The organism is Halomonas urmiana (genome assembly GCF_005780185.1).
Taxonomy (GTDB): domain Bacteria; phylum Pseudomonadota; class Gammaproteobacteria; order Pseudomonadales; family Halomonadaceae; genus Halomonas; species Halomonas urmiana.
In genome coordinates this window covers 113,543-169,073 of record NZ_VBUI01000006.1, presented here as the reverse complement: position 1 = coordinate 169,073, position 55,531 = coordinate 113,543, and the positions used below count along the sequence as shown (strand labels likewise).

The 55,531-nt window shown below is 68.6% G+C and carries 55 protein-coding genes (2 of these 55 cut by a window edge); 17 read left to right on the top strand and 38 right to left on the bottom strand.

The window, feature by feature from the left end; all coding sequences use genetic code 11:
- On the top strand, positions 1–155 hold the end of the coding sequence (locus FEI13_RS05730; protein WP_138180245.1) for a metal ABC transporter ATP-binding protein. Its footprint begins 619 nt before the window's first position; 155 of the gene's 774 nt are visible here — the last part of the coding sequence; its start codon lies beyond the left edge, outside the window; its stop codon occupies positions 153–155.
- Positions 155–988, top strand: a complete 834-nt coding sequence (locus FEI13_RS05725) for a metal ABC transporter permease (protein ID WP_138180243.1) — start codon at positions 155–157, stop codon at positions 986–988. Before FEI13_RS05730 ends, FEI13_RS05725 begins: the two co-directional genes overlap by 1 nt.
- A 94-nt stretch (positions 989–1,082) precedes the next feature.
- On the opposite strand, the gene hisI is transcribed toward FEI13_RS05725, so the two are convergent.
- The 7 genes from hisI to FEI13_RS05690 form a co-directional block, all read right to left on the bottom strand.
- On the bottom strand, positions 1,083–1,493 hold the full coding sequence (gene hisI, locus FEI13_RS05720; RefSeq protein WP_138180241.1) for a phosphoribosyl-AMP cyclohydrolase: 411 nt from the start codon (positions 1,491–1,493) through the stop codon (positions 1,083–1,085).
- Positions 1,493–2,389, bottom strand: coding sequence for a GTP cyclohydrolase FolE2 (folE2, locus tag FEI13_RS05715; RefSeq protein ID WP_138180239.1), 897 nt, complete (start codon positions 2,387–2,389; stop codon positions 1,493–1,495). The genes hisI and folE2 overlap by 1 nt, the downstream gene beginning before the upstream one ends.
- 24 nt (positions 2,390–2,413) lie before the next feature.
- Positions 2,414–3,421: a CobW family GTP-binding protein gene (locus tag FEI13_RS05710; RefSeq protein ID WP_138180237.1), complete on the bottom strand. Its 1,008-nt coding sequence runs from the start codon at positions 3,419–3,421 to the stop codon at positions 2,414–2,416.
- Positions 3,422–3,424: 3 nt separating this feature from the next.
- Positions 3,425–4,645 carry a zinc metallochaperone GTPase ZigA gene (gene zigA / locus FEI13_RS05705; protein WP_138180235.1) on the bottom strand — a complete coding sequence of 407 codons (1,221 nt, stop codon included), beginning with the start codon at positions 4,643–4,645 and terminating at the stop codon, positions 3,425–3,427.
- Entirely contained in the window at positions 4,645–5,070 is a 426-nt protein-coding gene (locus tag FEI13_RS05700) for a TraR/DksA family transcriptional regulator (protein WP_138180233.1), read from the bottom strand. The genes zigA and FEI13_RS05700 overlap by 1 nt, the downstream gene beginning before the upstream one ends.
- 63 nt (positions 5,071–5,133) lie before the next feature.
- Positions 5,134–5,613, bottom strand: a complete 480-nt coding sequence (locus FEI13_RS05695; RefSeq protein ID WP_138180231.1) for a hypothetical protein — start codon at positions 5,611–5,613, stop codon at positions 5,134–5,136.
- 28 nt (positions 5,614–5,641) lie between these two features.
- Positions 5,642–6,460, bottom strand: a complete 819-nt coding sequence (locus FEI13_RS05690) for a hypothetical protein (RefSeq protein WP_138180229.1) — start codon at positions 6,458–6,460, stop codon at positions 5,642–5,644.
- Positions 6,461–6,559: 99 nt separating this feature from the next.
- Between FEI13_RS05690 and FEI13_RS05685 the strand changes: the two genes are divergently transcribed.
- The 3 genes from FEI13_RS05685 (at position 6,560) to FEI13_RS05675 (ending at position 8,247) form a co-directional block, all read left to right on the top strand.
- The gene (locus FEI13_RS05685; RefSeq protein ID WP_138180227.1) at positions 6,560–7,222 is read left to right on the top strand and encodes a DUF1826 domain-containing protein; all 663 of its coding nucleotides are present in this window, start codon (positions 6,560–6,562) and stop codon (positions 7,220–7,222) included.
- A 154-nt stretch (positions 7,223–7,376) separates the two neighbouring features.
- Entirely contained in the window at positions 7,377–7,655 is a 279-nt protein-coding gene (locus FEI13_RS05680; RefSeq protein ID WP_138180225.1) for a PepSY domain-containing protein, read from the top strand.
- 13 nt (positions 7,656–7,668) lie between these two features.
- Entirely contained in the window at positions 7,669–8,247 is a 579-nt protein-coding gene (locus FEI13_RS05675; protein WP_138180223.1) for a cytochrome b/b6 domain-containing protein, read from the top strand.
- A 114-nt stretch (positions 8,248–8,361) separates the two neighbouring features.
- Here the strand turns inward: FEI13_RS05675 and FEI13_RS05670 are convergent, their stop codons facing one another.
- The 3 genes from FEI13_RS05670 to FEI13_RS05660 all read right to left on the bottom strand — a co-directional run bounded on the left by FEI13_RS05670 (position 8,362) and on the right by FEI13_RS05660 (position 11,689).
- On the bottom strand, positions 8,362–9,252 hold the full coding sequence (locus tag FEI13_RS05670) for a DMT family transporter (protein ID WP_240036444.1): 891 nt from the start codon (positions 9,250–9,252) through the stop codon (positions 8,362–8,364).
- 108 nt (positions 9,253–9,360) lie between these two features.
- Positions 9,361–10,764: a serine hydrolase gene (locus FEI13_RS05665; protein ID WP_138180221.1), complete on the bottom strand. Its 1,404-nt coding sequence runs from the start codon at positions 10,762–10,764 to the stop codon at positions 9,361–9,363.
- Positions 10,765–10,927: 163 nt separating this feature from the next.
- Positions 10,928–11,689 (bottom strand): sulfite exporter TauE/SafE family protein, encoded by a 762-nt coding sequence (locus FEI13_RS05660; RefSeq protein ID WP_240036443.1) that lies wholly within the window; start codon positions 11,687–11,689, stop codon positions 10,928–10,930.
- A gap of 310 nt (positions 11,690–11,999) precedes the next feature.
- On the opposite strand from FEI13_RS05660, the gene FEI13_RS05655 reads away from it, so the two are divergent.
- The 3 genes from FEI13_RS05655 to iadA are packed head-to-tail and all read left to right on the top strand — an operon-like array spanning position 12,000 to position 16,650.
- Positions 12,000–12,848, top strand: a complete 849-nt coding sequence (locus FEI13_RS05655) for a cyanophycinase (protein ID WP_138180219.1) — start codon at positions 12,000–12,002, stop codon at positions 12,846–12,848.
- A complete protein-coding gene (gene cphA / locus FEI13_RS05650; RefSeq protein WP_138180217.1) occupies positions 12,845–15,478 on the top strand; it encodes a cyanophycin synthetase in 2,634 nt (877 codons plus the stop codon). The genes FEI13_RS05655 and cphA overlap by 4 nt, the downstream gene beginning before the upstream one ends.
- The gene (gene iadA / locus FEI13_RS05645; protein WP_138180215.1) at positions 15,478–16,650 is read left to right on the top strand and encodes a beta-aspartyl-peptidase; all 1,173 of its coding nucleotides are present in this window, start codon (positions 15,478–15,480) and stop codon (positions 16,648–16,650) included. Before cphA ends, iadA begins: the two co-directional genes overlap by 1 nt.
- A gap of 13 nt (positions 16,651–16,663) precedes the next feature.
- Here iadA and FEI13_RS05640 read toward each other — a convergent pair whose 3' ends face one another.
- The 10 genes from FEI13_RS05640 to FEI13_RS05595 all read right to left on the bottom strand — a co-directional run bounded on the left by FEI13_RS05640 (position 16,664) and on the right by FEI13_RS05595 (position 29,127).
- Positions 16,664–17,068 carry a putative zinc-binding protein gene (locus tag FEI13_RS05640; protein WP_138180213.1) on the bottom strand — a complete coding sequence of 135 codons (405 nt, stop codon included), beginning with the start codon at positions 17,066–17,068 and terminating at the stop codon, positions 16,664–16,666.
- 22 nt (positions 17,069–17,090) lie between these two features.
- On the bottom strand, positions 17,091–17,834 hold the full coding sequence (locus FEI13_RS05635) for a Crp/Fnr family transcriptional regulator (RefSeq protein ID WP_240036442.1): 744 nt from the start codon (positions 17,832–17,834) through the stop codon (positions 17,091–17,093).
- Positions 17,794–19,050, bottom strand: coding sequence for a molybdopterin molybdotransferase MoeA (locus FEI13_RS05630; RefSeq protein ID WP_138180211.1), 1,257 nt, complete (start codon positions 19,048–19,050; stop codon positions 17,794–17,796). The genes FEI13_RS05635 and FEI13_RS05630 overlap by 41 nt, the downstream gene beginning before the upstream one ends.
- On the bottom strand, positions 19,047–19,631 hold the full coding sequence (gene moaB, locus FEI13_RS05625; RefSeq protein WP_138180209.1) for a molybdenum cofactor biosynthesis protein B: 585 nt from the start codon (positions 19,629–19,631) through the stop codon (positions 19,047–19,049). The genes FEI13_RS05630 and moaB overlap by 4 nt, the downstream gene beginning before the upstream one ends.
- A 113-nt stretch (positions 19,632–19,744) precedes the next feature.
- On the bottom strand, positions 19,745–20,566 hold the full coding sequence (locus FEI13_RS05620) for a peptidylprolyl isomerase (protein WP_138180207.1): 822 nt from the start codon (positions 20,564–20,566) through the stop codon (positions 19,745–19,747).
- A 176-nt stretch (positions 20,567–20,742) separates the two neighbouring features.
- Positions 20,743–21,426 (bottom strand): respiratory nitrate reductase subunit gamma, encoded by a 684-nt coding sequence (narI, locus tag FEI13_RS05615; RefSeq protein ID WP_138180205.1) that lies wholly within the window; start codon positions 21,424–21,426, stop codon positions 20,743–20,745.
- A 12-nt stretch (positions 21,427–21,438) separates the two neighbouring features.
- Positions 21,439–22,224 (bottom strand): nitrate reductase molybdenum cofactor assembly chaperone, encoded by a 786-nt coding sequence (gene narJ, locus FEI13_RS05610; protein ID WP_138180203.1) that lies wholly within the window; start codon positions 22,222–22,224, stop codon positions 21,439–21,441.
- Positions 22,217–23,797 carry a nitrate reductase subunit beta gene (narH, locus tag FEI13_RS05605; RefSeq protein ID WP_138180201.1) on the bottom strand — a complete coding sequence of 527 codons (1,581 nt, stop codon included), beginning with the start codon at positions 23,795–23,797 and terminating at the stop codon, positions 22,217–22,219. The genes narJ and narH overlap by 8 nt, the downstream gene beginning before the upstream one ends.
- Positions 23,794–27,561, bottom strand: coding sequence for a nitrate reductase subunit alpha (locus FEI13_RS05600; protein ID WP_138180199.1), 3,768 nt, complete (start codon positions 27,559–27,561; stop codon positions 23,794–23,796). Before FEI13_RS05600 ends, narH begins: the two co-directional genes overlap by 4 nt.
- A gap of 204 nt (positions 27,562–27,765) precedes the next feature.
- Entirely contained in the window at positions 27,766–29,127 is a 1,362-nt protein-coding gene (locus FEI13_RS05595) for an MFS transporter (protein ID WP_138180196.1), read from the bottom strand.
- Between the two features lie 152 nt (positions 29,128–29,279).
- Between FEI13_RS05595 and FEI13_RS05590 the strand changes: the two genes are divergently transcribed.
- The 7 genes from FEI13_RS05590 to FEI13_RS05560 all read left to right on the top strand — a co-directional run bounded on the left by FEI13_RS05590 (position 29,280) and on the right by FEI13_RS05560 (position 36,901).
- Positions 29,280–31,187 (top strand): type IV pili methyl-accepting chemotaxis transducer N-terminal domain-containing protein, encoded by a 1,908-nt coding sequence (locus FEI13_RS05590; protein ID WP_138180194.1) that lies wholly within the window; start codon positions 29,280–29,282, stop codon positions 31,185–31,187.
- Positions 31,184–31,846, top strand: a complete 663-nt coding sequence (narL, locus tag FEI13_RS05585) for a two-component system response regulator NarL (RefSeq protein WP_138180192.1) — start codon at positions 31,184–31,186, stop codon at positions 31,844–31,846. The genes FEI13_RS05590 and narL overlap by 4 nt, the downstream gene beginning before the upstream one ends.
- 274 nt (positions 31,847–32,120) lie before the next feature.
- Entirely contained in the window at positions 32,121–33,773 is a 1,653-nt protein-coding gene (locus FEI13_RS05580; protein WP_138180191.1) for an MFS transporter, read from the top strand.
- 163 nt (positions 33,774–33,936) lie between these two features.
- A complete protein-coding gene (locus tag FEI13_RS05575; protein ID WP_138180189.1) occupies positions 33,937–35,328 on the top strand; it encodes an MFS transporter in 1,392 nt (463 codons plus the stop codon).
- 199 nt (positions 35,329–35,527) lie between these two features.
- Positions 35,528–35,992 (top strand): DUF4870 family protein, encoded by a 465-nt coding sequence (locus tag FEI13_RS05570; protein WP_204758359.1) that lies wholly within the window; start codon positions 35,528–35,530, stop codon positions 35,990–35,992.
- Complete coding sequence (locus tag FEI13_RS05565) at positions 35,989–36,570, top strand: cytochrome c oxidase subunit 3 family protein (protein ID WP_138180187.1); 582 nt, start codon at positions 35,989–35,991, stop codon at positions 36,568–36,570. The genes FEI13_RS05570 and FEI13_RS05565 overlap by 4 nt, the downstream gene beginning before the upstream one ends.
- A 40-nt stretch (positions 36,571–36,610) precedes the next feature.
- On the top strand, positions 36,611–36,901 hold the full coding sequence (locus FEI13_RS05560; protein WP_138180185.1) for a hypothetical protein: 291 nt from the start codon (positions 36,611–36,613) through the stop codon (positions 36,899–36,901).
- Positions 36,902–36,913: 12 nt separating this feature from the next.
- On the opposite strand, the gene FEI13_RS05555 is transcribed toward FEI13_RS05560, so the two are convergent.
- The 16 genes from FEI13_RS05555 to FEI13_RS05480 form a co-directional block, all read right to left on the bottom strand.
- Entirely contained in the window at positions 36,914–37,123 is a 210-nt protein-coding gene (locus FEI13_RS05555) for a hypothetical protein (protein WP_138180183.1), read from the bottom strand.
- Between the two features lie 38 nt (positions 37,124–37,161).
- Complete coding sequence (locus FEI13_RS05550; protein WP_138180181.1) at positions 37,162–39,111, bottom strand: nitric oxide reductase activation protein NorD; 1,950 nt, start codon at positions 39,109–39,111, stop codon at positions 37,162–37,164.
- 200 nt (positions 39,112–39,311) lie between these two features.
- The gene (locus FEI13_RS05545) at positions 39,312–40,124 is read right to left on the bottom strand and encodes a CbbQ/NirQ/NorQ/GpvN family protein (protein ID WP_138180179.1); all 813 of its coding nucleotides are present in this window, start codon (positions 40,122–40,124) and stop codon (positions 39,312–39,314) included.
- Positions 40,125–40,181: 57 nt separating this feature from the next.
- The gene (locus FEI13_RS05540; RefSeq protein ID WP_138180177.1) at positions 40,182–41,537 is read right to left on the bottom strand and encodes a cbb3-type cytochrome c oxidase subunit I; all 1,356 of its coding nucleotides are present in this window, start codon (positions 41,535–41,537) and stop codon (positions 40,182–40,184) included.
- Between the two features lie 46 nt (positions 41,538–41,583).
- Complete coding sequence (locus FEI13_RS05535) at positions 41,584–42,036, bottom strand: c-type cytochrome (RefSeq protein WP_138180175.1); 453 nt, start codon at positions 42,034–42,036, stop codon at positions 41,584–41,586.
- Between the two features lie 186 nt (positions 42,037–42,222).
- Positions 42,223–42,543 carry a carboxymuconolactone decarboxylase family protein gene (locus FEI13_RS05530; RefSeq protein ID WP_138180173.1) on the bottom strand — a complete coding sequence of 107 codons (321 nt, stop codon included), beginning with the start codon at positions 42,541–42,543 and terminating at the stop codon, positions 42,223–42,225.
- A 76-nt stretch (positions 42,544–42,619) separates the two neighbouring features.
- Positions 42,620–43,006, bottom strand: a complete 387-nt coding sequence (locus FEI13_RS05525) for a SirB2 family protein (protein WP_138180282.1) — start codon at positions 43,004–43,006, stop codon at positions 42,620–42,622.
- A 114-nt stretch (positions 43,007–43,120) separates the two neighbouring features.
- Entirely contained in the window at positions 43,121–44,332 is a 1,212-nt protein-coding gene (locus FEI13_RS05520) for an NnrS family protein (RefSeq protein ID WP_138180171.1), read from the bottom strand.
- Between the two features lie 96 nt (positions 44,333–44,428).
- Positions 44,429–45,997 (bottom strand): nitrite reductase, encoded by a 1,569-nt coding sequence (locus FEI13_RS05515; protein WP_138180169.1) that lies wholly within the window; start codon positions 45,995–45,997, stop codon positions 44,429–44,431.
- Positions 45,997–46,845 (bottom strand): uroporphyrinogen-III C-methyltransferase, encoded by an 849-nt coding sequence (gene cobA / locus FEI13_RS05510; protein WP_138180168.1) that lies wholly within the window; start codon positions 46,843–46,845, stop codon positions 45,997–45,999. Before cobA ends, FEI13_RS05515 begins: the two co-directional genes overlap by 1 nt.
- Before the next feature lie 15 nt (positions 46,846–46,860).
- The gene (gene nirJ, locus FEI13_RS05505) at positions 46,861–48,087 is read right to left on the bottom strand and encodes a heme d1 biosynthesis radical SAM protein NirJ (RefSeq protein ID WP_138180166.1); all 1,227 of its coding nucleotides are present in this window, start codon (positions 48,085–48,087) and stop codon (positions 46,861–46,863) included.
- 18 nt (positions 48,088–48,105) lie between these two features.
- On the bottom strand, positions 48,106–48,678 hold the full coding sequence (gene ahbB / locus FEI13_RS05500; protein WP_158294516.1) for a siroheme decarboxylase subunit beta: 573 nt from the start codon (positions 48,676–48,678) through the stop codon (positions 48,106–48,108).
- Entirely contained in the window at positions 48,653–49,111 is a 459-nt protein-coding gene (locus FEI13_RS05495; protein ID WP_138180164.1) for an Lrp/AsnC family transcriptional regulator, read from the bottom strand. The genes ahbB (FEI13_RS05500) and FEI13_RS05495 overlap by 26 nt, the downstream gene beginning before the upstream one ends.
- Positions 49,108–49,641, bottom strand: coding sequence for a siroheme decarboxylase subunit beta (ahbB, locus tag FEI13_RS05490; RefSeq protein ID WP_158294515.1), 534 nt, complete (start codon positions 49,639–49,641; stop codon positions 49,108–49,110). The genes FEI13_RS05495 and ahbB (FEI13_RS05490) overlap by 4 nt, the downstream gene beginning before the upstream one ends.
- Positions 49,638–50,138 (bottom strand): Lrp/AsnC family transcriptional regulator, encoded by a 501-nt coding sequence (locus FEI13_RS05485; RefSeq protein WP_138180162.1) that lies wholly within the window; start codon positions 50,136–50,138, stop codon positions 49,638–49,640. The genes ahbB (FEI13_RS05490) and FEI13_RS05485 overlap by 4 nt, the downstream gene beginning before the upstream one ends.
- 57 nt (positions 50,139–50,195) lie before the next feature.
- Entirely contained in the window at positions 50,196–51,923 is a 1,728-nt protein-coding gene (locus FEI13_RS05480) for a nitrite reductase (RefSeq protein ID WP_138180276.1), read from the bottom strand.
- Positions 51,924–52,282: 359 nt separating this feature from the next.
- Between FEI13_RS05480 and FEI13_RS05475 the strand changes: the two genes are divergently transcribed.
- A complete protein-coding gene (locus FEI13_RS05475) occupies positions 52,283–52,618 on the top strand; it encodes a c-type cytochrome (RefSeq protein WP_138180160.1) in 336 nt (111 codons plus the stop codon).
- 7 nt (positions 52,619–52,625) lie between these two features.
- Positions 52,626–53,834 (top strand): cytochrome D1 domain-containing protein, encoded by a 1,209-nt coding sequence (locus FEI13_RS05470; protein ID WP_275668714.1) that lies wholly within the window; start codon positions 52,626–52,628, stop codon positions 53,832–53,834.
- Positions 53,835–53,907: 73 nt separating this feature from the next.
- Here FEI13_RS05470 and FEI13_RS05465 read toward each other — a convergent pair whose 3' ends face one another.
- Both FEI13_RS05465 and FEI13_RS05460 read right to left on the bottom strand, forming a co-directional pair.
- Positions 53,908–55,065, bottom strand: coding sequence for a cytochrome P450 (locus FEI13_RS05465; protein WP_138180156.1), 1,158 nt, complete (start codon positions 55,063–55,065; stop codon positions 53,908–53,910).
- Positions 55,066–55,161: 96 nt separating this feature from the next.
- A protein-coding gene (locus FEI13_RS05460) for a MarR family transcriptional regulator (RefSeq protein WP_138180154.1) crosses the window boundary here: on the bottom strand, positions 55,162–55,531 show its 3' portion. The gene runs 44 nt beyond the window's last position; only the last 370 of its 414 coding nucleotides appear in the window; its start codon lies beyond the right edge, outside the window; the stop codon is at positions 55,162–55,164.

Below are 55,531 nucleotides of genomic sequence, written 5' to 3'. Positions count from 1 at the left end.
TGTCGTCGCCGGCCTATCGGGCGCTGTTCGGGCCCGACACCGTGGATGCCCTGGCGTTCTATCGCCATGCCCACAACCACGCCCATCACGACCACCCTGCCGGCACGCCCGCGCCCGCACCGACCGGCACCACCCTCCTGGAGGCCAGCCGCTGATGCTCGACGATTTCCTGGTGCGCGCCGCCCTGGCCGGCCTCGGCGTGGCGCTCGCCGCCGCACCGCTGGGCTGCTTCGTGGTATGGCGGCGCATGGCCTACTTCGGCGACGCCACCGCCCATGCCGCCATCCTCGGCGTGGCGCTGTCGCTGCTGCTCTCCACGTCCATCTTCGCCGGCGTGCTGGTGGTCTCGCTGCTGATGGCCACCCTGGTCTCGCTGCTCAGCGGGCGGGGCTATGCCATGGATACCCTGCTCGGCGTCATGGCGCACTCGGCGCTCGCCTTCGGGCTGGTGGCGGTCTCGTTCCTCTCCGGGGTGCGCATCGACCTGATGGCCTACCTGTTCGGCGACATCCTGGCGGTCGACAAGGACGACCTGGCCATCATCGGTGCCGGGGCGCTGCTGGTCGTGAGCCTGGTAGGATGGCGCTGGTCGGCGCTGCTCACCGCCACCCTGGACGGCGACCTCGCCCGGGCCAGCGGCATCGATCCCAGGCGCGAGCAGCTAGTGCTGACGCTTTCACTGGCCGTGGTGGTGGCCGTGGCGCTGAAGGTGGTGGGGGTGCTGCTGATCGCCGCCCTGCTGATCATTCCTGCCGCCGCGGCCCGGTCCTTCTGCCGTACCCCGGAGGCCATGGCCCTGGTGGCCGCGGCGATCGGGGCCGCCTCGACCACCGGCGGCCTGCAGGCCGCCTTCTGGCTCGACACCCCCACCGGCCCCACCATCGTTTGCCTGGCGGCCATCCTGTTTGCCCTCTCGAGCCTGGCCGGCCAACTCAGGCGCCGGATGTCGCGCGCCGAGTCGCCCCCCGACGCAACGCCTGGCGCCTGATGCCCGGTGCCGTCGGCGCCTCCGGGCAGCAGCCGGTGCACGTGGCGCCGGCCGCACTCTAGGCGCCTTCCGCTCTCTGCAGAGCCGAACACCGTCAGGAACGGGGCGCGGTGATGACCTCCACGGCGCCGTCGCGAATGGCGTTGTAGAAGCAGTTGGGTCGCCCCGTATGGCAGGCCGGCCCCTGCTGGTCGACGAGCAGCAGCACGGCATCGCCGTCGCAGTCCAGCCGAGCCTCGATCAGCCGCTGCCGATGGCCCGAGCTCTCGCCCTTGCGCCACAGGGCCTGCCGCGAGCGCGACCAGTAGCAGACTCGTCCAGTGTCCAGGGTCTCGCGCAGCGCCTCGCGGTTCATCCAGGCCAGCATCAGCACCTCGCCGCTGTCGTGCTGCTGGGCGATGGCGGTGATCAGGCCGTCGGCGTTCCACGGCATGGCGGCGATGACGGCGTCGAGCGGCTGGCGCTCGCCACGCTCGGCCTCTTCCAATTGCCTCCAGATGTCCATCAGGCCTCCTGCCAGTTCCACTGGCTGCGGGCCACAGCGTCGTGGGCGTGCAGGCTCTCGGCATGCACCACCCGCAGGGAGACCCCCTCGATGCCGGGCTGGTCACGCAGGGCGTGATACAGGCGACGCGCGGCGTCTTCACAGAACATCAGGTTCTGGCCATTGGCGAGGGCGAAGGCCTGCTCGTCGACCCGCTTGACCGCCGTCTGAAGGGCCGTGCCGAGCGCCTTCTCGACGCGCTCCACCAGAGCCGTCAGCGGCAGCGCCTCGAGGTCATCCGCCAGGCGCACCGACAGATGGGCCTGACTGCGCTGACTGTGGGGCGTGGCCAGGATGCCCTGCTCGCTGCCCAGCCAGGCATGCACCGCCTCGCGAGTGACCGGCACGTCGGTGAAGTCCTCGTCGAAGGCCTGCTGGATCAGTTGGCGGGCCAAGGCCGCCGAACAGGGGCAGGTCGAGGAGTAGCCGACCGTCAGATCCAGGGTGACCGCCAGGCCTTCGGCATCGCGCCGGCAGCGCAGGGCGAAGGGGTAGGTCTTCCATCCTGACAGCGGGCTGATCAGCGCCGGGCGGCGCAGCAGCGCCTCGCCTTCCAGATCGAGGAAGGCCTGCCGGGCCAGCCCCTCATGGCTGGTCAAGAAGGCATCGAGCACGTCGGCGACCCGCGAGTGAGAGAGCTCATGCGCTTCCAGGTCCGCCAGCGCCAGGTAGAGGCGCGACATGTGAATGCCCCGGGCGGTGGGATCGTCGAGGCTCACGCCCGCCGAGGCGCGACCGGCAATGCTCTGACCGGCCACCCTGAGCGGCAGCGCAATGCCTTCCATGCCGACCCAGCTCAGCGTGCCCAGGCGTTCGGCGGGCGCGGCGGCGATATCTTCCAGAGAGTGCTGTTCCATGTAGGGCTCGCTTGAGAATGACGACTAGCGGTCGAAGTAATCGAACAACTGCGTGACGGCGTCAGGCGCCACGCCGCTGGTGATGAAGACGAAGCGTGACACCCCATCGGGGCACGCCTTGGACGGCAGGGCCACCGGCGGGTGGAAGACATGCTGCACTCCATGTAGGGCCAGCGGCTGTGGGCGCCCCGCGACGTTCACGATCGCCTTGATGCGCAGCATCCTGTCGCCGAGCAGGCTCATCACCAGGTCCAGCCAGTCCTCCAGCACCTCGGGAGCGATAGGCGTCTCCACGCTGAAGCAGAACGAGCGTATCTGCTCGCCGTACCGGCTCCGTGGAGTTTCTCCGGCAGGGGCCAGCATCGGCGCCGGGGCGATGCTGGCCGTGGGCGAAGGTCCTGAGAGGGGTGACACCTGCAGATAGGCGCCCGCGCCCAGCCAGTCCTCGGCCTGCCGGTCGGCATGCTCCGAGACGGGCAGACGCTTGGCGGTGAGCCGCTCGGCGAGTCGCGTCAGCCGAGGCTCATCGACCAGATCGGCCTTGGTGATCAGCAGGGAGTCTGCGATGGTGGCCTGACGTTGAGACTCTCGATGGGCGTTGAGGGTCGAGATGCCGTTGGCCGCGTCCACCAGACACACCACGCCATCCAGCCGAAAGCGGTGGGCCAGCCAGTGGTCGGTCATCAGGGTCTGGAGAATAGGCGCCGGATCGGCCAGACCCGTGGTCTCGATCATCATCCGCGAGATCGGTCGCCCCTCTCCACGGTCGAGACCTTCCAGCGCCTGCTGGACGCTGCGACTGAGCTCCCCGCGGATGGTGCAGCACAGGCAGCCGCTGCTCATCTCCATCACGCTGTGCTCGTCACCTTCGGCCATAAGCCGGTGGTCCAGCCCGATATCACCAAACTCGTTGATCACCACCAGCGCATCGCGCATGGCCGGCTGGTGCACCAGCTGGTTGAGCAACGTCGTCTTGCCGCTGCCGAGGAAACCGGTCAGCACCGTGACCGGTATGAGATCTGCCGTGGGCATGGCTCACTCCCAGGCGGGGAAGGGGTCGGGCAGCGCCTGCCAGGCGTCCTTGTCGGCCAGCAGCTCCTCTTCGCTGAGCAGGCAGGCGTCCAGCGCCTGGCGAATGCGCGTCTCGTCGAGGTGCTGGTCGATGAAGACCAGCTCCTGACGCATGTCGCCGAAGGGTTCCTGCCACTTGTCCATGATGGCCGCCCGATAGTCGGGGTCATCGGGCCAGCTCGCCTCGGGGACGGCCTTCCAGAACATGCCGGCGAAACCATAGTGGGCGATGCCGCCGGCCTGGCTCCACTGGCCGGCGAACTGCGGCCGGGTGGCCAGCCAGAAGAAGCCCTTGGAGCGCAGCAGCTTGCCGCCACACCAGTCACCGTGCAGCCACGCGAAGAACTTCTCGGGGTGGAAGGGACGCCGAGCGTGGTAGGCGAAACTCGAGATGCCGTACTCCTCGGTCTCCGGCACGTGCTCGCCGCGCAGCTCCTTCAACCAGCCGGACGCCTGCTGGGCGCGCTCAAAGCTGAAGCGACCGGTATCCAGCACTTTGTCCAGCGGCACCTGGCCCTGCGTCATGGGCAGCAGCTCGGCATCGGGGTTGAGGGTACGCAGCACCGCTGTCAGCTCGTCAAGCTGCCGTGCGTCGAGCAGATCGGTCTTGCTGATCAGCAGCACGTCGCAGAACTCGATCTGATCGACCAGCAGGTCGGCGACGTTGCGTTCGTCCTCCTCACCCAGGCTCTCCCCCGCCTCGGCCAGTGACTGCGCCTCGCGATACTGGTTGAGGAAGTTGACCCCATCGACCACCGTGACCAGGGTATCGAGCCGTGCCACCTGGGAGAGGCTTTGACCGTTCTCGTCGGCGAAGGTAAAGGTCTCGGCGACCGGCAGCGGCTCGGAGATGCCGGTGGACTCGATGACCAGGGTATCGAAGCGGCCCTCCTCAGCGAGCCGCCGCACCTCGATCAGCAAGTCCTCGCGCAGGGTGCAGCAGATGCAGCCGTTGCTCATCTCCACGAGCTGCTCCTCGGCACGGTTGAGCGTTACCTCGCCCGTCTCGCCGGGAGCACCCCGCACCAGCGAGGCATCGATGTTGACCTCGCTCATGTCGTTGACGATCACCGCCACCCGACGGCCCTCGCGATTGGCGAGGATATGGTTTAGCAGCGTGGTCTTGCCGGCGCCCAGAAAACCGGAGAGCACGGTCACCGGCAGGGGCGGCTGCAGGGGTGTCATCAGCCTTCACCTCGGCTCTTGCGGTAGTGGGTCTCGCGGCGTTCCTGGCGTTCCTTGGCCTCCAGGCAGAGCCGCGCGGTGGGACGCAGCAGGAGCCGAGGGATGCCGATCGGCTCGCCGCTCTCCTCGCAGTAGCCATAATCGCTGGCGTCGATGCGACGCAGGGCTCCGTCGATATTGGCCAGCATCCGGGTCTCCCGATCGGCCTGGCGCAGCTGCAGGCGCAGCTCCTCCTCGAAGGCCGCCTGGTCGAGCTCATCGCTGTCGCGCTCGTAGGAGGCCATGGCGGCACGAATGTCGCCCAGGTGTTCCTCGATGCGGGCCTTGTCGGCGAGCAGCCGACGGCGGAAAAACGCCAACTGCTCATCGTTCATGTAGGCATCATCCGGCATCGACAGCAGACGGGTCTCTTCAGCAGATGGCATTGCGCTATCCTCCCGCGACAGGCACTCGAGGCGCGGCGCTCGTCGCCACCGCCGCGTCTTCAGTTAATGGGCATGGCCGGCTTGGTGACCAAAGGTGGCGTTGAACTGCAGCATGGCCACCCAGCTCTCGTCCTGGCCGGCGAAGTCCTCTTGACTCAGCTGGGCACGCAGGAAGGCATGGTCGCGGAAGCGCCAGGTCGCCTGTCCGCTGTGGCGGTAGGAGGCGTCGGCGGATTCCAGTTCGCCGGAGTGGGCGTGGACGGTCTCGTTGGTCAGTCCCAGGGCCTCGCTGCGCACCCCGAGCTCCCAGTGCGGCGCGACACCGTAGATGGCCTCGACATAGGCGCCGTCCTGCTGCTCGGTGAAGTCATCCCGCGTTTCCCAGGCATGATGGTGCTCGACCCGCTCGGTCAGATCGAGCTCGGTGTAGAAGTACTCGGCGCCCAGCGTCCAGTCGCCCTGCCCCCCCGTGCCGGCCGCTGCGGTAGTGATAGCGGGCGTCCAGGCCGGCGAACCAGCTGTCGCTCTCCAGGCTATGGGCATGCTCACCATGATCATCGAGACGGACGTACTAGCGATTGACGCCGGCGGAAGCGCCGTAGTCGAGGGTCTGGCCGTCGCCCAGCGCAGTGCGCTGCTTGGCGAAGATCGTCACCAGCCGCGGGCCCCTATCTCGCGCCTCGCTGCCCCCATCGTCGAAGCGACTGAGCCGCTCGCCGTCCCCTTGCAGCCACTCGGTGCCCAGGGTGGTGTGCGGTGAGGGTGACCAGCTGAGCTGCACGCCATCCTCACGAAGGCCGTGATCACCGAACAGGTACTCGTTGACCAGCGGGCGTTCGATGAAGTCCCAGGCATGAGGATGACGACTGTTGACGTAGCCGATAGCCGACAGGAACCGGCCGGCCTTGATCCGCAGGTCGTGCGGCAGCGCACGAGTCGCCACGAAGGCCTCCTCGAGACTGACGTCGTCCTCGGTAAGCGACACCACGGCCTGCCCCTCGAACAGTGAGGTCTGCCCTCGCAGCATCAGTTCCGAGTGCCCCAGATTGAATCCTTCATCGAAGCCATGCTCATGGCCGTGATCGTCATGACCGTCGTGGCCTTCATCATGACCCTCGCCATGGCCAAAGCCGGCGGGCGTGCCCTCATCCCCCGAGACGCGGTTGTGGTAGATGCCCTCCACGGTCAAGGCGGCGGACAGGCGCAGATCGGCAAGCCCCGCGTCAGCACGGTCGTGGTCATGGCCTCGATCGTGCCGATGCGCCTCATGGTCATGCCCATGAGCCTCGTGATCGTGCTGGTGGGCGCCGTGTTCCTGGCCGTGTGCCGCCGTGCCCATCAACAGGGTGGCGGCGAGTGGTGTGAGAAGGTGGAGGGGGCGGCGTGACATGGTTTCTCCCGGTCGGATGAGCTGGCTCGGCTTCAAGCGCAGGAAAAGATACGTTATAACATAACACTTCATCAACCCCGCCTCCGTAGGGATCACGCCATGCCGTCGAGTGCACTCCGCCAGACCTCCCCTCGCTCTCGCACTACTCTCCGCCATGCCGAGGGCGAGGAGATCAGCATCCTGCCCCGCATTTTCGAGGAGGAGATCAACATCGCCATCATGCGGCGCCGGCTTGCCCACGGGGTCGAGGCCGGCGTGAAGGCACAGCTCCAGAGCGAGCGGGCGCTCTCCTTTGCCTGGCTCGGCCCCGCCGGGGACGCACTGCGCGCGGAGCTTTCGCAACACCTCCATGCGCCCGACGGCTGCGGCGACCTGATCGAGGATGTCGTGACCCTGGCCGACGCCATGGCCTACCTGTTCGACACCGATACCGTGGGCCTGCGCCTGCGCCGGCTGGACAGCGCCATGTGTCCCCGCTTTCACTGCGACAACCTGCCCGTGCGCCTGGTCACGACCTACCACGGCCCCGGCAGCGAGTGGCTGCCCGAGTGGGCGGTGAACCGCCACGGTCTGGGGGCACCTCGGCCCGAGAAGCCGGAGATCGTCACCGAACCGAGCGCCGTGGAACGACTCGGGATCGGTGACCTGGCGCTGCTCAAGGGCAACGGGTGGATCGGCAACGAGGCGCACGGGCTGGTGCACCGAAGCCCGGACCTGCCGGCAGGCCAACAGCGCTTATTGCTGACGCTGGATCCCGCCTAGCGGCAGGCGCCTCAGGCGGTGGGCCGCTCGCCCGTTAAGCCTCTCGTAAGCTCGATGTCCGATGATGCGAGGGTCTTCCCGCCATCGGCGGCCGGGGACAGCCTCGGTCACCGCCCGGGTGGCCGTTCGATACCGACACTCTGGAGGTTCTGACATGAAGCGCACCCTGATTACCGGCATCCTCGTCCCTGGCCTGATGGCGGTTAGCCTGACGGCCCTCGCCGGGCCGACCTGCACCGAGTCGCCTCAGGAGGAATGGATGAGCGAGGAGGCGATGCAGCAGCAGATCGCCGACATGGGCTACGAGATCAAGGCGTTCAAGACCACCGACGGCAACTGCTACGAGATCTACGGCTGGGACGATCAGGAACGCCGCGTCGAGATCTACTTCAACCCGGTCGACGGCAGCATCGTCAAGCAGGAGATCGACTGAGGGAGGCCGCGTCATGAGAGCCAAGGCGAGTCGCCGGCGGGTCCGCGTCTGGGATCCGCTGGTGCGCATCGTGCACTGGTCGCTGGTAGCGGGCGTCGCGGTCAATGCGTTTCTCACCGAGGAGGGCGAGCGCTGGCATCAGTGGATCGGCTACGGCGTGGTGGCACTGATCGGCGTGAGGATCCTGTGGGGTTTCGTTGGCCCCTGGTCGGCCCGCTGGACGAGCTTCTGGCCGACGCCCGGGCGCCTGCGCGCGGCGCTGCGCCCGGCGACCGCCACTGGCAGGGGGCGCGCAGCGGCCCCGCCGTTCCCGGGGATCACCCATACCCCGCTGGGGGCCGTGATGATGCTGACGCTGCTGGCCCTGCTGCTGGGGCTCGGTGCGACCGGCTTCATGATGGAGGAGACCGACCGCTTCTGGGGGGTGGCGTGGGTCGAGGAGGCTCATGAGCTGATGAGCGATGCGCTCCTCGTGCTGGTGCCGCTTCACGTGCTCGGCGCGCTCTGGGAGAGTCGCCAGCGCCGCGACAACCTCATCGCGGGCATGCTGCACGGCGACCGGCGCATCCCCGAGGAGCCGGCCTCGCGCTGATCGGCCCTGCCCGGATCGGACACGCAGAGCACGGCCTGGTCCCCCTGGCCCGGACGGACCGGCAGGCCGCCGGCGAGTCATGCTGACGCCGGTTCCCGCCTGGCGGCGCGAGCTTCAGGCCGTAGGCCGGCGCTTCAAGGTGGTGCGCCGCTCGTGGTGGGCGATCGCCAGGCCGCTGGCGATGATCAGGGTGCCGCCGACGAAGACCCATAGATCCGGCACCTCGTCCCAGAACCACCAGCCCAGGCCCACGGCCCACAGCAGGGCCGTGTAGTCGAAGGGGGCGACCAACGCCGCCGGCGCGTAGCGAAACGCCAGGGTCAGGCCGGTCATGGCGCCCACGCCGAGCACGCCCGCCACCAGGAAGGCCGGCCAGTGCAGTGGCGCCGGCGTCTGCCACACCCAGGGCAGCGTCGTCGCCGAGACCACAAGGGGCACCAGGGTGGTGTAGAAGACCATCGCCCAGAGGTGCTCGCGATCACCGTAGCGCCGCGCGGTCAGCATGGTCAGGGCATAGAACACCGCCGCGCCGACCACCACCAGGGCGCCGGGCTGGAAGCTCGCGCCTCCCGGACGTATCACCACCAGCACGCCGACAAAGCCCAGCAGCGTGGCGACGAGCGTCGGCCCGTCGACCCGCTCACCGAGCAGCGGCACCGACAGGATGGTGACGAAGAGCGGCGCAGCGAAGGCGATGGCGGTGGTCTCGGCCAGGGGCAGCAGGGTGAGGCCCCACATGAAACAGATCATGGTGCCGCTGAAGATCAGGCCGCGCAGCAGGTGCACCCCGGGACGCCGAGTCGACAGGGTCCGCAGGCCGCCATTGAAGCGCGCAATCAGGGCGATCAGCGGCAGCGACACCAGGGTGCGAAAGAAGATGATCTGCAGCGGGGAGTGCACCTCGCCCAACCACTTGGTGATGGCATCGCCCAGTGCCAGGCAGAACACGCCCAGGCACATGAAGCCGATTCCCTTGAAGGTCGATGACGAGTAGGTCGATGACATGCCGACGGCCCTCCCTGGCGGCGACGAAAACAACCACCCCGCCGGCCTGGAGGTCGGCGGGGTGTTAGAGAGGTCAGGCTAGTCGGTGGCGCGGGCGGGGGCAAGGGCTCAGAGGCTGGCCTGCACTACCATGCACTCCATGCCCTGGGCCACCAAGCGACGGCAGGCGGTTTGCGCCTGCCCCTCGTTCATGTCCACCAGCCGGGCGCGGTAGACGCCGGCCGACTCGGCGCTGCCCACGGCGACTCGGGCGTTGGTTAGCTCATTGGCCAGGCGGTCGGCGGCCCGGGCGGCCAGGCTGCGGGCGTGGCCGGCATCGCTGAAGGCGCCGACCTGAACGCCCCAGCGGCCCCGGGCGAGGGAACCCGGCGCGGTGCCGCCATCGGCGATCAGCTCGCGAATGGGATCCTCGGCCGAACCCTGGGCCGGGGCCGCCGCCTCAACCGAGACGGGACGCTCGACGCGGGTGATCCGCGTGGCCGGCTGCGGCGCGGCGGCGAGCGAGGGCGCAGCCGTGACGGGGGCCGCGCCCTCGCTGCGCGCCGGGGCGGCCGTGCGCGGCGCCGAATCGAGGCTCGCCAGGCGCACGTCGTGACCGACCGGCTGCCCCGGTGCCTGGGGCTCGCCGGGCCTGAGGCGGCCGCCGGTGATGTCCGCGCTGGCCAGCCAGCCGCGGCCATCGGCCAGCGACGCACGCATGAAGCCGCGATCCAGCAGGTCGGCGGTATGCGCATCCCGCGAGGCCGCGGTGAAACCGCCCATCACCACGGTCAGCAGGCGGCGGTCGCCGCGCACCGCCGAGGTGGCGACGTTGAAGCCTGAGGCGCGGATGAAGCCGGTCTTGAGGCCGTCGGCGCCGGGATAGCTCTTCAACAGGCGATTATGGCCGGTGATGGTCTTGCCCCGCCAGGTGAAGCTCGTCCGCGAGAAGCGCGGGTAGTACTGGGGGAAGTCGCGCATCAGGTGGCGCGAGAGCACCGCCATGTCGCGTGCGGTCGTGACCTGGCCGGCATCGGGCAGGCCGTTGGGATTACGGAAGACGGTATCCTGCATGCCGAGCTCGCGGGCCTTGTCGGTCATCATCTTCGCGAAATGCGCATCGCTGCCGCCCAGGGCCTCGGCCACCACCACGGCCACGTCGTTGGCCGACTTGATCACCAGCGCATCGATGGCCGTCTCCACCGGAATGGTGGAGCCGGCCTTGACGTAGAGCTTGGAGGCCGGCTTGGAGGCCGCGTAGGCGGAGACCGGCAGCGACTGACCCATGCTCAGCCTGCCCTCCTCGAGCGCCTCGAACATCAGGTAGAGCGTCATCATCTTGGTCAGCGAGGCGGGATAGCGCAGCCGGTCGGCGTTCTCCGCGTAGAGAATCTCCTGGGTATCGGCATCGATGACGATGCCGGCATAACGGGGATTGCCGGCCTGGGCGAGGCCGGAGACCAGCAGCAGGCAGGCCAGCAGCGAGCAGATGACCCCTCTACGGCGCCGGATAGTTGTTGTGATAGGCACCATGATGCGTTCCCTCGAAGTTGCTCCAGTGACACCTAGACATTATGGCTAGCCGCCGCGTCCTGTACAGGGTAAAGATCAGACTCTTCGACGATTTTTCGACCTGTTCGTCGAGGTCATGGGACAAGACACGCCAGTCCGACTCGGGCCTTTTCGACGACGCGACTCAGCCCAGGCCCAGGCGCTGGGCGCCGAGCCAGGCCAGGCGCAGGGCGAGCAGCGTCAGCGCCCAGCGGAAGAGGACATCGAAGCGCCGCTCGGAGAGGCGATGCAGCAGCCGCAGCCCCAGCCAGGTGCCGACGAAGCCCGCCGCCACCATCGAAAGCATCAGCGCCAGCCAGTCGCGGAAGACGAAGCCTGCGGCACCGAACACGAAGGCCTTGGTCAGGTGCTGAGCCACCATGCAGGCGGAGAAGGTCGCCACCTTGGCCAGCCGCCCCGCCTGGCGCTGCTTGATGAAGGCTGCCACCACCGGGCCGCTGGCGCCGACCAGGCTGGAGAGCAGGGTCGTCACCGCGCCGACGATCAGGGTGCCGACGCGACCCAGGGCGCGCCCGGGCAGCCCCGGCCCCCAGCAGGTGAAGAGCACGAAGGCGGCGATGCACAGCTCCAGCACCCCGGCTGGCAAGCGTACCAGCAGCCAGGCGGCGGCCAGGGCGCCCAGCGCCACCCCGGGCAGGAAGGCCAGCAGGGTGGCGCGATCAATGTGGCGCCAGGTCATTGCTGTCCGGCCGACATTGGAGCCCAGCTGGACCATGCCGTGCACCGGGATCAGCGCCGTGGCCGGCATCACCTGGGCCAGTGCCATGATCATCAGCACGCCGCCGCCCACGCCCACCGCCGCCGTGAAGGCCGAGGTCAGGACCGACAGCAGCACCAGCAACAGGTTGATGGCCCCCGGCAGCGGCGAGAGCGACTCTAGCACCACGGCTGTCCCCTCATGGTTATGGTTATCCCGTCCATGGCGACGATCCCGCCTGTCATCGACCGGGCCTGCCACGGATCGGACGCTCGAGCCTGCCCGTGGCGATTCCTGGCAGGCAGCGGTATCGAGTCCCCCTTAGCGTTGCACACGAGGCAGGCAGCGAGAACGTGCCCCGCGCCGAAATGCCTGTTATAAGTGAAAGCGTAGGTATAAGTAAAAACGTAAGCGGCAAGCATCCTACCATTCGGCACGTGACTCACGCGGACATGGCGTCTGCGTTTGCTCTAAAGCGGCACTGGGCGACGAACAGCTTATGGCTTCCCAACACCCCGTGGCATCTGGCCGCATCGTGGCCATCGGCGGCGCCGAGGACAGGACCTCCGACCTCGAGATCCTGAGACAGGTCTTTGCCCTGGCACCCGAGGGCTATGGCGAGGTCGCCGTCATCGCCACGGCGAGCAGCATCCCCGACGAGGTACTACCCGACTACGAAGCGGCTTTCTCTCGCCTGGGCGCCAGCCACGTTCATTCCCTGAGCATCCGCGACCGCCACCAGGCGGCCGATGCCGACACCGTCCGCCTGATCGAGCAGAGCGGCGTCATCTTCTTCACCGGCGGTGACCAGCTGCGCCTGACCAACGTGATGGGCGGCTCGGCGACCCTGACGGCCATCCGCCGCCGCTTGAAGGAGGGCGCAGTAGTGGCCGGAACCAGTGCCGGCGCGGCGGCTATGCCGGGCACCATGATCTACAACGGCGCTGCCGCCGATGCCCTGCGCAAGGGCGCCGTCAATATGACCTTCGGCCTCGGCCTCGTCGAAGGCTTGATCATCGACAGCCACTTCCTCGAGCGCGGTCGCTTCACGCGCCTGATGGAGGTCGGGGCGACTAACCCGGAGCACTTGGGCGTGGGGCTGGGCGAGGATGCCGCAGTGATCATTCATGCGAATCGGGTTCTCGAAGCCATCGGCCCGGGCCATGTCATCCTCATCGATAGCCGTGACCTGGCGAGCTCGAACATCGCCGACCTGGCAATGGGGGAGGCGGTGGCCATCGAGCACCTGATCCTGCATGCGCTGGTCAGCGGTCACGGCTTCGATATCGAGGCACGTCGCTATCTCGCTGCCGAGGAGCTCGACGCCCTGCTGGAGGCTTACCGATGAATATCCTCGAACACCGGGCCCTGCGGGGCCCTAACTACTACAGCCGCTACCTGGCCATCCTCATGCGCCTGGACATCGGCGAACTCGAGGAGCGGCCGAGCGATACCATCCCCGGCATCGTCGAACGCCTCCTCGGGTTACTGCCCACCCTCCAAGAGCACCGCTGCTCGGTCGGCCGACCCGGCGGCTTCGTGGAGCGTCTGGAGCGAGGTACCTGGGCCGGTCACGTCGTCGAGCATGTAGCGATCGAACTCCAGAACCTGATCGGCTTCTCGGTCGGCTACGGCAAGACCATCGATAGCTACGAGCCCGGGATCTACAACGTCGTCTACCGCTACCGGGACGAAGCCTGCGGCCTGGCGGCCGGGGTCGAAGCCGTCGAGCTGGTCACCCGGCTGTTCCAGGGAGACGAGATCGACATGCCGGCGATCATCGCCCGCCTCAAGGCGGTACGCGACGCCCACATGCTGGGCCCCTCCACCGCCTCGATCGTGGCGGCCGCCGAGCGTCGTGACATCCCCCACATCCGCTTGAGTGACGAGAACAGCTACATCCAGCTGGGTCACGGCCACCGCCAGCAGCGGATCCAGGCGACGGTGACCTGCCATACGGATCTGATCGGCTACGGCATCGCCGACGACAAGGCCTGGACGAAGCAGGTGCTCGGTGACGCCGGCATTCCGGTTCCCCACGGCCGGGTCTGCGCCTGCGTCGATGAAGCCCTCGACGCCGCGCGCGACATCGGCTACCCCGTCGCGGTGAAGCCGTTGATCGGCAACCACGGCCGCGGCGTGAGCACTAACATCGATGATGGCCAGGCCCTGCGCGAGGCCTTCGGCATCGCCGCCCACCGCAATCCCTCGGTGATCGTCGAGCAATACATCAAAGGCGAGGATCATCGACTGCTGGTCATCGACAGCAAGCTGGTGGCCGCCGCCAGGCGGCGACCGGCCCATGTGATCGGCGATGGGGTCGCCACGCTGCAGGCACTGGTTGATCGGGAGAACGACGACCCGCGTCGCGGCGTGGGGCACGAGAACCTGCTCACGCAGATCCAGCTGGACGAGCAGTCCCAGCGGCTGATCGACCAGCAGAACCTGACCCTGCACAGCGTGATTCCCAAGGGCGAGATCGTCTATCTGAAGCCCACGGCGAACCTGAGCACCGGCGGCACGGCCACGGACGTGACCGACGACGTCCACCCGGAGGTCCGCTATGCGGCGGAGCGGATCGCGCGCCTGGTCGGGCTCGACATCATCGGCATCGACCTGCTGGCCGAGACCCTGACCCGGCCACTGGAGGAGCAGTCCGCCGCGGTGGTCGAGGTCAATGCCGGGCCCGGTTTTCGCATGCACCTGTCGCCCACCCACGGCCACGGCCGCGATGTCGGCCAGCATGTGATCGACATGCTGTTCCCGGACAGCGAGTCCGACGCCCGCATTCCCATCGTGGCGGTGACCGGGACCAACGGCAAGACGACCACGGTGCGCCTGCTCTCGCACCTGCTGCGCCAGGCGGGACGCAACGTCGGCATGGCCTGTACCGGGGCCATCGAGATCGACAACCATGTCATCATGCGCGGCGACTACAGTGGCCCCCAGGCGGCGGCCATCGTGCTGCGCGAACCCACGGTCGAATACGCCGTGCTCGAAGTGGCCCGCGGCGGCATCATGCGCCGTGGCCTGGGGTTCGACGAGTGCGACGTCGGGGTGCTGCTCAATATCGCCAGCGACCACCTGGGGGAGCACGACATCCACACCCTCGACGAGCTGGCGCGCTGCAAGACGGTGGTGATCGATGCCGTGAGCAAGAGCGGTACGGCCGTGCTCAATGCCGATGACCCCCGGGTGCTGGCCGGCCAGGAGTGGGCCCGGGGCGATATCATCTTCTTCACCCTGGACCCTGATTCACGCCCCATCCGTCAGCATGTCCGCGATCATGGGGTGGCCTTTACCGTGAACAACGAACGCATCGTGATGCGTCAGGGCCATGTCGAGGCCGAGGTGATCCCGGTGTTGGACGTGCCGATCACCTTCGAGGGGCACGCCAGCTTCAATCTCGCCAATGCCCTGGCCGCCAGCGCGGCCGCCTATGCCCTGGGACTCTCCATCGGCGATATCCAGATGGGCCTGCAGACCTTTCATCCCACCCCCGGCCAGAATCCCGGACGCACCAACCTCATCGACGCCGACGGCATGAAGGTGCTGATCGACTACGGACACAACGTGCCGGCACTCGAGGCCCTCAGCGAGCTGGTGAGCTGCATCCCGGCGCGACGCCGCATCAGCGTAGCCAGCGCTCCCGGCAATCGCCGCGACGAAGACCTGTTCAGCCTGGGCACGCTGCTCGCCCGGATGCACGATGTCGTCTTCATCTACGAGACCGACGCCCGCGGTCGTGCCATCGGCGAAGCCGCCGGCCTGTTGCGCGACGGTGCCGAGTCGATGGGGGGCTGCCGGGTCGAGCTCGTCCTGGAGGAGCAGCAGGCCGTCGACCGGGCCTTCGATGAGGCCAGCGAAGGTGACCTGCTGGTGTTGCTAATCGACGATGTCGAGGGCGCCATCGAGCGCCTGAAGGGCCGCCGCTTCTCGCCGCCGTCGGCGACTGAGCCCACCGACGAGTCGCCATAATGTCCCTCGATGAGCGGGACGCCCCCCTGCTGACCCTGCTGCGCGTCGGCCGCATCTTCGCCCCGGCGCCTCTCGAGGCCACTGACCTGCTGATCGCGGACGGGCGGATCGCGGCGCTGGGGCGCGACCTCGCCGTGCCGGAAGGGTGGCCCGTGCACTTGGTGGAGGCGCGCGACCTCACCGCCGTTCCCGCCTTCATCGACCAGCACGTGCATGTGACCGGTGGCGGCGGTGAAGGCGGTTGCGGCAGCCGCTGCCCCGAGATCACCGCCCGGGAGATCGCCGCCATGGGAATCGGCACCGTGGTGGGGGTGCTGGGCACCGACGGCATCAGCCGCTCGCCGGCGGACCTGCTGGCCAAGGTGCGTGGGCTCAAGGCCGAGGGCATCGCGGCCTACATGTACACGGGGTCGTATCGCGTGCCGCCACCGACCCTCACCGGCGACGTGCAGCGCGACCTGGCCTGGATCCCTGAGGTCATCGGCCTGGGCGAGCTGGCGATCTCGGATCATCGCTCCAGCCAACCCCGTCAGGACGAGATCGCGCGGCTGGTCAGCGAGGCGCGCGTCGGCGGCATGCTGGCCGGCAAGCGCGGCATCTGTCACTTTCATGTCGGCGACGGACAGCGGGGACTCGAACCGCTGCGCCGGCTGCTCGCGGAGACCGAGATTCCCGCCGAGCAGGTGATCCCCACCCACGTGAACCGCCACCGCGCCCTGCTCGAGGAGGCCGCCGACTATGCGCTGACCTTCGCCGCCAGCGTGGATGTGACCGCCTTCGACGACCCCGGCGAGGAGGGGCTCTCCGGCTTCGATGCGGTGTCGCGGCTGCTCGCGCGCGGCGTGCCGGTCACCCGTATCACCATGAGCTCCGACTGCAACGGCAGCCTGCCCGAGTTCGATACGCAGGGTAATTACATCGGCATGCGGGTGGCGCGCAACACCGCCTTGATTGCGGACTGGCAGCGCCTGGTCCATGAGGAGGTGCTGCCATTCGATCAGGCCCTGGGCCTGATCTCGGGCCATGTGGCCCGGGTGCTGGGGCTGCATGACCGCAAGGGTCGCCTGGCCATCGGCCATGATGCCGACGTGACCCTGCTCGATGGAAATCTCCAGCCACAACAGACCTTCGTGGCAGGGAAGCGACTCTACGCCAGGGACAGCTCGCCGTAGTGCCGTGGACGCTTCAGGTGTCCATGACGCGAGCCGTCGCTCCCAGGGGCAGCCGAGCGATCAGCTCGCCCACCTGCTCGGTGACCGCGTCGATGGTCGCCTCGTCGTAGCGCCGCCCCTTGCGCTTCTTCAGGCCCTGCTCGTAGAGCCGCACGTGCTCGGTGGGCGCGACGTCGGCGTTGGCCAGGCAGTGCTCGGCGCAGTGCATCTGGCAGCCGTCGATGGCCACGATGGGGCGACCCGAGCGGGCGGTGCGCACCAGGCCCGGTACGCCGCCGCCCACGCCGGCGATGCAGGACATCTCGGCGTCTCGCCGATGATCCAGGCGCAGGGCGACCTCATTGGCGAGCTGGGCCACGTCGGAGCAGCCGGAGCAGGCGTAGATCAGGGGACGGGGTCGATTAGCGGTGCGTGACATTCAGCCTCCCAGGGCGACGGCGTCAGTCGTCGTCCAGCAAGAAGTCGCGCAGCGCGTGCTCATCGAGCACGACCAGGCGCTGGCGATCGATGGTGATGATGCCCTCCTCGCGCAGCCTGGCCAGCAGGCGCGAGAGGGTCTCCGGGGTCATGGCGAGTTGGGCGGCCAGCCAGCGCTTGGGGATGGTCAGGCGCACCACCTGCTGCCCCCGGTGATGCCCGACGGGCAGCTGACGGAGGAGATAGCTGACCAGTCGCGACATGGCGTCGGCCTGGGTGAGCAGGGCCAGGTCCTCGAGACGCTCGGTGAGCTCCAGGGCCAGTCGGCTCATGAACTCCGCCCGGCACTCGGGATGGCGATCCAGGATCTCGCGGCAGCGCGCCGCGGGGATCGCCAGCACCTGGGTACGCCGCAGCGCCTCGGCACAATAGAGGTAGCTCCCCGGCCCCGAGACCATGCTCAGCTCACCCAGGGTGCCGCCGCGCTCGACGCAGCGAATGGTCGCCAGCCGACCGTCACGGCCGCTGCGCACCAGGCGCACCAGGCCGTTGATCACGATGTAGACTCGCCGGGCCGGGGCGTCCTGGCGAAACAGCCACTCGCGGCTCGCCAGGGTGCGCACCCCGGTATCCTTCAGCAACACCTCGAGGGCCTCGTCGTCGAGGCCGCCGAGCCACGGCACCCCGCGCACCAGCTCGCGAAGCTGGCGCGGCCGCAGCAGCAACTCAGTCGAGGAACTGGGTGCCGGGACAGTATCCATAGGCATGGCCTTCCTCCACGGGCGTATCGGCGTCGATGATCAGGTAGCCGTGGGCCTGGCTGGCGGCACCGAGCATGTGCGAGCCCTGGCCGCCGGCCAGTCGCGCCACGGGGGTGCCGGCGCGCCAGTCCAGCACCACCCGCAGCAGCTCGCGGCGACCGTGGCTCGCACGGCGCGAGAAGCCGGCGGCGACCGGGAAGCGCTGCAGCGGCGCGGGCACGCGCCCCTGGCGTCCTTGCACGAAGGGCAGCGCCAACAGCTGCCAACCTACCAGCGAGGCCACCGGATTGCCGGGCAGGCCGATCAGCGGCGTCCCGGCCTCCAGCGAGGCACCGAGCCAGCCCAGGGCGAAGGGCTTTCCAGGCTTCATGGCCACGCCGTGGAAGGCGATGCCGCCGAGCCGCTCCAGCACCGAGCGCACGTGATCCTCCTCACCCACCGAGACACCGCCGGTGCAGAGCACCAAGTCGGCGTGGTCGCGGGCCTCGGCGAGCACGGTGGCCAACGCCTCGGGGGTATCGAGCACCGGGCCCAGGTCGAGCACCTCGCAGCCCTGGCCGGCCAGCAGGGTGCGCAGCATCGGGCCGCTACTGTCGTAGACGGCCCCCGGCCGCCAGGCCTGACCGGGGGCAATCAGCTCGTCGCCGGTGGTGACCAGCGCCACCTGCAGGCGCCGCTGCACCGTGACGCTGGCGATGCCCTGGCCGGCCAGCAGGGCAATAGAAGCGGCGTCGAGCCGCCCTCCCGCCGCCAGCAGGACCTCGCCGGCGCGACTCTCCTCGCCGCGGCGACGGATATTGGCGCCGGCGGCCAGCTCGCCCGCAACGTGCACCCGACCCGCGGCGTCCAGGCTCACCTTCTCCTGGGGCACCACGGCATCGGCTCCCAGCGGCACCGGGGCGCCGGTAAAGATGCGCGCGCAGCCCCCCTCGGGCAGGCGGGTCACGCCGGCGCCGGCCGGTACGCGAAGCCGCACTGGCAGGCCCGAGGGCGCGCCGGCCAGTTCGTCGCGGCGCAGCGCGTAGCCGTCCATGGCGCTGTTGTCGACGCCGGGCATATCGAGGGTCGAGCGCGCCGGCGCGGCCAGCACCCGGCCCGCGGCCGCCTCCAGCGCCACGCACTCGAGGCCGGCGATCGGCCGGGCGGCCTGGGTCATGCGTGCCCGGGCCTCGAACAGGTCGAGCAGACCGGGGGTGACGACATCCGCGCAGCCGCAGTTCATGCCGTCGCTCCCTGCGCCGCGTCCTGCTCGGATGTCGCCTGGCGGGAGACGCAGGGCGCGAGCTGCGGGCGCACCATGGCGACGAAGTTGCAGGGCCGGGTACGGGCATCTAGCTGCTCGACCAGGATGTCGTCCCAGGCGGTGGCGCAGGCCTTGGGCGAGCCGGGCATGGCGAACACCAGGGTGCGGTCGATCAGTCCGGCGACGGCGCGGGACTGGATGGTGGAGGTGCCGATGGTGGCCAGCGAGCGCTGGCGGAAGAGCTCGCCGTAGCCATCGATGGCCTTGTCGAACAGCGGCGCCAGCGCCTCCGGGGTGGTGTCGCGCGGCGTGAAGCCGGTGCCGCCGTTGACCAGGATGGCCTGGATGTCGTCGCGCACCACCCAGGCCGAGACCACGGCGCGCAGGCGGTAGACGTCGTCGGGCACGATCTGGCGCTCCGCCAGGTGGTGGCCGGCGGCGGTCAGGCGCTCGGCGAGCAGGTCGCCGCTGCCGTCTTCCGCGAAGCCGCGGGTATCGGAGACGGTGAGCACGGCGATGCCCAGGGGCACGAAGGGCGTATTGGCAGAAACATGGGACATGAGGGTCCTCCTTGCCGTGAATGATGAGCCGGCGCCGAGACGAGGGGAATGACGCGCATCAAGAAAGCGCGAGTTCCCACCGTGCCTTGGCTGGCGGGCCCTCGCGCACGTCGTCACTGCATCAGGGCGCTGCCGCCGTCGTCATCGAGGGAGAGACCCTCGACGCCGATCTCGGCCTCCAGCGCCAGCAGGTAGTGGCGCAGGGCGCGGCGCGTGGCCTGCTCGCGCAGGCTGTGTCGAACCCGCTCGGCCACCTGCTCGAAGGGCAGCTCGCGTCCCTCCTGCCGCTCGTCGATGCTGACCAGGTGCCAGCCGTAGCGCGAGGCCAGCGGCCGCTGGTGGAGCCCCACGGGCAGGTGCTGCAGCGCCCGGTCGAGCTCGGCGACGGTCTGGCCGGGCGCGAGCCAGCCAAGCTCGCCGCCCGCCTCCTTCGAGGGGCAGGCGGAGTGGCGCTGGGCGAGCTCGGTGAAGCGCTCGGGCGCCGCCTCGAGCTCGCGGAGCAGCTGCTCGCCCTGACGATAGCCGGCGTCACGGGCCGGGGCGTCATCCGGGGCCGCGGCCAGCAGCACGTGGCGCACCCTGAGGCGGGTCGGCTCGCTGAAGCGCTCGGGGTGGGCGGCATGGAAGCGCCGGCAGTCGGTCTCGGCGGGCTCGGGCACGTCGAGTTCGCGCTCGAGCAGCGCGGCGATGGCGTCGTCGGCCTCGTCGACCGCCGCGGTGGCCTGCTCGGCCAGGCCCAGGGCCTCGGCCCGCTGGCGCAGCAGCTCGCGCACCACCAGCGCCCGGGCCGCCTGGAGCTGGGCGGTGCCGGCGCTGTCGGCGGGGTGGTACTGCATCTCCTCGGCGATGGCGGCCTCGGCGATGACGGCCTCGCCGACCCGGATCGGGGGCGGGCTGGCGCCCCCGGGAATCATCTCGATATCGATCTTTTGCATGGCTAAATCCTTGGAGCTCTTCTCAACGGTCCGGTAGGAGGGGGCTTTTCCGGCGGCAGGGCTGCGAGGAGGCGCTGTGACCCCCTCCCTGGGCGCTACATTTGCCATCCATGGCAAATGACCTCCTCTTCGCCCTGCCCCCGGCGCCCCTGCCGGAGGTGTGGGCAAGGCCTGTCTCAGCCCCGCTTGCGGACCAGCTGGTAGCGGCGCGTCACGTAGCCGAAGGGCACGCTCCACACATGCACCAGGCGCGAGAACGGGAACAGCAGGATGATGGTCAGGCCGAGGAAGACGTGGACCTTGTAGATCCAGGAGACCTCGGCCATGTAGTCGGCCGCCCCGCCGCTGAAGAACACGATGGCCTGTGCCCAGCCCGCCAGGGTCAGCATCATCTCGCCGTCCAGGTGGCCCAGCGAGAAGTACACGCTGATCACGCCCAGCGCCGCCTGGAAGACGATCAGCCCGAGGATGACGTTGTCCATGACGCTCGACGAGGCCTTGACCCGCGGGTTGGTCAGGCGGCGGTAGAGCAGCATGGCGCCGCCCACCAGGCACATCACCCCGGCGATGCCACCGATGACGATGGCCAGCATCTGCTTGGCACCCGCCGACAGGAAGGGCGCATAGGCCCAGTGGGGGGTCAGCATGCCGAACAGGTGGCCGAAGAAGATCACCAGGATGCCGATATGGAAGAGGTTGCTGGCCAGGCGCATGTTCTTCGACGAGAGCATCTGGCTGGAGCCGGTCTTCCAGGTGTACTGGCCGTGGTCGTAACGCAGCAGGCTGCCGACCAGGAACACCGTGCCGGCCAGGTAGGGGTAGTAGCCATAGATCAGGTGTTGCAGGTATTCACCAAACATGACGGTTCTCCTTTAGCGTTCGGTCGGGCCGCGTTCGGTCGGGCCGCTGCCGGGCATGATCCTGACGGGGTCGCTGGGCACGGCCTGCTTGCGCTCGGCGAGGCGGCGACCCTCGGCGGACTGCAGGGCGCAGTCCTGATCGGAGGCGGCGGAAAAGCGCACTGCCTCCTCCTCCCAGACCTCGTCCAGCGCCTCGGGGGTGTCGTCAGGCGCCTCCTCCTTGACGCTATCGCGATGGGCGTCGACGTCGCCCTCGGCGCCGATCAGCGCCAGCAGCGCCAGCGGCACCAGGGCGTGATCGGCGTCGCGCTCTTCGAGGCGCGCGACGAGCAGCGCCAGGATGTGGCGGATCTCGCCGAGCCAGCGGCCGATGTCGGCCTCCGGCCGGGTCGACAGGTACTCCAGGAACAGCGGCAGGTAGTCGGGCAGCTCCCGGGCATCGAGCTCGAAGCCCGCGGCGCGATACTCGGCCAGCAGGTCGACCATCGCCTGGCCGCGGTCGCGGGACTCGCCGTGGACGTGCTCGAAGAGCAGCAGCGAGGTGCTGCGTCCCTTGTCGAACAGCGCCACGTACTCGGCCTGCAGCTCCAGCAGGTCGGCCTCGGCCAGCCGCTGGCACCAGTCCATCAGGGCGGTGCGCAGCGAGGCCGGAAGCCGGCGCTCGGCACTGATGAGCTCGATCATCTCGCCGGCGGCGCCCTGGAGCGCCTCGCCGGGGTAGTCGAGCAGCCGGGCCAGCACGCGCAGGCTCAGCATGTCCGGCTCCGCGGCGGGGTATTGGATCGCGGCCTCAGTCATGACGCACCTCCTTGGCTTTCTCGTCGCGCCGTCCCCCGCTCTGCGGGTCATAGGTCTCTACCGGCTGGACCAGGGTGGTGGTGGTCTTGCGTCCGCCGAACAGGCTCTCGCTGCTGTCGCCGTGGCAGCCGTCGCCGAAGCTGAAGCCGCAGCCGCCGCGCTCGGGGAAGGCCTCGGTGGCCATCTCGCGGTGGCTCGTCGGGATCACGAAGCGATCCTCGTAGTTGGCGATGGCGAGATAGCGGTACATCTCCTCGACCTGGCCCTCGGTCAGCTCGACCTCGTCGAGCATCTCGGTAGTGGCCTCGCCCTCCACGTGCTTGCCGCGCATGTAGAGGCGCATGGCCATCAGCCGCTTGAGGGCCAGCACCACGGGGGCCTCCTCGCCGGCGGTGAGCAGGTTGGCGAGGTACTTCACCGGGATGCGCAGCGACTCGATCTTCGGCAGCACGCCGTCATACTCGACCTGGCCGGCCTCGGCGGCGGACTGGATCGGCGACAGCGGCGGCACGTACCAGACCATCGGCAGGGTGCGATACTCCGGGTGCAGCGGCAACGCCAGGCCCCAGTCCATGGCCAGCTTGTAGACCGGCGAGGCCTGGGCGGCGGCGATCACGTTGTCGGTGATGCCGTCGCGCTTCGCCTGAGCGATCACCTCGGGGTCGTTAGGGTCGAGGAAGATCTCGCGCTGGCGATGGTAGAGGTCGCGCTCGTCCGGGGAGCTCGCCACCTCCTCGATGCGATCGGCGTCATAGAGCAGCACGCCGAGGTAGCGGATGCGCCCCACGCAGGTCTCGGAGCAGATCGTGGGCTGGCCGGCCTCGATGCGCGGGTAGCAGAAGATGCACTTCTCGGACTTCCCGGTCTTCCAGTTGTAGTAGATCTTCTTGTAGGGGCAGCCGGAGATGCACATCCGCCAGCCGCGGCACTTGTCCTGGTCGATCAGCACGATGCCGTCCTCTTCGCGCTTGTAGATCGCGCCGCTGGGGCAGGACGCCACGCAGGTCGGGTTCAGGCAGTGCTCGCACAGCCGCGGCAGGTACATCATGAAGGTGTTCTCGAACTGGCCGTAGATGTCGGCCTGGATCTTCTCGAAGTTCGCGTCGCGGCGCCGCTTGGCGAACTCGGTACCGAGGATCTCCTCCCAGTTCGGACCCCACTCGATCTTGTTCATGCGCTGACCGGAGATCAGTGAGCGCGGCCGCGCGGTGGGCTGGTGTTCACCCTGCTTGGCGGTGTGCAGGTGCTGGTAGTCGAAGGTGAACGGCTCGTAGTAGTCGTCGATCTCCGGCAGGTCGGGATTGGCGAAGATGTTCGCCAGCACCCGCCACTTGCCGCCGATGCGCGGCTCGATGTGGCCATCCTTGCGGCGCAGCCAGCCGCCCTTCCACTTCTGCTGATTCTCCCACTCCTTGGGATAGCCGATGCCGGGCTTGGTCTCGACGTTGTTGAACCAGGCGTACTCGACGCCCTCACGGCTGGTCCAGACGTTCTTGCAGGTCACCGAGCAGGTGTGGCAGCCGATGCACTTGTCGAGGTTCAGGACCATGCCTACCTGGGAACGAATCTTCATTTCACGGCCTCCTGCTCGTAGTCGTTGCCTTCGCCATCCAGCCAGTCGATCTTCTTCATCCTGCGCACGATGACGAACTCGTCGCGGTTGGAGCCGACGGTGCCGTAGTAGTTGAAGCTGTAGGAGAGCTGGGCGTAGCCGCCGATCATGTGGGTCGGCTTGGGACACACCCGCGTCACCGAGTTATGGATGCCGCCGCGAGTCCCGGTGATCTCGGAACCCGGCATGTTCAGGATCCGCTCCTGGGCGTGATACATCATCGCCATGCCGTTCTTGACCCGCTGGCTGACCACCGCCCGGGCGGCGATGGCGCCGTTGGCGTTGTAGAGCTCGATCCAGTCGTTGTCCTCGACGCCGATGGACTTCGCGTCATCCTCGGACATCCAGACGATGGGGCCGCCCCGCGACAGGGTCTGCATCAGCAGGTTGTCGCTGTAGGTAGAGTGGATGCCCCACTTCTGGTGCGGGGTAATCCAGTTCAGGGCGATCTCCGGGTTACCGTTGCCCTTCGTCTCGGCCAGGCTGACCGCCGCCTTGGTGTCGATGGGCGGCCGGTAGACCAGCAGGCTCTCGCCGAAGGCCCGCATCCAGGGGTGATCCTGGTAGAACTGCTGGCGGCCGCTGACGGTGCGCCACGGGATCAGCTCGTGGACGTTGGTGTAGCCGGCATTGTAGGAGACGTGCTCGTCCTCGAGACCCGACCAGGTGGGGCTGGAGATGATCTTGCGCGGCTGGGCCACCACGTCGCGGAAGCGGATCTTCTCCTCCTCCTTGGGATGCGCCAAGTGGGTGTGGTCGCGCCCGGTGATCTTGGAGAGCGCGCCCCAGGCCTTCACCGCCACCTGGCCGTTGGTCTCCGGCGCCAGGGTCAGGATCATCTCGGCGGCGTCGATGGCCGACTCGATGCGCGGGCGGCCCTTGGCCGATCCCTCGGTCTTGACGTGATTGAGCTTGCCGAGCAGCTCCACTTCCTTCTCGGTCTTCCAGCCGATGCCCTTGCCGCCGTTGCCGATGCTCTCGAGCAAGGGGCCCACGGAGGTGAAGCGCTCATAGGTCTCGGGGTAGTTGCGCTTGACCTCGATCAGCGCCGGCATGGTCTTGCCGGGGACCGGCTCGCACTCGCCCTTCTTCCAGTCGCGCACCTCGACCTGGGCCAGCTCGGCGGGAGAGTCGTGCTGGTGCGGCAGGGTGACCAAATCGGTCTCCTCACCCAGGTGCCCCACGCAGGCCTTGGAGAAGGCCTTGGCGATGCCCTTGTAGATATCCCAGTCGCTGCGCGACTCCCAGGCCGGGTCGGTGGCCGCGGTCAGCGGGTGGATGAAGGGGTGCATGTCGGAGGTGTTGAGGTCGTCCTTCTCGTACCAGGTCGCCGTGGGCAGCACGATGTCCGAGTAGAGGCAGGTGGTGGACATGCGGAAGTCCAGGGTCACCAGCAGGTCGAGCTTGCCCTCGGGCGCGTCGTCGTGCCACTTGACCTCCTCGGGCTTCTGGCCGCCGAAGTCCCCCAGGTCCTTGCCCTGGATGCCGTGGCGGGTGCCGAGCAGGTACTTGAGCATGTACTCGTGGCCCTTGCCGGAGCTGCCCAGCAGGTTGGAGCGCCAGATGAACATGTTGCGCGGGAAGTTCTGCGGGTTGTCCGGATCTTCGGCGGCGAAGGCGAGATTGCCGCGCTTCAGCTGGTCCACGGCGTAGTCGGCGGTGCTCATGCCGGCGGCCTTGGCGGCATCAACCAGGCGCAGCGGGTTGGTGCCGAGCTGCGGCGCGGAGGGCAGCCAGCCCATGCGCTCGGAGCGCACGTTGAAGTCGATCAGGCTGCCGGGGTAGTCCTCGGCCTTGGCCAGCGGCGAGAGGATCTCCTTGATCTCGAGCTTCTCGTAGCGCCACTGGCTGGAGTGGTTGTAGAAGAAGGAGGTGGAGTTCATGTGGCGCGGCGGGCGCTGCCAGTCCAGCCCGAAGGCCAGCGGGGTCCAGCCGGTCTGCGGGCGCAGCTTCTCCTGGCCCACGTAGTGAGCCCAACCGCCGCCGCTCTGGCCGATGCAGCCGCACATGACCAGCATGTTGATCAGGCCGCGGTAGTTCATGTCCATGTGGTACCAGTGGTTCATGCCGGCACCGACGATGATCATGCTGCGTCCGCGGGTCTTGTCGGCGTTGTCGGCGAACTCGCGGGCGATGCGGGTGGCCTGCTCGGCCGACACGCCGGTGATCTTCTCCTGCCAAGCCGGGGTGTAGGGCTTGATCTGGTCGTAGGAGGTCGCGCCGTCGTCCTCACCGAACCCGCGGTCGATGCCGTAGTTGGCGCACATCAGATCGAACACGGTGACCGCCAGCACGTCCGAGCCGTCGGCCTTCTTGAGGCGCTTGACGGGCAGGCTGTGGAATAGCAGCTCGTCGCTGGCGCCGCCGCTCTTGACGTGATCGAAGTGCTCGTGGGCGATGCCGCCGAAGTAGGGGAAGGCGACCTTGGCCACCTCGTCATGCTGCTCGGCCAGGGTCAGCAGCGGCTTGATCTCGGCGCCCTCGGCGTCCAGCGGCTCGAGGTTCCACTTGCCGACCTCATCACCGGTCTCGCCCCAGCGGAAACCGATGGAGCCGCGCGGCACCACCAGCTGGTCGCGGGTCTCGTCCCAGGCGACGGTCTTCCACTCGGGGTTGTTGCCCTGACCGAGGCTCGCCTCGAAGTCGCTGGCGCGCATCTGGCGGCCCGGCGCGTAGCTGCCGTCCTCGCGAGCCTCGAGCTCGACCAGGAAGGGCATGTCGCTGTAGCGGCGCACGTAGTCGGTGAAGTAGCCGCTAGGCCGGTCGAGGTGGAACTCCTTGAGGATGACGTGCCCCATGGCCATGGCCAGGGCCGCGTCGGTGCCCTGCTTGGCGGAGAGCCACTCGTCGGTGAGCTTGGAGACCTCGGCGTAGTCCGGGGTGATCGAGACGGTCTTGGTGCCCTTGTAGCGTACCTCGGTGAAGAAGTGGGCGTCCGGGGTGCGGGTCTGGGGGACGTTGGAGCCCCAGGCGATGATGTAGCCGGAGTTGTACCAGTCGGCGGATTCGGGCACGTCGGTCTGCTCGCCCCAGGTCTGAGGGCTGGCCGGCGGCAGGTCGCAGTACCAGTCGTAGAAGCTCATGCAGACGCCGCCGATCAGCGACAGGTAGCGGCTGCCGGCGGCGTAGCTGACCATCGACATGGCGGGGATCGGCGAGAAGCCGATGATGCGGTCCGGGCCGAACTGCTTGGCGGTATAGACGTTGGAGGCGGCGATCAGCTCGTTGAGCTCGTCCCAGTCGGCGCGCACGAAGCCGCCCATGCCGCGGGCGCGCTTGTACTGCTTGGTCCTGGCCGGGTCCTCGACAATGGAGGCCCAGGCGTCGACCGGGTCGCCCTTCTCGGCGAGCGCCTCGCGCCACAGCGCGATCAGCGGCTTTCTGACCAGCGGGTGCTTGAGGCGGTTGGCGCTGTAGATATACCAGGAGTAGCTGGCGCCGCGCGGGCAGCCCCGCGGCTCGTGGTTGGGCAGGTCGGGCCGGGTGCGCGGGTAGTCGGTCTGCTGGGTCTCCCAGGTGACCAGGCCGTTCTTGACGTAGATCTTCCAGCTGCACGACCCGGTGCAGTTCACCCCGTGGGTGGAGCGCACGACCTTGTCGTGCTGCCAGCGCTGACGGTAGCCGTCCTCCCACTCGCGAGACTCCTGACGGAGTTCACCATGCTCGTTGGCGAAGGGCTCGCGGGCCTTGCGGAAGAAGTTCAGCCGATCGATGAAGTGACTCATGGTCGCTCTCCAGGCTCCTCGAAAAGATGCGTGACCGCACCGGGTCACCCGTCCTGCACCGCCGCCTTGCATCGCTCGCGGCCAGGGTCGTTGAAGCCGATTCTGGGTGATCGCCACGCCGATTACTGCCCGGTTACCTCCATATACATGGCCCCTACCCCCAAGGGGATAGGCGACGCCGAGGGAGGGGTTAGGCCGGTGGTGTCACTGTGCCCGAGGGCGGTGTAGCGCATGGTCGGCAAGCATCACCAGCATGCAGACGACCAGGGCGGCGTAGAGGAACATGAAGCCGGCGGTAGAGAGCCCCAGCCACTCGCTGCCCAGCACGAAGACAGGCGGCAGCAGGGCGGCGAAGAGTCCGCCCAGGGTCAGTGCCAGCCCGCCCACCAGGGCCATGTCGCCGCCATGGTCGCGGTGGATCAGGCGCATCAGACTGCCCTGCCCGACCCCCATGGCCACCCCCATGGGCACCAACAGGCCGAGAAAGCCCCACAGCGGCGCCGCGTAGTGCCAGCTCAGCGGGCCGTGGGTGCCCTCGATCCGGAGTTCGAAGGGCGGATAGGAGAGCAGGAAGAGGCAGACCAGCACGAAGGCGCAGAGCCACCAGCGCAGGCTGCGAAAGTCGCGACGGTCGGCCAGCCAGCCGCCGAGCACCTGGCCCGCCCCGACGGCCAGGGTGAAGGGGATCGCGCGCAGTGCCGCCCCCTGCAGCGAGAGCTCGAAGCGCGTCGCCAGGTGGCCGGGCAGCCACAGTGCCAGGGCCAGGAAGGCGCCGAAGAAGAAGGCGTAGGGGAGGGCCAGGCGCCACGGCGACCAGCCGGCGAGCCGACGGGCGAGGCGGGCGAGGCGGGCGAGGCGGGCGGTGCGCGCCCGCCGCGCGGAATGGAACGGGCGCGCCTCGTCGTCGCCCGTGGGATCGCTCACGGGCGTAAGCGGGTCGTGGTCCTCGGCGAAGAGCCACAGCAGCCCGGCGACCAGCAGCACCGGCAGCAGGTAGAACAGCGGCGCCGTGCGCCAGCCGTAAGCCTGGCTGACCAGGGGCAGCAGCAGGTAGCCGAGCCCCGCCCCGACCATGCCGGCCGCGTAGAGCCCGAGCGCCAGGCCGGCATGGCGGGCCGGCCCCAACTCCGCCACGTAGACCAGCCCGGCGGCCAGCGACCCGGCCCCCAGCCCCAGGCCGAGGCCCGCCAGCAGGAACTCCGCATAGTGCTGGGCGTGACCGATCCACCACAGGAAGGGACAGATCAGCAGCAGGCAGCCGAGCATGACGCGGCGCCCACCGTGGCGTCGGGCCAGCCTCGCCATGGGCAGGCTCGCCAGGGCACCGGCGAGCATCGGCGTGGAGAGCAGCACGGCGAAGGCGGCACTCCCCAGGGCCAGGTCGCGGCGCAGCTCCACCCCGAGCACGGCGAACAGCGTCCAGCAGGCGAAGACCAGGGCGAAGGCCAGCGGCGAGAGCGCGACCACCACCAGCGCGCGGTAGCCCGGCGGCGCCTCGGCCTCGCCGCGCGGCGAGGCGCGGGTGGCGCGGGTGGCGCGCGAGGATGACGGAGGATCGCAGGACATGGGCCGACGCTCGAGAAGGGTTACCTGAAAGTCTCGGGAGCCGGGGAGAGGACGTCAAAAGGGCAGGGGAGGTATGCCTTTGAGGGAGCGACGCCTACCTACTAGGGTATAGTGGCACTCGACACCCCTCGTTCGCCCGGTTGGAGACCCCGATGAAGTTGCTGCAGCGCTCCCTGGTGGCCCGCATCAGCGCCTCGCTGCTGGCGATCAGCGCCATGGCGTTGATCAGCATCGTGGTGACCATGATGGTGGCCAACGGCAGCCGCGGCGACGCCGCCGCCATCAACGTGGCCGGCTCGCTGCGCATGAACACCTACCAGATCGTCGCGGCCCTGCAGCGCTATGAACGCGAGCCCGAACCGGCGCAGCGCGAACGGGTCCAGGCGCTGAGCGAGCGCTTTCACGAGCGGCTGGCGAGCCCCCGGCTGACCGCGGCGCTGCCCGCAGCCGAGGACCACCCCCTGCGCGAGCAGTACCGACTGCTGCAGACGCGCTGGGACGAAGCGCTGGCGCCCCAGGTGATCCGCGCCATCGCCGGCGGCAGGCTGGAGGTCGACGCCCTGCGCCAGGCCCTCGACGGCCTGGTGGGCGACATCGACCGGATGGTCACCCGGCTCGAGCAGAACAGCGAGGCCAAGATCCGCCTGCTCAGCGCCCTGCAGATCCTCTTCCTGGCGCTGACCGCGGTGGTGGTGGCGATCGCCCTCTACGACATCCGCCACAACCTGGTGGGCCCGCTGCACCAGCTGGTGGTGCTGGCCCGGGAGGCCGGGCGCCGTAACTTCAGCTATCGCACCCGGCTCTCCGGCAGCGACGAGCTGGCGCTGCTCGGCAACACCCTGGACACCATGGCCGCGGAGCTCGGTGCCAGCTACGCGGAGCTGGAGGCACATGCCTCGCGCAAGCAGCTGGAGCTCGAACGCAGCAACCGAGCCATGGAGGTGATGCATGATGGCAGCCGCGCCCTCTACGGCGGTGGCAACGACCTCTGCACCAGCGCCGCGCCCATGCTGCGCGAGCTGGAACAGCTGCTCGAGGTAGGCCCGATTCGGCTATCACTGAACGACCCTTACGATGATCGCCAGATCCCCATACTCGCTACCCACTCGCCGCGCCGCCCAGAGTACTGCCGCGATCACGACTGTCACGCCTGTCTGATCGACCCACTGCCGCTCAGGCTGGAGCAGACCGAACAGGGCGAGTGTCTGCTACTGCCGGTGAGCGTCGGCGAACTGATGCTCGGCACCCTGGAGGTGTGGCACCCAAAGAGCCAGCCGCTCTCCGACAGCGTGCGCCGCCTGCTCAATGCCCTGGCCGACCAGCTGGCCACCGCGATCTACCTGCAGCGGCGTATCGAAGAGCAGCAGCAGGTGACGCTGATGAACGAGCGGGCCATCATCGCCCGCGAGCTCCACGACTCCCTGGCCCAGTCGCTCTCCTACCTGAAGATGCAGGTGGCGCGCCTGGAACGCATGCAGGCCAAGGAGATGCCCCGGGAGACCCAGGCGCCGGTGTTCGACGAGCTGCGCACCGGGCTCGACAGCGCCTATCGCCAGCTACGTGAGCTGCTCACCACCTTCCGGCTGCGCCTGGAGGGCCCGGGGCTCTCGAGCGCCCTGCGCCAGACCACCGAGGAATTCGGCGAGCGCCTGGGCTTCACGGTGGAGCTCTACGTCGACGTGCCGCCGCACCTGCTCAACCCCAACGAGGAGATCCACGTGCTGCAGGTGGTGCGCGAGGCGCTGGCCAACGTGCACAAGCATGCCCGGGCCCACTGGGCGGCGGTCACGGTGCGCTTCGCCGAGGCCCGCCTCGAGGTGATGATCGAGGACGACGGCATCGGCCTCGAGGAGGGCGACGCGCCGCCCATGCACTATGGCCTGGTGATCATGCGCGACCGGGCCGATACCCTGGGCGGCGACTTCCGGGTGCGTAACCGCGACGCCGGCGGTACCCTCGTGGCCATCGCCTTCACTCCGCAGACGGCCCGGCTGATCGCCCAGCAGCCCGCCGAGCCACCCGAAAGCCTTCAACCCGTGAACAGGGACCCTGCCGGATGACCCGAAACGCCCACGACCCCGCCACCCTCCTGATCATCGATGACCACCCGCTGCTGCGCCGCGGGGTGACTCAGCTGCTCGAGCTGGAGGACGACCTGATGCTCGCCGGCGAGACCGGCGAGCCGGAAGAGGGCGTCCGCCTGGCCGGCGAGCTGGACCCGGACCTGGTGCTGCTGGACCTCAACATGCCGGGGATGGACGGCCTCGAGACCCTCAGGCGGCTGCGCCAGGACGGTTTCGCCGGGCGCATCGTGATGTTCACCGTCTCCGACCACGAGGAGGACGTGGTCGCCGCCCTGCGTGCCGGTGCCGACGGCTACCTGCTCAAGGACATGGACCCGGACGACATGATCCGCCAGCTGCGCCAGGCGGCGCTGGGTCGCATGGTGATCAGCGAGCGCCTCACCGCCCTGCTGGCCGAGGCGCTGCGCAGTCAGCGCAGCCAGCCGGCCACGCCGGATATCCACAGCCTGACCCAGCGCGAGCGGGAGATCCTCCGCGAGCTGGCCGCCGGCCTCTCCAACAAGCTGATCGCCCGACAGCTCGACATCACCGAGGGCACGGTGAAGGTCCACGTCAAGCACCTGCTCAAGAAGCTCAACCTGCGCTCGCGGGTGGAGGCCGCGGTGTGGGCCGTGCAGGAGGGTGTGGACAAGTAGCCGAGCGAGGCTCCGTGTGGATACCTCCAAATAGCCCCATCGCCCGCCCCCGGCCCGTCGCCGCCCGGGGAGCGCGCCTAAGCCCCTGATATGGCAGGCAAGCCCCGCTCCTCCCTCTACCCCTCAAGGGGTATCCCGCTGTTTTGGCGGCCTTTTTGGGCCGTTTCGCCGCCTGATTCCCGAGCGTATCTTGCGTGGCAAAGCCCCTGGCTTGATGCCGGTCAACCGCCATCGCGCGAGGGGTGCCACCGAGAGACCGCGAGGGGGAACCACCATGACCAGAGAGAGTGCCGACTCCACCCGCTGGGAGGGCCAACGACAGCCACTCCCACCCAGCGGCCGGCGCAACGCCGACATCGAACACTGGGACGTCGAGAACGAGGAGTTCTGGAAGACGCAGGGCCGGAAGATTGCCAGCCGCAACCTCTGGATCTCCATCCCGAGCCTGCTGATGGGCTTCGCCGTCTGGCTGATGTGGGGCATGATCACCACTCAGATGCGCAACCTCGGCTTCCCGTTCACGGTGGACCAGCTGTTCACCCTGACCGCCATCGCCGGCCTCGCCGGCGCCACCCTGCGCATCCCAGCCTCGTTCATGATCCGCATCGCCGGCGGGCGCAACACCATCTTCCTGACCACCGCCCTGCTGATGATTCCAGCCCTGGGCACCGGCATCGCGCTGATGAATCCGGGCACGCCCTTCTGGGTCTTCCAGGCCCTGGCCCTGCTCTCGGGCATCGGCGGCGGCAACTTCGCCAACTCGATGAGCAACATCTCGAGCTTCTTTCCCAAGAAGCAGCAGGGCTACGCCCTGGGCATGAACGCCGGCCTCGGCAACTTCGGCGTCACCACCATGCAGATCCTGATTCCGCTGGTGATGACCGTGGGTATCTTTGGCGCGCTGGGTGGCGATGCCATGGAACTCCAGAAGGCCAGCGGCACCCTGATCGGGCGCATCGAGGCGGGCACCGACACCTGGATTCAGAACGCCGGCTTCATCTGGCTGGTCTTCCTGGTTCCGCTGGCCTTCGCCGGCTGGTTCGGCATGAACAACATCCGCGCCATCACCCCCAATCCCGGCTCTCCCGTGCAGGCCTTCGGCAAGATCCTGGGCCTCTACGGCGTGGGCTTCCTGACCTCGATCATCGGCGTGGTGGCGCTGGGCTGGCTCAACATGTGGCTCGCCCTGCCGCTGACCATCGTGCTGACCCTGTTCCTGCTGCGGCTGATCCCGGGTGACATCAAGCCGAACATCCAGAAGCAGTTCGCGATCTTCTCCAACAAGCACACCTGGGCGATGACGGTGCTCTACATCGCCACCTTCGGCTCCTTCATCGGCTTCTCCGCGGCGCTGCCGCTCTCCATCAGCGTCATCTTCGGCAACATGATGGAGGTGGCCGCCGACGGCACCATCACCCGGGTGGCCAATCCCGACGCCCCCAGCGCCCTGACCTGGGCCTGGATGGGCCCCTTCGTCGGCGCCCTGATCCGCCCGGTGGGCGGCTGGATCTCCGACAAGGTCGGCGGTGCCATCGTCACCCAGGCCATCTCCGTGGTGATGGTGCTGGCCTCCGCGGCCGTGGGCTACGTGATGATGCTGGCCTACAACGCTACCGATCCCAACCAGTACTTCTGGATGTTCCTTACGCTGTTCATCGTGCTGTTCGCCGCCAGCGGCATCGGCAACGGCTCCACCTTCCGCAGCATCGGCTTCATCTTCGACCTGCAGCAGAAGGGCCCGGTGCTCGGCTGGACCTCCGCCGTGGCCGCCTACGGCGCCTTCATCGCCCCGCGAGTGATGGGCGAGCAGATCAAGGCCGGCACCCCGGAGATGGCGATGTACGGCTTCGCGGTCTTCTACGCCCTCTGCCTGGTCGTCAACTGGTGGTTCTACCTGCGGCCCGGCGCCTACGTGAAGAATCCCTGAACCATCGGCGGAGCGGGGCGCCGACAGGCGCCCTACTCCCAAAGGGATAGGCCTGAAATATCAAGGGGTAGCGGGGCGGCGGGCTTGATGCACGTCAATATCTCCCGCCCCCCGCCTGCCAGTCTGGAAAGCGACCATTCATGCACGCCGAAGGAGGCACGACATGAAACACCTCGAGGGGGTGACCCGGCCCCAACAGATCCGGGCGCTATCACTCAGCACCCTGGCGTTTACCACCTGCTTCGCGGTGTGGACGATCTTTTCCATCATCGGCATCAAGATCAAGCAGGACCTCGGCCTCAACGAGACCCAGTTCGGCATCCTGGTGGCCACCCCGATCCTGACCGGCTCGATCAGCCGTATCTTCCTCGGCATCTGGACCGAGCAGTTCGGCGGCCGGCGCGTCTTCAGCCTGCTGATGCTGGTCACCGCGGCCTGCGTCTTCCTGCTCTCCTTCGTCGAGTCCTACGCGATGTTCCTGGTCGCGGCCCTCGGCGTCGGCCTGGCCGGCGGCTCGTTCATCGTCGGCATCGCCTATACCTCCTACTGGTTCGAGAAGGAGCGCCAGGGCACGGCGCTGGGCATCTTCGGCGCCGGCAACGCCGGGGCGGCGGTGACCAACTTCGCCGCGCCCTTCCTGCTGCTGGCGCTGGGCTGGGAGCAGACCGCGGTGGTCTACGCCATCGTGCTGACCGTGGTGGCCGTGGGCTTCTGGGTGTTCTCCAAGGAGGATCCGCTGACGCGCTCCCGGCGCGGTCAGGGCGGCAAGGCCACCTCCGCCCGGGAACAGCTGGCCCCGCTCAAGCACCTGCAGGTGTGGCGCTTCGCCCTCTACTACTTCTTCGTCTTCGGCGCCTTCGTCGCCCTGGCCTCCTACCTGCCGCGCTACTACGTGGGGGCCTACGACGTCAGCATCGCCGTGGCCGGCTCGCTGGCCGCCCTCTACACCCTGCCGGCCAGCGTCTTCCGGGCGCTCGGCGGCTGGATGTCCGATCGCTACGGCGCGCGCTCGATCATGTACCTGACCTTCATCGCCTCGCTGGTCTGCCTGTTCCTGCTCGCCTACCCCGAGACCCACTATGTGGTGGAGGGCAAGGAGGAGCAGATCGCCTTCTCGCTCGCCATGCCGCTGTGGGGCGTGGTGGTGCTGACCGTGCTGCTGGGCTTCTTCATGTCGCTGGGCAAGGCCGCGGTCTACAAGCACATCCCGGTCTACTACCCGGAGAACGTCGGCTCGGTGGGCGGCCTGGTCGGCATGATCGGCGGCCTGGGCGGCTTCTTTCTGCCCATCCTGTTCGGCATCGTGCTCGACCTCACCGGGGTCTGGACCAGCTCCTACATGGTGCTCTTCGTGCTGGTGGCGATCTCGCTGATCTGGATGCACGGTGCCATCCGCCGCATGGAGCGCGCCCGGGTGCCGGAGCTCGGCGAGGAGCGCTATCGCTACCTGCCGGAGCTCCAGGAGCCGGCGGCCCGCCATGCCGCTGGACGAGAAGCCGCTGAAAAAACCGCCGACGACGCCGCGCCGCGCCCGGACCGGCAGGCCGAGGCCTGATCCGCTGCGCCACTCACGCCAAGTCAGGAACGCCACCTCAGGAATGCCGCTCACAGGCGGCATTCGCGTTTAGGGGCGCGGACTTGATCCAGGCCAGGGAAGGCCGCCGCGCCCCGCGCTATAGTGGCATATGAAATACATCAATAGGCCGGCCCTCGATGCGGACCCCGGCCGACTGCCGGATGCGAGGTGCTCCCCGATGTCCCACACCCAGCCCCACCCTCAGCTCCACTCCCCGGGCCACGACGGTTGCCTCAACACGGACCAGGCTGCCCGCGGGCGCGGCGCCGCCATCGTCGTCTACCTGCTGTTCCTGGGCAGCGTACTGGCCGTGGTCACCGCGCCCCTCGGCGTGCTGATCGCCCACGCCAAGAGGCGCGACGCCGCGCCTTGGGTGAAGAGCCACCTGCAGTTCCAGATCCGCACCTTCTGGCTGGGGCTGCTGGGCGGGGTGGGCTTCGTCGCCACCTGGCAGCTGCTAGGGCTGGTCGGCGCCCCCGCCGTGGCACCCTGGGCGCTGGGCTACGTTTATTTCACCGCCTGCCTGATCTGGATGGTGGCGCGCTGCGGCGTGGGCATCAGCCGCCTGACCGCCAACGAGCCGGTGCGCGACCCGACGAGCCTGGCCTTCGGCGGCGCCCGGGTCACCCTGGCGGACGCATGAGCGAGCGCGCCTTGCCACGCGAGCTGCCCAACCCCGGCTGGGGGCCGCTCTCGGCGCTGCCCGGCAACCCGCTGATGTGGGTGCTGATCTTGAGCGAGATGCTGGTGTTCAGCGCCTTCTTCGCCCTCTATGCCGCGGAGCGTGTCGGCGCGACGGCGCTGTTCGACGCCTCCCAGCGCCAGCTCGACCCGCTGGTCGGCGGGCTCAACACCCTGGTGCTGCTGACCAGCGGGCTCTGCGTGGCCCTGGCCGTGGAGGCGGTGAGCGTCGAGCGGATCCGCCGGGCCCGTCAGTGGCTGGGCGGGGCCATGGCGCTGGGCGTGCTGTTCGGCATGATCAAGGGGGTCGAGTATGCCGGCAAGTTCGCCGCCGGCATCACCCCGGAGACCAACGCCTTCTTCGGCTTCTACTACGGGCTCACCGCCTTCCACTTCGCCCACGTGCTGTTCGGCCTGGCGCTGCTGGCGCTGGTGACCTGGCGCACTTCCCCCGAGAACGTGGAGACCGCCGCGGCCTTCTGGCACATGGTCGACCTGATCTGGATCCTGCTCTACCCGCTGCTCTATCTATTGCGCTGAAGGCTCTCCATCAAGCTGAGGACTCTCTCCCGAGGTGACCATGACCATGCTTCCCGGATCTCGCCGCCTGCTCGCGACCTGGGCCACGCTGATGGCCCTGACGCTGTTCTCGATGCTCTCGGCGCGGCTGGCCCCCGAGGACGCTCAGGCGCTGCCGCTGTGGTCGGCGGGGCTGGTGATCGCCGCCACCGGCTTCAAGGCCCAGCGGCTGCTGATGGTCTATCTCAACCTGCGCGCCGCCACGCCGGCGTGGCGGGGGACCTTCATGGGACTGGTGCTGCTGACGCTGGCGCTGATCGGCGCCGGCGTCCTGGCGGCGCGGCTGGCCTGAGGCGGGCCGGCCTCACTGCCCCGAGGGCGGCGGCATCGCCCGTGCCCAGCCCTCCAGGGCGTGGCCCAGGCGCAGCAGGCCGTAGACCGCGAAGGGCACGACCAGCATCAGCGCCACCCCCCAGTCACGGGTGTTGATCAGCCAGGCCAGCGGCAGCACCAGCGCCACGGCGGCCAGGCACCAGCTCGCCACGGCGAGGCTCAGTCGGGTTCGGATGGTCATGGCGCGCCTCCTCGGCGAGGGTTCAACTGGCGATGGCCTCAGGTGGCGATGATCTGGCGGTAGATACCCGGCAGCGCCAGGGAGAGGTGTTCGGGGCGCTGCACGATGGCGTAGCCCCCGCGGCCGAACAGGTGGGGGATGTAGCGCCCCGCCTCGCGGTCGATGGTCACGCCGAACACCCGTACCTCCTGGCGGCGCGCTTCGAGCACCGCCTTGCGGGTGTCCTCGATGCCATAGCGCCCCTCGTAGTAGTCGTTGTCGTTGGGCTTGCCGTCGGTCAGCAGCAGCAGCAGCCGATGCCGGTTGGGCCGCTCGGCGAGCTGCCCGGCCAGGTGGCGGATGGCCGGCCCCATGCGGGTGTAGGAACCGGGCTTGAGCGCGGCGATGCGCCGCGAGACCCGCTCGCCCATGGGCTCGTCGAAGCCCTTGAGGGTGTTGACCCACACCTTGTGGCGCCGCTGGGAGGTGAAGCTGTGGATGGCGTAGTCGTCGCCGCAGCCGGAAAGGCCGTGGCCCAGCACCAGCAGCGCCTCCTTGGCCACGTCCAGCACCCGGCGATCCTCCAGCCAAGCCTCGGTGGAGAGCGAGACGTCGACCAGGATCGACACCGCCAGGTCGCGGGCCTGGGTACGGCTGTCGACGTAGAGCCGGTCACTGGACTCGCCGGTGGCGGCCAGGTCGCAGCGTGCGCGGATCACCGCGTCCATGTCGAGCTCGCTGCCGTCCAGCTGGCCGCGCAGCAGCTCACGCCGCGGGCGCAGGGCCTCGAACTCCCGGCGCACCCGGCGGATGCGCCGGCGGGTGGTCTCGTCCGGCGTCCAGTCCTCGCCCTCCTCCTCCTGCACGCCGCTGAGTACCACGCAGTGATCGGGCAGGTAGGCCTGCTTGCGATGGTTCCATTCGGGGTAGGTATGACGCCCCGTCAGCCGGCCGCCGGTGGCTTCGTCCGGCGCCAGGTCGAGGTCGAGCTTGAGCCGGGTGGCCGCCTTCTTGCGGTTGGGGGTGAGCACGATCTCGTCGATCTGATCGGCGGCCTTCTTAGCGTCCTCCTCTTCATCATCATCCACGAGGCGGTTGAGGTTCACCATCTCGGCCCAGGAGAGCATCTTCTCCATGTTGTTGAGCATCAGTGGGTCGTCGCGGTCGGCCTGATCCTGCTCGCGGCGGTCGGCCTTGCGCTTGCCCTGATCGTCCTCGGAAGAATCTCCCCCGGCATGTGTTGCGTCTTCGTCATCATCCACCGTGGCTTCGCGGGCCCCGTCTCGGGTGCCCAGGGTGATGGCCTGGCCCCACAGCGGCACCGGCAGCAGCGGCCGATAGCCGCGCGGCGCGCGGAAGTCGTCCAGGGGACGAGCCGGCTCGCGGATGGCCCGCTGCATGGCGCGGGCCCAGGGCTCCTCGGGATCGGGCGCGCCCAGCTCCGCGCGCAGGGCGGCCTCCAGGGCGGCCTCCATGGGCGGCAGGCCCTTGCGCCGCGGACGGATGGCCAACAGTTCGCCGCACAGGCGCACGTAGCGCTCGGTCAGTCCCGGGAAGCGCGCCAGGGCGGCGCGTGCGGTGCGCCGCGCCTCGTGCAAGTGCAGGAGATCGGCCTGCAGCGGGTCCGCGGAAAGCGTCACCGGTCGTGCTTCCGCCAGGAAGGCGGTGAGCCACAGGTAGAGGTCGCGGTTGAGAGCGACCTCGGGGAAGAGGGCCAGGCGCGGCGGCAGCAGCAGGTTCTCCTCGTCGCGGCGGGCCTGGTCGAGGTCCTCCTCGTCGAGGCCCAGCCGCTGGCGCAGGCTCAGTCTGTGCGCCGAGGCGCGCCGGGCGATAGCGGCCACCTCGACCCCCGCCTCGCCGCCGCCGGCGCGGAAGAAGACGCCGAGCATGGGGCGCAGGCTCTCGAGGGTCACGGCCGCCTCGGGGTGATCGGGGTAGCTCGCCGCGCCCGAGGCCCAGCGGTGCCAGAAGCGACCGACGGTCTCCTCGACTTCCAGAAAATCCAGCATATGACGTCTCCTGAGGAAACATGGCCTGGGGGATATGCCTCCCCGTTTCACCGCGGGCCATGGGCGCCCGGGGACAAGACGAAGCGAGGGTCTTTTGCCATGGATGGCAAAAGTAGCGCCCAGGGAGGGGTTCACAGCGCCCTCGCGGAGGCTTGTCGCCGGAGCAGCCCGGCTCAATCAAAGGGCTTCGAGAAAAGCCTTTATCCGAACGTGGCCTGAATGGCTTCCATCAGCCCCTCCTGGACGTCCGCGTCATCCGAGAGCGGCTCCACCAAGGTGGCACGGGCGGCCTCCAGGATCGGCATGCCGGCGCCGATCAGGGTCGCACAGTAGACCAGCAGGCGCGTGGAGACGCCCTCCTCCAGGTCCTGGCCCTTCATGGCGCGCAGGCTCGCCGCCAGGTTGACCAGCGCCGCGCAGCGATCGGGCTCGAGGCCGCTCTCGCGGGCGACGATGTCGCGCTCCACCGCCGGCGGCGGGAAGTCGAAGGACATCGCCACGAAACGCTGGCGGGTGCTCGGCTTGAGCGACTTGAGGATGTGCTGATAGCCCGGGTTGTAGGAGACCACCAGCATGAAGTCGTCCGGCGCCTCGAGCAGCTCGCCGGTACGCTCTAAGGGCAGCAGGCGGCGGTCGTCGGTCAGCGGGTGCAGCACCACGGTGACGTCCTTGCGCGCCTCCACCACCTCGTCGAGGTAGCAGATGCCGCCCTCGCGCACCGCGCGGGTCAGCGGGCCGTCGACCCAGCGGGTCTCACCGCCCTGCAGCAGGTAGCGGCCGGTGAGGTCGGCGGCGGTCAGATCATCGTGGCAGGAGACGGTGAACAGCGGCTTGCCGAGCCTGGCCGCCATATGGCTGACGAAGCGCGTCTTGCCGCAGCCGGTCGGCCCCTTGAGCAGCATGGGCAGGCGCTGCTGGAAGGCCTGGTCGAACAGGGCGCACTCGTTGCCGACGCTCTGGTAGTAGGGAATCTCTTGCTCGTCGGCATGGGTGGCCACGGAGGAAAGCGGCATGGGAGTCACTCCCGTGATGGTGAGCGGACGAGGGCCCCGAGCGGGGCCCTCGGCGGGTCAGGCGCGATCGGGGCCTGCGGTCAGCTGGGTGCCGCCGGCCGGCACCTGCTCGCGGGCCGGGCCGAAGAAGGCGTAGATCAGCATCACCGCCCCGATGGCCACCGCCACGCCGGCGCCCAGGCGCATCAGGTAGAAGAGGCCGAGCTGGTCCTGGACCTCCATGTAGTTCATGCCCAGCACGCGCTGCAGGTGGGTCTGGACGACACCGGCGAAGGTCAGCGTGAACGTCATGAAGCACATGGCCCCGGTCATGATCCAGAAGCCCCACATGTTCAGCACCTGGTTGTAGGGCTGTACGCGGCGCAGCTGCGGCATGGCGAAGGTGATGATGCCAAGCATCAGCATCACGTAGGCACCGTAGAAGGCCAGGTGGCCGTGGGCAGCGGTGACCTGGGTGCCGTGGCTGTAGTAGTTGATCCAGTGCAGGGTGTGCATGAAGCCCCACACGCCGGCGCCGAAGAAGGCCACGGTCGGGCAACCCAGGGCCCACAGCATGGCGGCCTTGTTGGGGTGGTTACGACTGCCCTTCCAGAACATGGTGAAGGCGAACACCACCATGGCGAAGAAGGGGATCACCTCCAGGGTGGAGAAGATGCTGCCGATGGGCTGCCAGTAGCTCGGCGCGCCGATCCAGTAGTAGTGGTGACCGGTGCCCAGCAGCCCGGAGAACAGCGACAGGCCGACGATGATATACAGCCACTTCTCGATCACCTCGCGGTCGACGCCGGTCATCTTGATCAGCAGGTAGCCCAGCAGCGCCGCCATGATCAGCTCCCACACGCCCTCGACCCAGAGGTGCACCACCCACCACCAGTAGAGCTTGTCCACGGCGAGGTTGGAGGGGTTGTAGAAGGCGAACAGCCAGAACACCGCGGCCAGCCACAGGCCCAGCATCAGCACCAGGTTGATGGCGGTTCGCCGCCCCTTGGCGAGGGTCATGCTGGTATTGAACAGGAACATCAGGAACGAGATGGTGATCAGTACCTTGACCCAGAACGGCTGCTCGAGGAACTCGCGCCCCTCGTGGATCCCGAACTGGTAGCCGACCAGCGCCGCGGCGCCGGCGAAGGCGAAGATCGCCAGCTGGATATAGGCGATGGTCGGGCTATGGATCTCCCGCTCGGCCTCTTCCGGCATCAGGTAGTAGGTGGCGCCCATGAAGCCGAGCAGCAACCAGACGATCAGCAGGTTGGTATGGCTGACGCGCATGATGTTGAAGGGCATCAGCTCGGCCATGAAGTTGGGCCAGGCGTAGACGGTGGCGGCCAGCAGCCCGAAGACCACCTGCAGCGCGAAGAGCGCCATGGCCACCATGAAGAAGGGCAGCGCCACCCTCTGGGTTTCGTATTTCATCGGTCTCGTTCTCCTTGATTGATCCGCGGTCCGGCGATCCGGCGGCTCAGCCGGCGGGCGTCGGCGGCCAGTCCTGCGCGTCGATGCCGTCGGTCCACTCCAGGAAGTCGATCAGCGCCTGCATCTCCTCCTCGCTGAAGTCGTAGGCGGGCATCTGGCGGCGTCCCTCGGCCCCCAGCGGCTGCGCGCGGATCCAGGCGGCGAGTCCCGCGCGGGCCGCATCGGGGTTCTCGTGACCGCCGTAGCGCTCCCAGACGTTGCCCAGCTCCGGCGCGAAGTAGGCGCCCTCGCCCATGATGCTGTGGCAGTTGATGCACATGTTCTTTTCCCACACTTCCTTGCCGTGCTTGACGGACTCGGTGAGCCCCTCGCTGTCGGTGGACGTGTTGACCATGTACCAGTGGCTGTGGGCCGTCAGCGCGGCAAACAGCAGAAAGAAGAACAGCGACCCGCCGTAGAAGATGTTGCGGGCCGCCGACTTGGTGAGACCGTCGGCCATGGACCATACCCCCTTGCTCGTGTGGCAGTGCCGTCGCCTCTCACGGCAAGCGGCCCTGCGCCTCTTTTAAGATGTATAGGAAATACATGTTAAGAATAGCAGCAGGGCACGGCAGGGGGCCTTGACGTCGATCAATTTTCGGGAAGAGGCGGGCGGCGGCCGCGCGGCCGCCGCCCGGGAGAGGGCTCAGTGGTCTTCGGTGATGTCCTCGATCCAGGTCAGGGCCGCGACGCCGCCGGGCAGGCCCAGGGTGGGTATGGCCAGCATGGCCACTTGCTTCAGGGCCTCGGCGGACTCGCCCTCCTCCAGGCCGCGGCGCACATGAGAGTGCACCGCCCCCTCGGAGCGCGCCCCCACGGCCAGCGCCAGCTTGATCAACCGGCGCGTGCGTGCGTCCAGCGGGCCGGACTCGGCACAGGCCCGGCCGAGCTCGGCATAGGCCGACCAGACCTCGGGATACTGCTCGGCCACCTGACCGGCACCGGCGGGGAGTTCCTGTTTCGACATGAGAGCATCCTTCTGCAGACGAGTGGCGGCGTCAGTATAGATCAGCGCATACGGCTCAGCGCAGGCACCCCTGGCCTCAAGCCAGCCACGAGAGCGGGCTGTGGGTCACGGCCGCCCCCAGCATGTAGGCGAAGGTGGCCAGTGCGGCCAGCGCCGCGACGCCGCGCACCGCGGGGGTGCGGCCGCGCTTGATCGCCAGCGTGCCCAGGCCGATGTAGCAAAGCAGGGCGATCAGCTTGGCGGCGAGCCAGGGCTGCTGGTGGGGCCAGGCGGAAAGCAGCACCATCAGCGTTACGCCGAGCCCCAGCAGGGCGGTGTCGATGAGGTGGGGAGCGCTCTTCACCCAGCGCCGCTGCAGGAGGGGCACCTCGCGCACCGACCACCAGGCCCGCAGCAGGAAGAAGGCGAGGCTCAGGGTGGCGGCGGTAACGTGCAGGTGCTTGATCAGGGCGTAGTGTTCCAGCAAGTCTCCCTCCTGGCGTCGGGCTACGGGCTACGGGCTACGGGCTACGGGCTACGGCAGGAGTATCGCTCGAAGCCCGTTGCCCGCGTCTCGCCGCTGGCGCGAAGCGCCCGGCTAGCCGTCCTTGCCGTCGGCCCGGGCCGACAGCAGCGGCCCCGTATAGTGGAACAGGAAGATCGCATAGGCCAGACACCAGAAGAGGATGCCCAGGTTGTAGGTCCAGTGGGTGATCTCGGGGACGAGCGCCAGCACCGGCGAGCGCAGCACGGCGGCGGCGAGCATCAGGCCCAGGGCCACCCCGATGCCCGGCAGGGTGCGGATGGGGCGCGCGGCATGGCCGAGCGAAACCCGCGACATCATCGCCAACATCATGGTGCCCATGCCGCCGATGGTCAGGGCGTGCACGGCCAGCTCGGCGCGGAACACGCCCAGCGCCGCCAGTGCCCACATCGCCAGGCCCACGGGAATGAAGGCGTAGCTGCCGTGCAGGCCCCATAGCAGCGGCTCGCGGCCGCTGTGCTGGCCACCCCAGCGCGCCAGACGCAGGGCGTTGGCGAGGGCCGCCAGCCCCAGCAGGATGGCGAAGAACGCGCCCGGCAGTGCCACGCCGAGCACGGCGAGCCCCTGGGCCAGCACCACGGCCAGCACGCTGCCCAGGCTGAGATACTCCAAGGCGGGGATCGGCGGCCGGCGGGTGAGGCCCAGGCGGTTGGCGGTGAACATGGCGATCACCCGGCCGCCCACCACCACCATCAGCAGGGTAATCAGCAGGACCGCCAGGTAGGCGGCCTGACGGATCAGCTCGGCATCGCCGTTGAGCACTCCCAGGTGCATGGCCAAGTTGGCCAGCACCAGCAGACCCAGCGCCGGCAGGAAGATCAGGTTGCGCCAGCGCTTGGCGGCGATCACCAGACGGGCCATGACCCCGGCCACCACCGGCAGGAACGCCAGGTCGACCAGCATCGGCAGCCAGGCCGGTAGGCCCAGGGGAAAGGCCATCAGGGCCCGCCCGGCCAGCCACAGCGCGACCAGCGCCAGCAGCGGCCCGCCCTTGAGGCTGGGCAGGCCGGTCCAGTTCTGTACCGCGGTGAGCAGAAAGCCCGCCACTACCGCGGCGGCGAAGCCGAACAGCATCTCGTGCTGGTGCCAGAACATCATCCCGCCAACCGGGCTCAGCAGGATGTCGCCGTGCCAGAAGGCCAGCCACACCACCATCGCCGCCACGCTGAAGAGCGCGGCCAGCAGGAAGAAGGGGCGAAAGGCCAGCCTCGCCACCGGCAGGTGCGACAGCGAGGAGGGGCGTGCGGAGGAGGAGGTCGATTGCATGGCGCCATACCCGACGAAAACACTTGGTGATGGCCATTGTGGCCCACTCCCCCGCCCCATTCCTTGACAGGTATCAAGAATGCTTCTTATGGGGCCTCAGTGGCTGGTGCCCTCCTCGTAGCGCGTCTTGTTCCAGACATTGTACTTGCCCGAGGGACGACTCATGGGAATGCGCCGCTCCTCCTCAAGGGTCTCGGCGTCGTAGACGATCACCGCGCCCTCCTCCTCCCACAGGCTCAGCAGCAGCTTCTCGCCATCGCGGTCGAACTCCACGTGGGCGGCGGTCTTGCCGGGCTCGGGTATCAGGGTCTCGACGATCTCGAGGCGCGCCTTGTCGATCACGTGCACCCGGTCGCGGTTCGGACCGAAGAAGACGTCCACCCAGGCGTAGGGCGAGTTGGCGTGGCTGCGCATGAAGAAGCCGGGGCCGTCGGTCTCGAGGGTCTTGATCACCGTCCAGTCGCTCATGTCGATGATCGAGACCGCCGCCCGGGTGAGGTGGGGGGTCGCCATCACGCGGCGCCCCTCATGTTCCCAGGTGATGCCCGAGCCCAGGTGGGGCATACCCTCCAGGGGCAGGTCGGCCACCTTCTCGCCGCTGGCCAGGTTCACCACCATGCCGCCCTGGCCGCCCCGGGCGGCGCCAATGACGTGGTCATAGTCGAGGTCGAAGAAGAAGTCATCCAGGTAGTCGGGCACCGGGATGCGCCGCACTTGGAAGTTGGGCGTGTCATGCCCGCGACGCTGCTCGAGCGGCGTGGCCATATGGCCGGTGGCGACCACCGGCTCGGTGGGCAGCGGCCAGGGGATCTCCCACACCTCTTCGAGGTCCTTGAGCGCGGCGATGAAGCTGCCCCGCGGCGGCGCGGCGTAGACGGCGCTGACCCGGGAGCTCTCGCCGTCCTCGCCCACCACCGGATAGACCTTCATCAGGTCGAGGTTGTGGGCGTCGAAGAGCACCAGGCTGTGGGGCAGGTAGTTGGCGGCCATCACGTAGCGGCCGTCGGCGGAGACGGCGATGTTGCGCATGTTGATGCCGGCACGCACCTCGGCCACCACCTCGAGGTTGTAGAGGTCGACCTTGGTGATCCAGCCGTCCCGGGAGCCGAAGAAGACGTAGCGCCCGTTCGGGGTGTACTTGGGCCCGCCGTGCAGGGCGTAGCGGGTCGGGAAGCGGTGGATCCGCTCGAAGGTGTCGCCGTCGAGCACGCTGGCGTGATGGTCGCCGGTCTCCACCACCACGAAGAGGTTGAGCGGGTCGGCCTCAAAGCGCGGCGTGTCCGGCAGCGAGCCGTCCGGATGAGTGACCTCGTGGCTGGCGACGATCTCGTCGCGTCCCCAGGTGGGTGCTACCTCGGGCTCGCGGTAGAGCCACTCGGCCAAGGAGGCGATCGCCGCATCGTCGAGCCGCTCGCCGAAGCCGGGCATCTGGCTGGCCGCCCGGCCGTCGCGGATCACCGCTTCGGCGGCCTCGGGCGAGAGTCGCGAGAGATTGCCCGGCAGCAGCGCCGGGCCGATGCCGCCCAGGCGATCCGCGCCGTGGCAGGAAGCGCACTGGGCCCGGTATAGGGCCTCGGGACCGCCGGCCTGGGCCGGTGCGAGGATCGTGAGCAGCGCGGCGCCAGCCAGGATCGCGAGGCCGCGGGGAAGCGCGCACGCACGCATCAGAGCACCACTCGCCGGGGCACCAGTTCCAGCGTCTCGCCCTCGATGCAGGTGGCCGCGGCCGGGGTGGGCTGGGCGAGGGTCGTGGCCAGGCGCACCACCTCGCCCACCACGATCAGCGTCGGCGGCTTGAGCTCCTCGCGGGCGATGGTCTCGACCAGCTCGCCCAGGCAGGTGATCACCCGGCGCTGCTCGGGGGTGGTGCCGCGCTCCACCAGCGCCACGGGGTGGCTCGCCGGCAGGCCGTGATCCTGCAGCTGGCGACTGATCAGCCCGGCGTTGGCCAGGCCCATGTAGAACACCGCCGTATGGTGAGGCATCGCCAGGGCGCTCCAGTCCAGGGCCAGCTCGCCGTCGGCCTTGCAGTGGCCGGTGACGAAGGTGACGCTCTGGGCGTGGTCGCGATGGGTCAGCGGGAAGCCGCCGTAGGCGGCGCAGCCCTGGGCGGAGGTGATGCCCGGCACCACCCGGAAGTCGATGCCGTGCTCGATCAGCACCTCGGCCTCTTCGCCACCGCGCCCGAAGATGTAGGGGTCGCCGCCCTTTAGCCGCACCACCCGCCGGCCCTCAACGGCCAGGCGCACCAGCAGGGCGTTGGTCTCGTCCTGGGTCAGGGCATGGCAGCGCGAGGCCTTGCCCACGTAGAAGCGCCGGGCCCGGGGGCTTGCCAGGGCCAGCACCTCACGGGAGACCAGGCGGTCGAAGACCAGGCAGTCGGCCTGCTCGAGCAGCGACAGGGCGCGCAGGGTCAGCAGCCCGGGGTCGCCCGGGCCGGCGCCGACGATGGCCACCTCGCCGGGTGCCATGGGCGCCTCGGCGAGGTCATAGGAAACGCGACGTGACGGCATGGGGGTGTCCTCGCCTTACTGGATCTCGATGGCCTGGATGGCCTGGATGGCCGCGTGGGGCGCGTCGATGCGACGTTCGGCCGCCTCAGCGACCCCGATCTCGCGGTTGGTCAGGTAGCAGCCGGGATCCTCCTCCCAGGGGTCGCCGGTGACCATCCAGGCCCGCACGCGGGTGTTGCCATTGCAGATCGGCAGGAAACGGCACTCGGCGCAGCGCCCCTTGAGCGGCCGCGGCTGCTGGCGAAAGCCGACCATCAGCGGATCCCGGGTGTCGCGCCAGATCGCGGAGAAGGGCGTCTCCCGGACGTTGCCCAGGTGGTGGTCCCACCAGAAGGTGTCGGGATGGACGTTGCCCAGGTTGTCGATGTTGGCGATCTGCTCGCCCGAGGCGTTGCCGCCCCAGTCGATCAGCTGTCGTTCCAGGGCCTCGGCCCGCTCGGGGAAGTGCTCGCGGGCCCACATCAGCAGGAAGGGGCCGTCGGCGTCGTTGTTGCCGGTGACGTACTCGCGCTGGATGCCGCGCTCGAGCTCGTCGCGGCAGTGGTCGAATAGCCGGGTCATGGTGTCGCGAGTCATGCGGTACCAGGCGTCCTGCTTACTGTGGCGCCGGCCGCGCCCGCCGTAGTTGAGGTGCGAGAGGTAGAACTTGTCGACGTCGTGCTCATCGAGCAGCGCCAGGATGTCGTCGAGTTGCTCGACGTTCTCGCGGGTCAGGGTGAAGCGCAGCCCCACCTTGATGCCGCGCGCCTTGCACAGCTTCACCGCGTGCATGGACTCGCGGAAGGCGCCCTTGCGCTGGCGGATGACGTCGTGGGTCTCCTCGAGGCCATCGATGCTGATGCCCACGTAGTCGTAGCCGACCTCGGCGATCTCATCGATGTTCTCCTCGGTGATCAGGGTGCCGTTGGTGGAGAGCCCGGTGTAGATGCCGAGCGCCCGGGCACGGTGGGAGAGCTCGAAGATGTCGGGGCGCATCAGCGGCTCGCCGCCGGAGAGGATCAGCGCCGGCACCCGGAAGGCGGCGAGGTCGTCGAGGACGGCGTGGGCCTCGGCGGTCGTGAGCTCGCCGGCGAAGTCGATGTCGGCCGAGGTGGTGTAGCAGTGCTTGCAGGTCAGGTTGCAGCGGCGGATCAGGTTCCAGATCACCACCGGGCCAGGCGGCTTGCGGGCCGGCCCGATTGTTTCATGACCCCGGGGGCCCGGCTCGAGCAGCGACTTGATGTAGCGAGTGACGCGAAACATGGCGTTCTCCTGCCGTCATTATGCGTGCGGGGCGCGGCGCGCCAGGCGCAGCCCGGTCTTCTTGAGGATGCGCGAGCTGTAGAGGATGCGGTGGTCACGGCACGCCTCGCCGAGGCGAGCCCGCAGCGCCTCGGCCTGGCGCTCGACCTCCTCCCGGCTGCGGCCGTGGAGCATGGCGAAGAGGTTGTAGGGCCAGTGGGGGAGGTGGCGCGGCCGACGATAGCAGTGGCTGACTCCCTCGATGGCGGCCACCTCGCGGCCCAGCCGCTCGACCTCGGCGTCATCCACGTCCCACACCGTCATGCCGTTGGCCACGTAGCCGAGCCGATAGTGGTTGGGCACCGCCGCGACGCGGCGGATCACCCCACGCTCCTGCATCGCCCGCATGCGCTCGAGCACCGCCTCGCCATCGAGGCCCACCTCGCGGCCCACCGCGCCCCAGGGGTCGGGCACCAGCGGCAGGCCGGCCTGGGTGGCCAGCACGATGTCGCGGTCGAAGGCATCCAGGCCCTGGGCGTCGCGCTCGGCAGAAGCGCCGCCGGCCGGCGCCTGATCCGGGGCCGACCTAGATGGGCAGGTGGAGACGGACATGGAACTCCTCCTCCTTGGGCATGTTGTAGACCGGCAGGCCCGTCACCGCCTCGATCTCGGCGAGGGTCGACGCGATCGCCTCGGCGGTCTCGGTGGCCAGCACGAACCACATGTTGAGGGCGTGCTCGCGGCGATAGTTGTGGGCCACCTCCGGGAAGGCGTTGACCGCCTGGGTGATCCGTTCATAGTCGGCCTCGGGCACCGCCAGGGCAGCCAGGGTCAGGCCACCGCCCAACCGTTCGGCGTGGTACATGGGACCGAAGCGGCTCAGCACCCCGCCCTCGCACAGGCGCTCCAGGCGGTAGAGCAGGTCGCCCTCGGTGATGCCCAGCTCCTCGGCCACCGCCGCATAGGGGCGCGTCACCAGCGGCAGGCCCTCCTGCAGGCGGTTGATCAGGCGACGATCGACGTCGTCGAGATCCTCCAGGGTCATGCCGTCCCCTCCCGCACGTAGCGGCCGCCGCACTGGCGGTAGGCGTGAGTGCTGAACAGCACGCGGTGCTCCAGCTCGCCCAGGTCCAGCCGCTCGACGATGGCGGCGAGTTCCCCCAGCACCCGCTCGCGGCGGGCGCCGTGGATCATGCAGAAGAGGTTGTAGGGCCATTCGGGCAGGCGCCGCGGGCGGCGGTAGCAGAGCGTCACCGCGGTCTCCCGGGCGAGCCGGCGACCTACCAGGGCGACCCGCTCGTCCGGCACGTCCCACACCACCATGGCATTGGCCTGGATCCCCAGTCGGCGATGGCGTACCACCAGCCCCAGGCGCTTGATCATGCCGTCCGCCTGCCAGCGGCGCACGCAGGCCATCACCTCCTCCTCGGCCATGCCGGCCTGATCGGCCAGGGCCTGCCAGGGCCGCGGGGTGAGCGGCAGCCCCTGCTCGAGCAGGGCGCGCAGGCGACGGTGGGCATCCGGCTCGCCCGGCGCGCGGGCGGTACCGAGAGTGAGCGGGGTCGCGGTGCTCATGTGCGCTCCAGTTCGGCCCAGGGAATGGGGAAGGAGAGGTCGATATGGAAGCCCTCCAGCATCGGCAGGCGCAGGATCGGTAATCCCAGGCGTGACTCCAGGGCGTCGAGGCGCCCTTCGAGCTCGGGCTCGTCCGGCGCGGTCATCACGAACCAGAGGTTGTAGTCGTGTTCACGGGCATAGTTGTGGTTGACGCCGGGGGCGGCGTTGATGAGCTCTGCGAAGGCATCGCGCTCGGCCTCGGGCACGGCCACGGCGGCGAGCAGGCTGGCGCCGGCCCGGGCGTGGTCGAAGACCGGACCCACCCGGCTCAGCACGCCCAGGGCCTGCAGGCGCTCGAGGCGTGCGATCACCTCGGCCTCCGAGGTGCCCAGGCGCTCGGCCACGGTGTGGAAGGGGCGGGTGCAGACCGGCAGGCCACGCTGGTAGCTGTCGATCAGGCGGCGATCCAGGGTATCGAGCTCTTGAACTTGGCAGTACGGGACTTGGCAATGCATCGGCACAGCTCACTTGCGGCGGGGTGGCGGCGGGCACGGCCCGCCGCCGGGTCCCGATCAGTAGATGTCTTTCTGGGTGTTGATCACGTTGAACTTGCCGGTCGGGGTGACCAGCCGCTCATCCTTGATCACGTGCTTCAGCTCGCGGGTCTCGTCATCCACGATCACCAGGGCGGAAGTCTCGTCCATGGTGTTCCAGACGGAGAACCACACCTCGTCACCGGCCTGGTTGTACTCCGGCTGCACCACGCGCTTGACGCCCTCGCCCACGTCGGCCCACTCGGCGATCGGCAGCACCTCGTAGCCGGCCTCCAGATCGTTGACATCGAAGACCGCCACGCTCTGGCTGGGCCCTTCGCCCGGGTTGAGGGCGGTGTCGACGTAGAGGTTGTCGGACTCCGGGTGGGTCTTGATGAACAGCGAGCCGCCGCCCTGGCCTTCCAGGGTGCGTACCACCTGCCAGGCGTTGTCGGGATGCCCCTCCGGGTCGGTGCCGATCAGCTGGATGGTGGCGTCCCCCAGGTGGCTGGTGGCCCACACCGGCCCGAACTCGGGGTCGACGAAGTTGGCGCCACGGCCCGGGTGCGGGATCTTGCCCACGTCGACGATGGCCTCGAGCTCGCGCTCCTGGGCATCGATGACCACGATCTGGTTGGACTCGTTGGCCGCGGTGAGGAAGTAGCGACCCGAGGCGTCCCAGCCGCCGTCGTGCAGGAAGCGCGAGGTATCGATCTCGACGGTGGAGAGGGCATCCAGGTTCTCGTAGTTCACCAGCTGGACCTTGCCGGTCTCCTTGACGTTGACGATGAACTCGGGGTGCTGGTGGGAGGCCACGATGGCCGCCACGCGGGGCTCCGGGTGGTACTCCTGGGTATCCACCGTCATGCCGCGGGTGCTGACAATCCTCTTCGGCTCTAGGGTCTCGCCATCCATGATGACGTACTGCGGCGGCCAGTAGGCGCCGGCGATCGCCAGGTCGTCCTCGTAGCCCTCGAACTTGGAGGTCTCGACGGAGCGCGCCTCCATGCCGATCTTGATGGTGGCGACGATCTCCGGCTCCTTCATCCACAGGTCGATCATGTCCACCTTGGCATCGCGGCCGATGACGAACAGGTAGCGGCCGGACGCGGACATGCGCGAGATGTGCACCGCATAGCCGGTGTCGAGAATCTTGACGATCTCCTTGGACGCCCCATCGATCAGCGCGATCTGGCCGGCGTCACGCAGGGTGACCGAGAACAGGTTCTCGATGTCCAGGTCGTTCATCTGCTCGGTGGGGCGGTCCTCCGGCGCGACCTTAACCTCCCAGGTCTCCATCATCTCGGGCATGCCGAACTCCGGCGGCACCGGCGGCTCGTGCATGACGTACTTGGCCATCAGCTCGACCTCGTCATCGGTCAGGTCGCCCGATGTGCCCCAGTTGGGCATGCCGGCCGCTGAGCCGTAGGTGATGAAGGCCTTGAGGTACTCGAGCCCCCGTTCCTGGGTGATATCGGTGGTCAGCGGCTTGCCGGTGGCCCCCTTGCGCAGCACGCCGTGGCAACCCGCGCAACGCTGGAAGTAGATCTGCTTGGCCTTCTCGAACTCTGCCTCGGTCAGGTCCGGTGCACCGGGCGTTCGAACGACCTTGGCGGAGCCGGGATCCACGGTCGACTCTGCGCCCTGATAGGCCGCCTTGGACTCGTCGACATCCTTGTGGCCATCCTGAGCCTGGGCCGCACCGATCCCCAGGGCGACGGTGGTCACTGCCACCGCCAGGGGATTGAGATACCAGTGTTTCTTCATCATCGTTCCACCTCTGTCATGATCCTTGAATGCGCTGTCGCCAGGTCATGGGCGAGTCATTGTTGTCATTCGCCGGATGGCCACCCGGAACTGCACGGCCGATGACCTTCCTGCGCCAGAGCGTGGCCCATTAACGCGTATAGTTCATGCATCTTTAGCGGCTCCCGCGCCCATTTCCCGGGCAAGGTTGACCTGCGTCAAAGGCGCTCGGGCCTACCTCCAAAGGGACGTTGCGAGCCCGCAAGGATCATGCTTGATGGGACCTGCAGGGCGACGCCTTGACCCCCGTCATGGCACGCCCGGCCGCCAGCGGTGACACTGCCACCAGCCACGACACCGGGCCCGCCCGAGGAGATGCCATGCCCCTTTCTGCCCCCCGCCGTCTGCTGCTGGCGCTCTGCTGGCTGCCGGTAACCGCCCTGGCCGATGGCTCGCTCTCCGCCGAGCGGGAGCAGGAGCTCGAGACGCTGCTCTATCAGGACTGCGGCTCCTGTCACGGCATGACCCTGCGCGGCGGGCTGGGACCGCCCCTGCCGCGATCGCGCATGAACGCCTATGATCGCGACGGCCTGGCCGCGCTGATCCTCAACGGCGTCGCCGGCACCGCCATGCCGGGCTGGGCGGGCCTGCTGACCGAGGAGGAGGCGCGCTGGCTCGCCGACCACCTGCAGCACGACAACCCGCTGGATGAGTGACCTTGCCATGCCCTTGATGCCTGCCCCCCTTCGCAAGCCCCTCGCCGCCGTCTCACTGCTCGCCCTGCTGGCCGGCTGCCAGGCCACCTCGAGTGCCGAGCTGCGCGGCACCGGCGACCTCGGCGTGGTGGTGGAGCGCGCCACCGGCAGCCTGGCGGTGGTGGACACCAGCGAGCGCCGGATCCTCACGCGCGTCGAGGGGCTGGGCGACCTGTCACACGCCTCGGTGAAATTCTCCCGCGACGCCCGCTACGCCTTCGTCTTCGGCCGCGACGGCGGGCTGAGCCGGGTCGACCTGCTCAGCGGAGACATCACCCACCGGGTGATGCAGTCCGGCAACAGCATCGGCGGCGCCATCTCCCAGGACGGCTCGCTGGTGGCGGTGGCCAACTACACGCCGGGCGGGGTGCGGCTCTTCGACAGCCAGACCCTCGCGCCGGTGGCCGAGATTCCGGCCACCTATCGCAACGCCCAGGGCGAGACCGTGCGCTCCAAGGTGGTGGGGCTGGTGGACGCGCCGGGAAACCGCTTCGTCTACAGCCTGTTCGAGGCCGGCGAGATCGCCATGATCGATATGAACGGCGAGGCGCCAGAGGTGACGCGCTTTGCCGATATCGGCGAGGCGCCCTACGACGCGCTGATCGGCCCCAATGGGCGCTACTACATCGCCGGGTTGTTCGGCGAGGACGGCCTGGCGCTGCTGGACCTGTGGCACGTCGAGGAGGGTGTCACGCGCATCCTGCCCGACTACGGCCGCGGCGAGGCGCGCCTGCCGGTCTACAAGATGCCGCACCTGGAGGGCTGGGCGGTGGCCGGCGACGAGGCCTGGCTGCCGGCGGTGGGTCGCCACGAGGTGCTGGTCGCCGACGCCGACGACTGGTCGCTGGTGGAGCGCATCCCCGTGCACGGCCAGCCGATCTTCGTGATGAGCCGCCCCGACGAGCGCCAGGTGTGGGTCAACTTCGCCCACCCCGACAACGACGTGGTACAGGTGATCGACACCGAAACGCGGCAGGTCATCCGCACCCTCTCCCCGGGCGAGGCGGTGCTGCACATGGAGTTCACGCCCAAGGGTGAGCACGCCTGGGTCTCGGCCCGCGACAGCGATCGGATCACCGTCTACGACACCCGCACCTTCGAGGTGCTGACGGAACTCGAGAGCGAATCGCCCAGCGGTATCTTCTTCACCGACCGGGCGCATCGCATCGGGCTCTGAGCCCCCTGTCACCAAACGACAGGAAGGCACCCCTTTGGGCGCCTTCCTGGGACATAGAGGGCGTTACCCGTCGTCAGCGACGCACGTGCAGCGGCACCTCGGAGTAGCCGCCGGCGGGGTAGAGGGCGCGCACCGCGGGGCGATCCGACAACAGGAAAATCTCGACCGTGGCGTCGAGCAGCGCCTGCATGAAGTCCTCGAGTTCCATGCGCGCCAGTGGCGCTCCCGGGCAGACATGGATGCCGGTCCCGTAGAGCAGGTTGTCTCTGGGATCGCGATCCAGCCGCACCTCGTCGGCGCCGTCGAAAACCGCCTCGTCACGATTGACCGAGCCCCACAGGATCGTCAAACGCTCGCCGGGCTCGAGGCGATGGCCGCCGATCTCCACCGCCCGGGTGGTGATGCGACGGTTGGACATCAGCGGCGCATCGAGGCGCAGGATCTCGTCGATGGCGGCCGCCAGCAGGCGGCGATCGGCGCGCAGGCGACCCTGCAGCTCGGGATTGGCCGCCAGGTAGCGCATCAGGATGCCGATGCTCGCCGAAATGGTGCCGAGCTCACCCACCGTCCAGTTGCGCAGGATGCTGACGATCTCCTCGTCGGTCAGTGCGCGCCCCTCCACGCTCTCGTTCATGATCCGCGTGGTGACGTCGTCTGGGGCCGCGTCGCCGGCCTCGCGGCGGCTTTCCAGCAGCTCGCGGATCACGCCGTCGAACTCGAGCGCCAGCTCGCCCAGCGCCTCGCGGTCGCCCGCCAGGGTGGCGGCCTGCTGGCGCCGGACCCAGGCTCGCAGCGGCTCATGGAGGCTCGCCGGCCAGCCCATGAAGGCGCACTGGATTTCCAGGGCGAAGTCCTGGCCCATCTCGGTCATCGCCTCCACCTCGCCGTCGGCGGGCAGGCGGTCCACCACGGCCTCGGCGATGGCCTGGCAGGTCGGGGCGAACTCGGCCATGGCGTCGGGGCCGAAATAGGGCTCGATGAGGCGCCGAAAGCGGGTGTGCTCGGGCGGGTCCATGGCGTTGGGTACCGACAGGTGGCGGCTGGCCGCGTTACTGAAGGTATCGTGATCTTCCAACACCCGCATCACGTCGGCATGGCGCAGCAGCGACCACTGCAAATAGTCGCTGAAGGCCATCGGGCAGCGCTGGCGCATCTCATCGTAGGCGGCAATCTGGTCCTCGAGCACGCCCTCGGCGCGGGGATCCCAGTCCTGTTGATGCGTATCGCTCATGTGGTCTCCTGCAAGGCAAGGGAAATGGTGGCCACCATGGGAGCAGAGAACCACCCAAGGTCGCGTTGACCCAGATCAGCGGCTGCCGCAGGCGGCTCAGGAAGATTCAGGCCAGCCAGGGAGATGAAACTCCTCCTGCAGGTGGCGCAGCTCGGGCTGGTGCAGCTCGGCGATGCGCCGTGCCAGCTCGCTGCCGCGAGGCAGCAGGTGCACTTCGATGCGCCGACGATCGGCGCGACTCGGGCGTCGCTCCACCAGACCCAGCTGCTGACAGCGATCCACCAGCGCCACCGTGCCGTGGTGCTTGGCCTGTAGGCGCTCCGCCAGCTGGCCCACCGAGGCCCACTCTCCCCCCTCGAAGCCGAGCAAGTGCAGCAGCAGCTGGTACTGCAGCGGCGTCAGGCCGTGCTCGCGGCAGATGTCTTCGCTTTGTCGCAGGAAACAGCGCAGCTGATAGCGGAAGTGG

Coding starts and splice junctions, on each gene's coding strand:
- FEI13_RS05725 (WP_138180243.1), top strand. CDS start 155: ATGCTCGACGATTTCCTGGTGCGCGCCGCCCTGGCCGGCCTCGGCGTG.
- hisI (WP_138180241.1), bottom strand. CDS start 1,493: ATGGACATCTGGAGGCAATTGGAAGAGGCCGAGCGTGGCGAGCGCCAG.
- folE2 (WP_138180239.1), bottom strand. CDS start 2,389: ATGGAACAGCACTCTCTGGAAGATATCGCCGCCGCGCCCGCCGAACGC.
- FEI13_RS05710 (WP_138180237.1), bottom strand. CDS start 3,421: ATGCCCACGGCAGATCTCATACCGGTCACGGTGCTGACCGGTTTCCTC.
- zigA (WP_138180235.1), bottom strand. CDS start 4,645: ATGACACCCCTGCAGCCGCCCCTGCCGGTGACCGTGCTCTCCGGTTTT.
- FEI13_RS05700 (WP_138180233.1), bottom strand. CDS start 5,070: ATGCCATCTGCTGAAGAGACCCGTCTGCTGTCGATGCCGGATGATGCC.
- FEI13_RS05695 (WP_138180231.1), bottom strand. CDS start 5,613: ATGCCCATAGCCTGGAGAGCGACAGCTGGTTCGCCGGCCTGGACGCCC.
- FEI13_RS05690 (WP_138180229.1), bottom strand. CDS start 6,460: ATGTCACGCCGCCCCCTCCACCTTCTCACACCACTCGCCGCCACCCTG.
- FEI13_RS05685 (WP_138180227.1), top strand. CDS start 6,560: ATGCCGTCGAGTGCACTCCGCCAGACCTCCCCTCGCTCTCGCACTACT.
- FEI13_RS05680 (WP_138180225.1), top strand. CDS start 7,377: ATGAAGCGCACCCTGATTACCGGCATCCTCGTCCCTGGCCTGATGGCG.
- FEI13_RS05675 (WP_138180223.1), top strand. CDS start 7,669: ATGAGAGCCAAGGCGAGTCGCCGGCGGGTCCGCGTCTGGGATCCGCTG.
- FEI13_RS05670 (WP_240036444.1), bottom strand. CDS start 9,252: ATGTCATCGACCTACTCGTCATCGACCTTCAAGGGAATCGGCTTCATG.
- FEI13_RS05665 (WP_138180221.1), bottom strand. CDS start 10,764: ATGGTGCCTATCACAACAACTATCCGGCGCCGTAGAGGGGTCATCTGC.
- FEI13_RS05655 (WP_138180219.1), top strand. CDS start 12,000: ATGGCTTCCCAACACCCCGTGGCATCTGGCCGCATCGTGGCCATCGGC.
- cphA (WP_138180217.1), top strand. CDS start 12,845: ATGAATATCCTCGAACACCGGGCCCTGCGGGGCCCTAACTACTACAGC.
- iadA (WP_138180215.1), top strand. CDS start 15,478: ATGTCCCTCGATGAGCGGGACGCCCCCCTGCTGACCCTGCTGCGCGTC.
- FEI13_RS05640 (WP_138180213.1), bottom strand. CDS start 17,068: ATGTCACGCACCGCTAATCGACCCCGTCCCCTGATCTACGCCTGCTCC.
- FEI13_RS05635 (WP_240036442.1), bottom strand. CDS start 17,834: ATGCCTATGGATACTGTCCCGGCACCCAGTTCCTCGACTGAGTTGCTG.
- FEI13_RS05630 (WP_138180211.1), bottom strand. CDS start 19,050: ATGAACTGCGGCTGCGCGGATGTCGTCACCCCCGGTCTGCTCGACCTG.
- moaB (WP_138180209.1), bottom strand. CDS start 19,631: ATGTCCCATGTTTCTGCCAATACGCCCTTCGTGCCCCTGGGCATCGCC.
- FEI13_RS05620 (WP_138180207.1), bottom strand. CDS start 20,566: ATGCAAAAGATCGATATCGAGATGATTCCCGGGGGCGCCAGCCCGCCC.
- narI (WP_138180205.1), bottom strand. CDS start 21,426: ATGTTTGGTGAATACCTGCAACACCTGATCTATGGCTACTACCCCTAC.
- narJ (WP_138180203.1), bottom strand. CDS start 22,224: ATGACTGAGGCCGCGATCCAATACCCCGCCGCGGAGCCGGACATGCTG.
- narH (WP_138180201.1), bottom strand. CDS start 23,797: ATGAAGATTCGTTCCCAGGTAGGCATGGTCCTGAACCTCGACAAGTGC.
- FEI13_RS05600 (WP_138180199.1), bottom strand. CDS start 27,561: ATGAGTCACTTCATCGATCGGCTGAACTTCTTCCGCAAGGCCCGCGAG.
- FEI13_RS05595 (WP_138180196.1), bottom strand. CDS start 29,127: ATGTCCTGCGATCCTCCGTCATCCTCGCGCGCCACCCGCGCCACCCGC.
- FEI13_RS05590 (WP_138180194.1), top strand. CDS start 29,280: ATGAAGTTGCTGCAGCGCTCCCTGGTGGCCCGCATCAGCGCCTCGCTG.
- narL (WP_138180192.1), top strand. CDS start 31,184: ATGACCCGAAACGCCCACGACCCCGCCACCCTCCTGATCATCGATGAC.
- FEI13_RS05580 (WP_138180191.1), top strand. CDS start 32,121: ATGACCAGAGAGAGTGCCGACTCCACCCGCTGGGAGGGCCAACGACAG.
- FEI13_RS05575 (WP_138180189.1), top strand. CDS start 33,937: ATGAAACACCTCGAGGGGGTGACCCGGCCCCAACAGATCCGGGCGCTA.
- FEI13_RS05570 (WP_204758359.1), top strand. CDS start 35,528: ATGTCCCACACCCAGCCCCACCCTCAGCTCCACTCCCCGGGCCACGAC.
- FEI13_RS05565 (WP_138180187.1), top strand. CDS start 35,989: ATGAGCGAGCGCGCCTTGCCACGCGAGCTGCCCAACCCCGGCTGGGGG.
- FEI13_RS05560 (WP_138180185.1), top strand. CDS start 36,611: ATGACCATGCTTCCCGGATCTCGCCGCCTGCTCGCGACCTGGGCCACG.
- FEI13_RS05555 (WP_138180183.1), bottom strand. CDS start 37,123: ATGACCATCCGAACCCGACTGAGCCTCGCCGTGGCGAGCTGGTGCCTG.
- FEI13_RS05550 (WP_138180181.1), bottom strand. CDS start 39,111: ATGCTGGATTTTCTGGAAGTCGAGGAGACCGTCGGTCGCTTCTGGCAC.
- FEI13_RS05545 (WP_138180179.1), bottom strand. CDS start 40,124: ATGCCGCTTTCCTCCGTGGCCACCCATGCCGACGAGCAAGAGATTCCC.
- FEI13_RS05540 (WP_138180177.1), bottom strand. CDS start 41,537: ATGAAATACGAAACCCAGAGGGTGGCGCTGCCCTTCTTCATGGTGGCC.
- FEI13_RS05535 (WP_138180175.1), bottom strand. CDS start 42,036: ATGGCCGACGGTCTCACCAAGTCGGCGGCCCGCAACATCTTCTACGGC.
- FEI13_RS05530 (WP_138180173.1), bottom strand. CDS start 42,543: ATGTCGAAACAGGAACTCCCCGCCGGTGCCGGTCAGGTGGCCGAGCAG.
- FEI13_RS05520 (WP_138180171.1), bottom strand. CDS start 44,332: ATGCAATCGACCTCCTCCTCCGCACGCCCCTCCTCGCTGTCGCACCTG.
- FEI13_RS05515 (WP_138180169.1), bottom strand. CDS start 45,997: ATGCGTGCGTGCGCGCTTCCCCGCGGCCTCGCGATCCTGGCTGGCGCC.
- cobA (WP_138180168.1), bottom strand. CDS start 46,845: ATGCCGTCACGTCGCGTTTCCTATGACCTCGCCGAGGCGCCCATGGCA.
- nirJ (WP_138180166.1), bottom strand. CDS start 48,087: ATGTTTCGCGTCACTCGCTACATCAAGTCGCTGCTCGAGCCGGGCCCC.
- ahbB (WP_158294516.1), bottom strand. CDS start 48,678: ATGTCCGTCTCCACCTGCCCATCTAGGTCGGCCCCGGATCAGGCGCCG.
- FEI13_RS05495 (WP_138180164.1), bottom strand. CDS start 49,111: ATGACCCTGGAGGATCTCGACGACGTCGATCGTCGCCTGATCAACCGC.
- ahbB (WP_158294515.1), bottom strand. CDS start 49,641: ATGAGCACCGCGACCCCGCTCACTCTCGGTACCGCCCGCGCGCCGGGC.
- FEI13_RS05485 (WP_138180162.1), bottom strand. CDS start 50,138: ATGCATTGCCAAGTCCCGTACTGCCAAGTTCAAGAGCTCGATACCCTG.
- FEI13_RS05480 (WP_138180276.1), bottom strand. CDS start 51,923: ATGAAGAAACACTGGTATCTCAATCCCCTGGCGGTGGCAGTGACCACC.
- FEI13_RS05475 (WP_138180160.1), top strand. CDS start 52,283: ATGCCCCTTTCTGCCCCCCGCCGTCTGCTGCTGGCGCTCTGCTGGCTG.
- FEI13_RS05470 (WP_275668714.1), top strand. CDS start 52,626: ATGCCCTTGATGCCTGCCCCCCTTCGCAAGCCCCTCGCCGCCGTCTCA.
- FEI13_RS05465 (WP_138180156.1), bottom strand. CDS start 55,065: ATGAGCGATACGCATCAACAGGACTGGGATCCCCGCGCCGAGGGCGTG.